This is a genomic window from uncultured Butyricimonas sp. (genome assembly GCF_959596855.1).
Classification (GTDB): Bacteria; Bacteroidota; Bacteroidia; order Bacteroidales; family Marinifilaceae; genus Butyricimonas; species Butyricimonas muris.
In genome coordinates this window covers 1-56,226 of sequence record NZ_CAUFYA010000035.1, presented here as the reverse complement: position 1 = coordinate 56,226, position 56,226 = coordinate 1, and the positions used below count along the sequence as shown (strand labels likewise).

36 protein-coding genes and 1 pseudogene are annotated in these 56,226 nt (G+C 43.6%); 19 read left to right on the top strand and 18 right to left on the bottom strand.

The annotated features are described in order from the left end of the window. Positions 1-143 precede the first annotated feature (143 nt). On the top strand, positions 144-497 hold the full coding sequence (locus Q5866_RS14640; protein WP_303180992.1) for a hypothetical protein: 354 nt from the start codon (positions 144-146) through the stop codon (positions 495-497). Positions 498-569: 72 nt separating this feature from the next. On the opposite strand, the gene Q5866_RS14635 is transcribed toward Q5866_RS14640, so the two are convergent. From Q5866_RS14635 to Q5866_RS14625, 3 genes and pseudogenes are all read right to left on the bottom strand, one after another. Beyond that, entirely contained in the window at positions 570-2,417 is a 1,848-nt protein-coding gene (locus Q5866_RS14635) for a hypothetical protein (RefSeq protein ID WP_303180990.1), read from the bottom strand. Between the two features lie 202 nt (positions 2,418-2,619). Beyond that, positions 2,620-2,772: pseudogene (locus tag Q5866_RS14630) on the bottom strand (DUF4172 domain-containing protein); the annotation flags it as partial. Positions 2,773-2,845: 73 nt separating this feature from the next. Next, positions 2,846-3,265, bottom strand: a complete 420-nt coding sequence (locus Q5866_RS14625; protein ID WP_303180988.1) for a hypothetical protein — start codon at positions 3,263-3,265, stop codon at positions 2,846-2,848. 240 nt (positions 3,266-3,505) lie between these two features. On the opposite strand from Q5866_RS14625, the gene Q5866_RS14620 reads away from it, so the two are divergent. Beyond that, positions 3,506-4,828, top strand: a complete 1,323-nt coding sequence (locus Q5866_RS14620) for an ATP-binding protein (protein WP_303180987.1) — start codon at positions 3,506-3,508, stop codon at positions 4,826-4,828. 34 nt (positions 4,829-4,862) lie between these two features. Here the strand turns inward: Q5866_RS14620 and Q5866_RS14615 are convergent, their stop codons facing one another. The 15 genes from Q5866_RS14615 to Q5866_RS14545 all read right to left on the bottom strand — a co-directional run bounded on the left by Q5866_RS14615 (position 4,863) and on the right by Q5866_RS14545 (position 32,864). Further along, entirely contained in the window at positions 4,863-5,564 is a 702-nt protein-coding gene (locus Q5866_RS14615; protein ID WP_099291202.1) for a hypothetical protein, read from the bottom strand. A gap of 15 nt (positions 5,565-5,579) precedes the next feature. After that, positions 5,580-10,310, bottom strand: a complete 4,731-nt coding sequence (locus tag Q5866_RS14610; RefSeq protein ID WP_099291201.1) for an efflux RND transporter permease subunit — start codon at positions 10,308-10,310, stop codon at positions 5,580-5,582. Beyond that, positions 10,307-13,396: an efflux RND transporter permease subunit gene (locus Q5866_RS14605; RefSeq protein WP_303180986.1), complete on the bottom strand. Its 3,090-nt coding sequence runs from the start codon at positions 13,394-13,396 to the stop codon at positions 10,307-10,309. The genes Q5866_RS14610 and Q5866_RS14605 overlap by 4 nt, the downstream gene beginning before the upstream one ends. A gap of 6 nt (positions 13,397-13,402) precedes the next feature. After that, a complete protein-coding gene (locus Q5866_RS14600; RefSeq protein ID WP_099291199.1) occupies positions 13,403-14,467 on the bottom strand; it encodes an efflux RND transporter periplasmic adaptor subunit in 1,065 nt (354 codons plus the stop codon). Between the two features lie 21 nt (positions 14,468-14,488). Next, complete coding sequence (locus Q5866_RS14595) at positions 14,489-15,964, bottom strand: TolC family protein (RefSeq protein WP_303180984.1); 1,476 nt, start codon at positions 15,962-15,964, stop codon at positions 14,489-14,491. 15 nt (positions 15,965-15,979) lie between these two features. Beyond that, on the bottom strand, positions 15,980-19,366 hold the full coding sequence (locus tag Q5866_RS14590; RefSeq protein WP_303180982.1) for a hypothetical protein: 3,387 nt from the start codon (positions 19,364-19,366) through the stop codon (positions 15,980-15,982). A 19-nt stretch (positions 19,367-19,385) separates the two neighbouring features. Next, the gene (locus Q5866_RS14585; protein WP_099291197.1) at positions 19,386-20,315 is read right to left on the bottom strand and encodes an ABC transporter ATP-binding protein; all 930 of its coding nucleotides are present in this window, start codon (positions 20,313-20,315) and stop codon (positions 19,386-19,388) included. A 387-nt stretch (positions 20,316-20,702) separates the two neighbouring features. Further along, positions 20,703-23,420, bottom strand: coding sequence for a zinc-dependent metalloprotease (locus Q5866_RS14580; RefSeq protein ID WP_303180979.1), 2,718 nt, complete (start codon positions 23,418-23,420; stop codon positions 20,703-20,705). A 150-nt stretch (positions 23,421-23,570) separates the two neighbouring features. Further along, positions 23,571-24,419 (bottom strand): hypothetical protein, encoded by an 849-nt coding sequence (locus tag Q5866_RS14575; RefSeq protein ID WP_303180977.1) that lies wholly within the window; start codon positions 24,417-24,419, stop codon positions 23,571-23,573. A gap of 13 nt (positions 24,420-24,432) precedes the next feature. Beyond that, entirely contained in the window at positions 24,433-25,935 is a 1,503-nt protein-coding gene (locus Q5866_RS14570; RefSeq protein WP_303180976.1) for a RagB/SusD family nutrient uptake outer membrane protein, read from the bottom strand. A gap of 12 nt (positions 25,936-25,947) precedes the next feature. Further along, positions 25,948-29,550 carry a SusC/RagA family TonB-linked outer membrane protein gene (locus Q5866_RS14565; RefSeq protein WP_303180975.1) on the bottom strand — a complete coding sequence of 1,201 codons (3,603 nt, stop codon included), beginning with the start codon at positions 29,548-29,550 and terminating at the stop codon, positions 25,948-25,950. Between the two features lie 80 nt (positions 29,551-29,630). Continuing rightward, the gene (locus Q5866_RS14560) at positions 29,631-30,785 is read right to left on the bottom strand and encodes a FecR family protein (RefSeq protein WP_303180974.1); all 1,155 of its coding nucleotides are present in this window, start codon (positions 30,783-30,785) and stop codon (positions 29,631-29,633) included. A 78-nt stretch (positions 30,786-30,863) separates the two neighbouring features. Then, positions 30,864-31,454 carry an RNA polymerase sigma-70 factor gene (locus Q5866_RS14555; protein ID WP_303180973.1) on the bottom strand — a complete coding sequence of 197 codons (591 nt, stop codon included), beginning with the start codon at positions 31,452-31,454 and terminating at the stop codon, positions 30,864-30,866. 108 nt (positions 31,455-31,562) lie between these two features. Further along, entirely contained in the window at positions 31,563-32,279 is a 717-nt protein-coding gene (gene recO, locus Q5866_RS14550; RefSeq protein WP_303180972.1) for a DNA repair protein RecO, read from the bottom strand. 9 nt (positions 32,280-32,288) lie between these two features. Further along, positions 32,289-32,864: a non-canonical purine NTP diphosphatase gene (locus Q5866_RS14545; RefSeq protein WP_303180970.1), complete on the bottom strand. Its 576-nt coding sequence runs from the start codon at positions 32,862-32,864 to the stop codon at positions 32,289-32,291. Positions 32,865-33,014: 150 nt separating this feature from the next. Here Q5866_RS14545 and rsgA point away from each other — a divergent pair, with 150 nt between their 5' ends. From rsgA to Q5866_RS14460, 17 genes are all read left to right on the top strand, one after another. Then, positions 33,015-33,935, top strand: a complete 921-nt coding sequence (gene rsgA / locus Q5866_RS14540) for a ribosome small subunit-dependent GTPase A (RefSeq protein WP_303180969.1) — start codon at positions 33,015-33,017, stop codon at positions 33,933-33,935. Between the two features lie 381 nt (positions 33,936-34,316). Next, positions 34,317-34,829 carry a DUF177 domain-containing protein gene (locus tag Q5866_RS14535; RefSeq protein ID WP_255301915.1) on the top strand — a complete coding sequence of 171 codons (513 nt, stop codon included), beginning with the start codon at positions 34,317-34,319 and terminating at the stop codon, positions 34,827-34,829. Positions 34,830-34,845: 16 nt separating this feature from the next. Continuing rightward, positions 34,846-35,031 (top strand): 50S ribosomal protein L32, encoded by a 186-nt coding sequence (gene rpmF / locus Q5866_RS14530; protein WP_099291185.1) that lies wholly within the window; start codon positions 34,846-34,848, stop codon positions 35,029-35,031. A 110-nt stretch (positions 35,032-35,141) separates the two neighbouring features. Continuing rightward, positions 35,142-36,146: a beta-ketoacyl-ACP synthase III gene (locus tag Q5866_RS14525; protein ID WP_303180967.1), complete on the top strand. Its 1,005-nt coding sequence runs from the start codon at positions 35,142-35,144 to the stop codon at positions 36,144-36,146. Between the two features lie 150 nt (positions 36,147-36,296). Beyond that, positions 36,297-36,644 (top strand): polymer-forming cytoskeletal protein, encoded by a 348-nt coding sequence (locus Q5866_RS14520; RefSeq protein WP_186974773.1) that lies wholly within the window; start codon positions 36,297-36,299, stop codon positions 36,642-36,644. Positions 36,645-36,659: 15 nt separating this feature from the next. Then, positions 36,660-37,013 (top strand): polymer-forming cytoskeletal protein, encoded by a 354-nt coding sequence (locus tag Q5866_RS14515; protein WP_303180965.1) that lies wholly within the window; start codon positions 36,660-36,662, stop codon positions 37,011-37,013. An 8-nt stretch (positions 37,014-37,021) separates the two neighbouring features. Beyond that, complete coding sequence (locus Q5866_RS14510) at positions 37,022-39,541, top strand: M1 family aminopeptidase (protein ID WP_303180963.1); 2,520 nt, start codon at positions 37,022-37,024, stop codon at positions 39,539-39,541. Positions 39,542-39,558: 17 nt separating this feature from the next. Further along, the gene (kdsB, locus tag Q5866_RS14505; protein ID WP_303180962.1) at positions 39,559-40,305 is read left to right on the top strand and encodes a 3-deoxy-manno-octulosonate cytidylyltransferase; all 747 of its coding nucleotides are present in this window, start codon (positions 39,559-39,561) and stop codon (positions 40,303-40,305) included. Positions 40,306-40,319: 14 nt separating this feature from the next. Next, entirely contained in the window at positions 40,320-40,889 is a 570-nt protein-coding gene (locus Q5866_RS14500; protein WP_303180960.1) for an RNA polymerase sigma-70 factor, read from the top strand. A gap of 54 nt (positions 40,890-40,943) precedes the next feature. Next, complete coding sequence (locus tag Q5866_RS14495; protein ID WP_303180959.1) at positions 40,944-41,159, top strand: hypothetical protein; 216 nt, start codon at positions 40,944-40,946, stop codon at positions 41,157-41,159. Positions 41,160-41,183: 24 nt separating this feature from the next. After that, positions 41,184-42,080 (top strand): FecR family protein, encoded by an 897-nt coding sequence (locus Q5866_RS14490; RefSeq protein WP_303180957.1) that lies wholly within the window; start codon positions 41,184-41,186, stop codon positions 42,078-42,080. Positions 42,081-42,251: 171 nt separating this feature from the next. Continuing rightward, positions 42,252-45,773 (top strand): SusC/RagA family TonB-linked outer membrane protein, encoded by a 3,522-nt coding sequence (locus Q5866_RS14485; RefSeq protein ID WP_303180956.1) that lies wholly within the window; start codon positions 42,252-42,254, stop codon positions 45,771-45,773. Positions 45,774-45,784: 11 nt separating this feature from the next. Next, positions 45,785-47,242, top strand: coding sequence for a RagB/SusD family nutrient uptake outer membrane protein (locus Q5866_RS14480; RefSeq protein ID WP_303180955.1), 1,458 nt, complete (start codon positions 45,785-45,787; stop codon positions 47,240-47,242). A gap of 1 nt (position 47,243) precedes the next feature. Further along, positions 47,244-48,212 carry a hypothetical protein gene (locus Q5866_RS14475; protein WP_303180954.1) on the top strand — a complete coding sequence of 323 codons (969 nt, stop codon included), beginning with the start codon at positions 47,244-47,246 and terminating at the stop codon, positions 48,210-48,212. 1 nt (position 48,213) lies between these two features. After that, complete coding sequence (locus Q5866_RS14470) at positions 48,214-50,622, top strand: zinc-dependent metalloprotease (RefSeq protein WP_303180953.1); 2,409 nt, start codon at positions 48,214-48,216, stop codon at positions 50,620-50,622. A 9-nt stretch (positions 50,623-50,631) separates the two neighbouring features. Continuing rightward, entirely contained in the window at positions 50,632-52,962 is a 2,331-nt protein-coding gene (locus Q5866_RS14465; protein ID WP_303180952.1) for a zinc-dependent metalloprotease, read from the top strand. 1 nt (position 52,963) lies between these two features. Beyond that, complete coding sequence (locus tag Q5866_RS14460; RefSeq protein WP_303180951.1) at positions 52,964-56,143, top strand: DPP IV N-terminal domain-containing protein; 3,180 nt, start codon at positions 52,964-52,966, stop codon at positions 56,141-56,143. Positions 56,144-56,226 lie beyond the last annotated feature (83 nt).

Here is a 56,226-nt window from a genome sequence, read left to right as displayed (position 1 = left end):
GAAGGGCTTGAAGCGTATTTATCTTGAAAAGAATTTGTCGTATGAAAATATTTCGTCGTTCTTTTTGGAAATCGGAAGAAATTCGAGCATCGAAATGGGGTTTTGTTTTTGTTTTGTTATTAGGTTTTCCTATTTTTTGTTCAATGGGTTATCCATGGGAAATGTACATGGGTGTTATTTTCGTGTTGATATTTTTATTGTGCTTTCATCCATACTCTTTTTTTTACGTGATATTATATGATGATAGGCTAGTTGTTCAAAATGGAGTCTTCTTTTTTTGGAAAGGCGAGTATTTTTATGAAGATATTGTGAAAGTAACGCTCGTGTGGTTGGGTGGGATGTCAAATCATTACATTCAGGTTTTCACGGAAAAAGGGAAATCTAGGCGTTATTTTATCGATTTAGTAGCCCCGAGTGATTATCAAGAGATTGTAAATATAGTTCGGGGTAAGGGAATTTTGGTTGAAACAGTCCATCTTGATGAGTGGGTAAAATAGAAGTTGGGTTATGAAAACATTTCGTCGTCCTTTCAAGAAATCGGGTACGGTATTTGCTGTTCACTTCCTTGTTTACCAAAATCGAATTTCTTTGTTTTCGTGGGTGAATATTCTTTCTTCAATGCCTGTCGTGTGGTTATGAAGCCAAAGTAAAGCCCCCCGGGGGACATCGTGATACTCGAGGTAATAATCGGGGGCTATTTGTCGTCCTAGTGATTGCCAACCGTTCAAGTCATGATAGAACAGCTCGTAGTCGTTTCCCGGGTAAATTCCGTTGCCGTCACTTCTAGGAAGGCACACGATTTTTGCAGCATGGACTGAAGTGTCAAAATCGATAATGATTTTTTTCATGGGGTCGAGAGTGATATTAGTTAGAGGGTCATTGTCAAGAATCAAAGAATCCGAGGGGGAGGTTTTTCCCTTTAATGGCTTGCCTGCTTTGTCAAGAAAGGATAGTTCTGCCATGTATACAGGGTGAGTGGTGGTATTCGATACTCGCCAATATCTGAATCGCTTGTCTGTTTTGTTATATCCTTGTGCATAGGTTACAGGGGAGGTGTCAAACTGGGATATTATCGTGTCGGGGGTGAGGAAGTTCGGATCGTTGGAAGCTTCTATCACGAGATGTTGTAGGTATTTGTTGAATGCGTGTAGCAAGTCGTTAAAAGGATATTTTCTTTTGATTGTTATTTTTTGTCGGGTGCAAGTGTCCGGTACAAGATACTTGATTTCTCCTTTCAAGTTTAGGATGAAAGGAAAGTGCATCGGGCGCATTTTTTTCTCCTGATAATATGTCACTAGGTAAAGGATGTTTTTGCCAATATTCTTGAATTTTGCTGATGATTTCTGGCAGTTCGTGATGTCAACAGGTTGCCACGTGAGATTGTTGAAGACACATAGGTAGGCATGTCGCAAGGACACGGGTAGGCCTTCTCGAACCGGAATAACGGCATCGGTAGTATACAGGTATTGGTCGCTAACATCTTTATAGAAAGGATTTAAAAAGAAGTCGGGGATATATTCGCCTTTAGAGGGAATGATTACTCGATTGCGTGAATAGGTTTTTTGATATACTTTGGCTGTCTGATAACTTACTTCCATGTCTGCTGTATTTTTTGATTCGGAAAATACTATTTTGCACCACTGGTGGAAACCGTTGCGATTAGCATAGCGGGGTATGAATTCGATACAAGAAGGAACACTTGCGATACGGTATGTAAGATTTTTTGCTATAGCAAGATGAGTGCATTCTCTTAAAATGTTATTGAGGTGTAGTTCAGAGAGTATTTGGGGGTTGATCTTTGTTATCGGTTTTGATAAAGGAATGTCATTAATGATTTTTGGCATGATGTATTTTGTGTTGTCTAGGAAAAATAGGTCTTCTAATGCTTGTGGTGCGATATCCAAGGAATCACGCCATAAATCGAGACGTTCATTTGCGAAGCGGTAAGGAAGAATGTATTCTAGGAATATGTCAAAAGGGATGTCTTTTAACCAACTGTACTGATGTAGTTTCTCGAAAGATAAGTCGATGTGGTGAATGAGGAAATCTGCTTTGATATGTTTCACGTCTTCTTCTTGGTAGGAATTTTTTCTAAGCCAATTGATTTCACTGAATGATATGTCTAGCAATTTATGATGAAGGTAGCATCCTATGGTGTCAGCGTCTATCTTTGCCCGGTATGCGTTGATGAGGTCACCTTGCAGCGTGTAGTGCCCGGGCATGTTGGCGATGAGGAATTCGGCGGCTTGTAGTTTCAAGGAATCGGCGGGGTTAAGCGAGTAGTGGTCAAGGACTTTCTCGAGTTCGCTTCTGTTTTCGCCTGCTAGTTGTAAGGCTGTTTCTAATGCCTCGTTGCGGGTTTGGCAAGAGAGTGTGGCTAGAAAAATGATGTAGGTATAGATATATTTTAGTTTCATGGTATAAATCGTTTTACCGCGAAGTAAATAATTGTAGGGTAATATTTCGAGGAAAAAGGTTGCGTGAAGGTTGCGAGTTACGTTTGTTATTGTACATATTCGGGAATACACAATTTGTAAAGATATTTGCCGCATATATTGCGGCAAATATGGCATTTAATCTCCGCGCTATGGCAATGAAGCCCCGTGAGCAACTTTAAAATTATAACACGAGTTCATAGTTCGTGCTTCGTCCCCCTTCATCCGTTTTGCGTAATACATCTTTATTTATCAAATCTTGTATATCACGCAATGCGGTATCGGGAGAACATTTAGTAATCTTTCCCCATTTGGATGAGGTTAGTTTTCCATTAAAACTATCCGTTGATTTTGTATTGAAAATTATGGGAATTTTGCAGATTTGTTGTGCAATATTTGGGAGAAATGGATTAGAACCGGGTGAAGTTTCTGTCCACGAGGTAATCGAAACCTTGGTCGGTTTCCACGGGGATATTCTTTTCTTTGAAGGTGTCGAGTAGATCGGGAAAGTCTTTTGCCGCTACGAGTTCGATGACGTAGCTCCAGGCGTGCTTGGGGTTGGTTTTCGTGAAGACTTGGATGTAGGGACCACAATAAAGACCTCGACCTCCGAAGAGTTTGACTTTGATAATGTCGTTGTAGTTGTATGTGCGCTGCCAGCGGGTGTAGATGCTGTTTCGGAGGAGGAATTGGTCGTCCGTGAAGGTGAGGTAGAAATACTGGGTGAAGATAACCGGATATATAGAGAGCCACATGAAGATCGGGATTAACACGAGGGGATTGAATTCAAAAGAATCACTGTAAGCAAGGTGTGCGATACAACCTATCATACTTATGGATATATAAATACAAAGTTTGAGCATGGTTCTTGAAGTGTCGGATTGCCAAAAGGGTTGACGAAATTCTCGCATAACAAACGCTGTTTTGTGTTTAAGCAAATATAAAAATTTTGGACGTGTTTTCCAATTTTTGGAGAGAAGTTTTTTTTATGCTATATTCGCATTATAGAAATGACTGTTTCCGAAATGACTGTTTCGGAACTGAAGGTTTCGGATTAAACACGAATTGAAATGAGATTCTATAATAGAGAAAAAGAGATCGAGAGATTGCGGGATATACGGGAACGTTCAACCCGGAACGCGCAGATGACGGTAGTTATGGGGCGTAGGCGTATCGGTAAGACACAATTGTTGTTGAGGGCGACGGAAGGGCAACCGACATTGTATTTTTTCGTGGCACGTAAGGCAGAGAATTACTTGTGTCAGGATTTTCAACAGGAAATTAAGGACAAATTGGGAATTCCGCTTTTGGGGGAAATAAGTAGTTTTGGGAAGTTGTTCGATTTTCTGATGGAGTTATCGAAGGAACGGGCGTTTAATCTTATCATTGATGAGTTTCAAGAGTTCTATAATATTGCCCCTTCGGTTTATAGTGATATGCAACGGCATTGGGATTTGAATAAGGACGAGAGCAAGATAAATTTGTTGTTGAGCGGATCGGTGTATTCCTTGATGCATAAGATATTCGAGAATTCGAAAGAGCCTCTTTTCGGGCGTTCTACCGGGATGTTGATGGTGCGTCCTTTTGAAACTTCCGTGTTGAAGGAAATTCTCGCGGAACATAATTCGGAGTACACGGCGGAGGATTTATTGGCTTTGTACGCGTTCACGGGTGGAGTGGCGAAGTATGTGCAATTGTTGATGGATGCCGGTGCGTGTACCGTGGAAGCGATGCTTGATTACATCGTGAGGGAGGATTCGACTTTTATACCCGAAGGGAAAAATATGCTCGTGGAGGAGTTCGGGAAAGAGTACACGAATTATTTTACTATTCTTTCGGCTATCGCGAGGGGGGAAAACACGAGAGCGAAGATAGAAGCGGTGGTGAACCGCGAGGTGGGAGGATATTTGACGAAGTTGGAAGGGGATTACGGGTTGATATCTAAGGTTACTCCTATTTTTTCTAAAGTGGAAACCAAGAATGTGCGCTATACGCTGGAGGATAACTTTTTGACATTTTGGTTTCGGTTCGTGTATAAATACAGTTATATGATAGAAATCGGTGCTTACGGTCAGTTGAGGGAGGTGATCGAGCGGGATTATCCCGTGTTTAGCGGAAAGATTTTGGAACGTTATTTTCGGACAAAGTTGGTTGAACAGAAAAGGTTTACCCGAATAGGTGGATATTGGGACAGGAAGGGGGAAAACGAGATTGATCTGGTGGCGGTCAATGAATTGGAGAATACAGCAGAGATTATCGAGATAAAGCGTAACGCGACCAAAATTAACATGAACCAATTGAATGAAAAGAGCGTGCAGTTCCGTAAGGTTGTCGGTAAGGAATTGGAGGGTTACACGATTCAATTGAGGGGACTCTCGATGGAGGATATGTAATAATAGTAATGCCGCCCATGAGGCGGCATTACTATTATATGAATTTTTCCCGGTGGCGGGTGTTGTTCAGACCGATGATGATAAAGAGGGCAGAAGCGATCAACATGTTTATCCGGCAATGGAAAACGGCGTTGAAGAATATCTGCGGGTTTTTATCGAGGGGAACATCGTATGGATTGAGGAAGATGTTCCATTGGCTGGCACCGAGGCTTTCTTTCATCATAAAGAGGATCAACCCGATGATGATAATGACCACGGAGGTTCCGTTGCCGTTCTTGATGGTGGTGCTCAGCATGAAGGAGAGCGTACCGATAAAGAGGGCGGGAACCATAGCTTGCAGGGCGAGGTTCATCGGGGGAATGGACACGATGGCGAGATCCGTGAGCAATGCAAGGATCAACGTGATGACGAAGCAGATGACATACGAGATCAAGAGCCGGAATAACCAAACTTTGTAGCTGTAGTTAGGGATCCCGAAGATGATTTCGACGATTTTGGCATCTTGGTCATTTTGTAACCCGAAGCACATGGGGTAGAAGACGAGCAGGATGCTCGGCAGCATCAGCATCGAGTAGGCGGTTGCTTGGGTGATCTCGTCGTCGCCCAGCAGGTACACCACCACGGTGATGATAAAGAACACGAGGGCACTCAACATGAAGTACAGGAATTTGTTCCCGAAAATGATCTTGATGTTGTATTGTACCAGTTTCTGTATCGCTATCCAAAATTGAAGCATAATTGGGGGTGCGTTTTATTGGGTTATAATTTGTTCTTTGTTCTCTATTTTGACGGTTCTCAACAGCCACAAGTAGGAGTCTTCCAGCGCGGGGAGTATCCGTTCGGCGTTCTCGGCGGGCTTGCGCTCGCTGAGGCAGCGTACTTTGATCATATCACCTTGGCGGATGTGGTGAACGACGAGCAGGTCGGACGGGAGTTTGGCAAAATCCCGTACCGGTACTTCGAATGTCCACGTGACATCCTTGGCTATGTTGGCCATATCGGAAGGAGTACCGTGATATTTCAGTTCTCCTTTGTTGATAACGCCCACTTGATTACAGGAGCTGGCGATATCCTCGATAATGTGGGTGGAGAAAATCACGATTCGGTTACGCGACAGTTCCACGAGCAGGTTCCGGAAGCGGATTCTTTCCCGCGGGTCGAGTCCCGCCGTGGGTTCGTCTACCACGAGGATACGCGGCAGGTTGAGCAACGTCTGGGCAATACCTATACGCTGTTTCATACCGCCGGAGAATCCCCCGATTTTCTTATCCTTGTTCTCGTACATGTGAACGGCGGAAAGCACTTCTGCGATCCGGTTCTGGCGTACACGCTTGTTGTAGATGCCTTTCAACAGAGCTTGATATTCGAGAAATTCCCAAGCCGTGAGGTTCTCGTAGGTTCCGAATTCTTGCGGCAGGTAACCGATTAGGCCTTGCAACTCTTCCCGTTTCTTCTGGGTGTCGATACCGTTGATAAATATCTTGCCGTAGCTTTGCTCGAAAATACCGCAGATGATACGCATCAGCGTGGTTTTACCCGCTCCGTTGGGACCGAGGAGTCCGAACATTCCGGTATGGATTTCCATGGAAACGGAACTTAACGCCTTGAACGGTTTTTTCTTCACGCCGATGAACGGAGCCTTGGAAGCCATACGGAATATGGTTTTCTTCAACATACGGAAGCGACCGTCAATCAGATCAATATTAATGTTCTCCTTGTTAATCTTGTTGGACAAGTATCTTGCCGCGATACCGATATACCAGAACATACCGAGGAAAATAGCTCCCCCGCTATTGTCGAACTTGTTGCTCGACCAGTAGAGGATAACGAAAGGTCCCGCGTAATAGATGGCGATAGCGATGACGCGCAAGATTTTGGCAATCATCTTACCGTTCCGGTTTTCACAAAATTCCCGGAAGATATTCATGGTGCCGAGGGTCATGATCCACGTGATGAAAGCGAAGATGACCGCCCACAAGAATAATACTTGATAACTGAACGTGAAGTAATACATGAAGCCGAGGATGGGTAGCGACCATAGCAGGGGTTGCAGGTCTTTCCACTCCCGGTATTGCTCTTTCAAGCCCAGACGTTCCCTGATTTTCAGCCCGGAAGTCCATTCCCGCTCGAAACGGGAGGGGCGACCATATATCTTCACGAGATTGCATACTTTGATTTCCAGTTCCTCGTCGGCAGGGATGATGTTGCTTTGGGCACGGCGGAGACTGTCTTCAAGGAACCATGTGATGCCCGGTACCAGTATAACGGTCAGAATGACGTAAAGTATCCGGTCGAGCACTGTATATGTCCAGAAATAGACACAAGTGAGTGCCACGATGAATGCTGCGATTTGTATGATTTTCATCACCCAGCTTTGCGAGTGCAGGCGGGCAAGGGCGTCTTCCATACCGGAGTAGAGCGTGGGGATAATAACTAGAGTCAACAATGTACTCATAGTCAATCCGCCGATTACAGTGATCGCGAACGGGGCGCCTAGTCCGGACACGTATTCTCCCGTGCCGAGAGCCAGCGGAACCATAGCCACGATGGTCGTGATTGCCGTGATTAGGATAGGTCGCAGGCGGGATAGGCCGGAGGTTATGATAGCGCGTTGCTTCCGGTTGCCCGTGCGGCGTAGCAATGAGGTATAATCTATAAGGATGATACTGTTGTTTACCACGATACCGATCAGGATGATAAAGCCGATAAAGACATTGGCATTCATCAACGGGTTGCTCGTGAACAATAATGCCAATAACGAGCCGATTGCTGCCAACGGGATCGTGAACATCAGCACGATAGGGGCTGATATCGATTCGAACACGGAAGCGAGTATCATGTAAATAAGGACGAATGCGGCCAGTATAAGGAAAGTGAAATCATCCATTTCATTTTCCTCGTGAACGACTTGTACGGCGATTCCGGCAGGGACATCCAAGCCTTGCACTAGCTCGTCAATCTCTTCCCGTGCCGCTTCAAGCAGAGGTTTCGATTCGTTGATATCCGAGTTGAAAGCGTAATAGAGAGTGACTTCCTTCTCTTGGTTAATACGAATGATGCTTCCTTTGTCCCGTCCGAGGTTGATGCGGGCGAAATCACGTAATTCTACCAGTCCGTTTTTGGAGTTCGTCACCTGCATATTGCGCAGATCCTCAAGCGTACGGGTTTGTGTAGTCTTGTCTTTTTCGTCATACGTGGCGTCCCGGATAATGATATCATATTCTTCGTCACCCGCTTTGTATTTTGTGGATGCCGTGCTTTCAGGACCGAAATTATTGAGTTCATTTGCCACGTTGCCGGGAGTGATGTCGTTGACTCCCATCAAGTACTGGTCAAAGAACATTTTTGCCACAGAACTACCCGATTGACTGCTGACATTGGAATAAGAAATATTGTCAAGGTCTTCGAATTGGTATTTCAAGTATTCGGCAAAATTTGTCATAGCCTCGAAATCTTGTCCTTTGATAACGACTTTCTCGCTTTGGCTCCCGATATTCATCAGGCGAAGCAGTGAGGCGTTGCCCAACATGCCGCCGCCACCTCTCTCGGCGGTTTCTGTTGCTTGAAGGCTGATTTGGGATATGTTTACTTTATCTGCCAGTTTCAGTACTTCGTCTTTCAGCTGTGGGATAGATTTATTGTTGATTTTTTCAAAATCGTCTTTCAGTCGGATGGTAATATCCACGTTATCTTCGCTGATGTCGGATGTAAATGTTTTGATTTCTTTGACCTCGAGCAATTCATCCTCGAACAGGCGAATCATGTCGTCAGTCTTTTGTAACGTGTATCCGGTCGGCGGAGTGATGTATACGTTGAACGTGTTTGTTTGAATTTCTCTAAGAGTATTTAGCGTCAGGGAAGTGGATAGCACTACCGTGACGAGGAGCACCACGAGCGCGGAGATGATAACCTGTGCCGGGCGGCGGAGGGACATTTTCAGTATTGCCATGTAGATTTGCACGAGGCGGTTGTGCAGAGACAATTTGCTGAAATTAACGTCGTTCGGTTTCCTCTTCAAAATAGCATTGACTGCCATGGGGATCAACAGTAACGCCACGACCAGCGATATGGTCAGCGTGGCGACGATGGACACCCCGATATGTTCTCCGATAAGTTTAATCTCGTAACGGTCGGCAAAAAGGAAAGGCAGGAATACCATAATCGTGGTGATCGTGGCGGCAAGGACTGCTTTCCATACTTCCTCGGTTCCTTGCACGCAGGCTTCATCCGTGGGCATACCTGTGGCCTTCAGACGATAGATATTTTCCATGACCACGATGGAATTGTCCAGTAACATTCCCACCGCGAGTGCGATACCAGTGAGGGTAAGCGTGTTGATCGAGATGCCGAACAAGTAGAAGAAGTAGAAGGACGAGAACACGGATATCGGTATAGCGAAAGCGACAATAGACACGATATGTATTTTGCGCAAGAACAGGAAGAGGACGAAAATAGCTAGAAAAGCTCCCGATATGGCAAGGTTGATAATCTCGTTGATATTATCACTCATGATTTCAGCCTGATCTTCCTGAATGTCGATACTGATCCCTTTGGAGGCTATCTCTTCATTCAGTCGGTCGATTTCTGCCCGTACTTTTTCAGACAAATCAATCACGTTGGTCAAAGGGGATTTGTATAATCTACAGGTTACGACCTCCTTACCGTTTACACGGGAATAGGAGTCTTCTTCCTTCACCCCGAAGTGGATTTCCGCGATATCTTTTAGCAGAATTGGTCCTTCGGCTACAACGATACTTCCAAGGTCTTCGGTGGCAAGGTATTCTGCCGTCACGTTGACGAAATAACGTTTATTGTTCTCGTATACGGAGCCGGCAAATGTTTTTTCCGCCAGATTTGCAGATATCTTGCTACTGATGATAGATGGCGTGAGATTCAGTGCTTTGCATCGTTCCAAATCGATAATGACTTCGATACTTTTTTGTCGGCCACCCACGATTCGGACTTCCGCGATACCGTCCACGCTTTCGAGATAGGGCGTGATGTCTTTATCCACGATGTTGCGGACATAGTCGATATCGTCTTCCCCGAGGATTTGCAACTGCATGAAGTTGTCACTTGCCGAACCGGCAGAGGATTTGTTGACAGTACAAGTAAATTCTTCGGGAATGTTCTTGGATATGCTCTTTATATTTTGTTCCAGTTGCAGGAACGCGTATTTCAAGTCTACATTTTGTTTCAATGCAACTCGGATTGAAACACCTGACGAACTGATGTACGTTTCTATTTTTTCCACTCCGTCGAGCGAACTGATAGCGCCTTCTACCGGGATAGCGGCGTGATTTTCAACGTACGTGGGGTCGAGTTCCAAATTCGAAGTGGCTCTGATGTTGACACTCAATACCGGTAATTCGGCATTGGGAAATATTTCCATGGGCAGGTGCTTCTGGGAAAAGATTCCCATAAGTACCAACCCGATGAATAACATCGAGATGAGAACTCGTCTTTTTATAATGGTCTTCATGACTTCTTTTTATCAATAACGTAATACACACATGGAATGACGATCAAGGTCATGACGGTAGAGGTCAGAAGCCCCCCGATAACCGCTAATGCCATGGGAGATCGGAGCGAAGCCCCTTCCCCGAAACCGAAACACATGGGGAGCAATGCCAGAATAGTGGTGGCACTGGTCATGATGATCGGGCGTACGCGGTGTTGGGCAGCCATCTTGATAGCATCGTCCAACGGGTGACCGTCCGCTTTCAGGCGGTTGATTGCATCCACGAGTATAATAGAACTGTTCACGGCAATACCGGCAAGCATGATGATACCGATAAATGCCATCATGTTGAGTGTTTGTCCGGTAATCAGGAATGCCCACACGCAACCTACCCCGGCTAACGGGATAGTCAGCAGAATAGTGAACGGGTGGCGTAAAGATTCGAATTGAGCAGCCATAACCATATACACTAACAGTATGGACAGACCTAAGGCGAAGCCCAGTCCGCCGAATGATTCTTGTCTTTTTTCTTCCTCTCCGGTAATCTTTGCCGTGTATTTTGCCGGGAACTCTACTTCCGATAGTTTTTCGCGTATGGAAGGAGTGATGTGGCTTAACGTGTATCCTTTGTCGATCATCGCCGTAACCGTACCCGTGCGGCTTTGGTTTACTCTGCCGATTTCCCGCGGAGCGGAAGTGATTTCGATATCCGCTATTTCAGCGAGGCGATATTTTTTGTCCCCTTGCGTGATTTCGATTTGTTCCATCTCTGAAAGAGAAACTTCGGGTACTTTGATACTGATATCGATAGTTTCGCCCTTGTTCTCGAAAGAACCCGCTTCTTTACCGTTCAGTTTTTCACTTACCTGATCACTTACTTCTTTGACATTGATTCCGTAGATACCGCTTTTCAACCGGTCGATCTTGATGTTTACCTCGGGAGCGCCCTGTTCCATAGAGGTCTTGATATCATAGAGTCCGGGGATGCCCGATATCTTTTCTTTTATGGAGGAACACAATTCGTTTAATATGTCCAACTCTTCTCCCTTCACTTCGATCACGAGAGGGGCTCCTTCCGTGCCGAGAATACTTTGTAAGGCGGACTCTCCTTTTTCGTAGGAGATTTCAACACCTTCGGGGAGTTGGTAGTTCGCGTTTATATTCGTGATAAAATAATCAGCGTCCAGTTTGGAATCTTTTTTAATTTTCACGGTTACTTGTGCTTGGTTGTCTTCTTCCAGTTTGCCGCCGCTTGTGCTTTCCAGATTGGAGGGACCGACTTGCGTGTATATCCATTCGATATCATCGCCGCCCAGTGTGCGTGCGGCATCTTCAATGGTCGCCACGGCATTGTCCGTGTTTTGCAGTCGGGTACCGGGTTCCATATTGATGAGTATGGCAAGCTCTTTGGATTCCGCTTTCGGCATGAACTCCATCCCGATAAAAGGCAGCATCAAGTAAGATATTACCATCAGGACGAGAGCCGCCAGAATAACGGCATATTTTACTTTTAATACGCGTCCCACGAAGTTACCGAAACCTTTTATCGTGATGGCATGACCTTTTCTTCTGTCTTTTTTACCTAGAAATTTTGACACGAGCATGGGAATGAACAAGATAGACACGAACAGAGAGGATAGTAGCGAGAAGCTGACTGTCCATGCCTGTTCTTTAAACAGTTCACCTGCCGCACCTTGCAGGTAAACAATCGGGAGGAACACGACAATGGTGGTTAAGGTGGATGCCGTGATTGCTCCTGCCACTTCCGATGTGCCTCGCACCGCTGCTTCGGTGGGAGAGAGGTGATTCTCTTCCATGTTTCGGAAGATATTCTCCATGACCACGATAGCGTTGTCCACGAGCATACCCGCCCCTAAGGCAAGTCCCCCCAATGTCATGATATTGATGGATAGCCCGTTGAAGTACATCAGGTTGAACGTGGCGATAATAGATATCGGAATGGATACACTCACGATAAGCGTCATGTTCACCCGTCGCAGGAATAAATAAAGAATGATAACCGCGAGCAGAATACCTATCAAAGCGGAGTCCTTCACTTCATTGATAGAACTTCCGATAAAATCACCTTGGTTGCTGATCACGTGGAACTCGTATCCCGGTAAACTTTTTTGGAATTCATCGAGTTTCACGAGCAGGTTATCGACGGCATTTACCGTGTTGTACTTGTTCTCCTTGTATATACTGATACCCAAGCAACGTTCACCGTTGTAACGGGCGATATTCTCGGGTTCTTGATTGCGGATACTTACCGTGGCGACATCTTTCAAGTAGATTGGGGCTTTCGGTTTACTCGATCCTGTTGACGCTTGTGATGATGCGTTGGAGGTGGAAGAGGTATTTTCCTTGAAAGCGACAATGATGTTTTCAATATCTTCAATGGTATTGATCAGATTCGCACCCTTTACCATGTACCGGATGTCATTGTCGGTAATCGTTCCCCCGGACACGTTTTGACTCATGCCGGTAATCTGGGAAGCGATGGTGTTTGCCGTCAACCCGAAAGCTTCCAGCATGTAGGCGTCCGTGGAGATTTCCACGATAGCTTGCTCCTGACCGCTTAATTGAATATCTGCTATTCCACCCACGCGGACAAGTTCGTTGCGCATATAATTCTCCGCGACCTTACGTAACTCGTTCATGTCTTTGATCTCGTTGTGCGTGAGCGTGATGGTCATAATCGGACTGGCGTTCGCGTCATAACGGGTGACGTTAATCTCGTCCACGTTGTCCTGTTGGGCATAGGTGGAAACTGCGCGTTGCAGATCTAAAAAAGCGGCATCCATATCCTGATCCCAGCCGTATTCAACCGTGATTTTGGAATATCCTACCCTGCTGATGCTGTAAACGCTTTGTACACCTTCCTGTCGTGCGGCAGTACCCTCGACTTTTTGAGTGATTTGTCTTTCGACCTCTTCCGGTGGTCTTTGTCCGCTTTTTACTTCCACGTAAAGGGCGGGATTTTTCAAGTCGGGAAAAAGGTCTGTTCCCAGTTTATTATAAGATATCGTACCCAGTAAACATACCGCCAGCGTAAGCATAAGCACGCTCACCGGGTATTTTACTGCAAATTTGGTGATACTGTTCATATCGTTTTATTTCATGATTTTTACTTTGCCTCTGTTTCTCAAGAACTCGTAACCTTTGATAACGATCTTGTCACCCTCGTTCAAGCCTTCCGTGACTTCCGTGTAGCGGTCGTCGCTGATGCCTGTTTTGATGTATTTCTCCACGGCACGATTCTGTTCCACCGTGAATACGTTACGCATTCCCCGGCGGGCATTGACGATTTCTTTCGGGATAAATAACACGGAGTCTCTTTGCAAAGTAATAATCTCGCCTTTAGCGAACATTCCGGGACGTAATTTCAATTCCGGGTTGTTAATAGCGATGTATCCGGAGAATGTACGGGTTTCCTCGTTAATTGCCGGGGATAACTGGGATACGGTTCCGGATAGAGTATCTGATTTTATATTATAGTTGGTAACTAATACTTTTTGTCCCACTTTCACTTTTTCGATGGCATTTTCCGGAAGTGCGATTTCCATATACATCTGGCTGTAGTCCATCATACCCACGATGATTTCGCCGGAAGCAACGTCTATTCCCGGAGTGAAATAGGGTAAAGTGACGATTACCCCTTTAAACGGGGCTCTGATATTTATTTTTTCCAACTCGGTATTTGCCGTTTCCAGTGCGGTTTGTGCTTGGATATAACTGCTTTCGGCGTTCAACACGTCTTTTTCGGTTGCCCCTCCTTTATCATACACGACCTTTTGCCCGTCCCATTCTTTTTTGGCGATATCAACTTGCATTTTCTTGGTTTGCAGCGATACGCTGTTCTCGTGTTCCTTGTTGTTCAGTTTCACAATGACGGCTCCCGCTTCCACGATGTCACCTAATTTATAAGGGCGTCCGGTTTTGGGATTATTCATCAGTTCGTATTTACCGGTAATCTCTGATTTTATCTCGGCGGTTTTGGAGGCTTTTGCCGTACCCGTGGTGGTGGTCAATTCACGAATATTCCGTTTGCCGACTTCCGTGAGCCAGACGGGAGTTGTTGTTTCGGAAGAAGAGCTCGAACGTTGCTCGTTACAGGCGTTCAGAGAAAATGCGAGTAGAATGAACCCGATATATTTTATTGATTTATTTGTAGCCATAGTTGTTATATTTTGTTGTTTTTATTTTAGCAAGTCCACGGGTAAATAAGAAGTGTTCGTTTGGAAATCCCACAATGTCTGGATTTTCAGATCAAGTAACTTCAGTTTATAGCTGATGATCGTGTTCGTGTATTCAGTTTTGGCACTGGTTAGCTGATCTTGTTGATTCTTTAAATCTAAACCCGATAGAGAACCGCTGCGGTATTTTTCCACGCTGATATCATACGTGCGTTCGGCGTTTTCCACGTTTTTGCGTGCGATCTCTATTTTTTTAACGAGGCTGGGAAGTTCCCGGCATATTTGGCGAATTTCGAGTACAACGCTTTTTTTGTATTCGGCTAAATCGATATCTTTATTTTCATTTGCAATCTGTGCCTTGCGTATAGCAGCTTTGCGAGTCCCCCAATCCCAAACCGGGATGGTAAGAGTGACTCCCACGGATTCGTTATCTTCCGGTTTGGTGAAAGCACCTTTTACCTTATCTCCATTACCGAATAAACCGACTTGGGCGGAAATATTTCCCTTGAATTCATTTGTTGCTTTTGCCGCGATCAAATCAAAGAGACCTTGCTCGACACTGATCTGTTTTTGCCGGATCTCCATTCTTTGTTCCAAAGCATATTTGATAGCCAAGTTTTGGTCAACCTCTACCGGTGTAATATCTGTATTCGTGAGTACACTGATGTCCATTTCCAAAGGTAAACCCAAGGTTTGCTTGAATTGGTCTTTGGTAGACTCGTAATTTGTTTCAGCACTATACAGGCTTGTTTCATTATTTGCCAGAGTTACTTCCGATTGGAATAACTCTTCTTTTGGAAGTAGGCCTTGTTCAACCTTATTCTTGGTTATTTCATAGTTTTGCTTTGCACTTTCGAATGCTTCCCGTGCGTCTGTCAGGCTTTTGAAACTTTGGTAAACATTGTAAAATCCTGAAGTTACCGTCTTTTCAATGTTTAGTTGTGCCATAGCATAACTTATCTTGGCATTTTCCAAATCGAATTCCAATTGTTTCAAATCGATTTTGGTTCGGTTATAGGTAAAAATAGGTTGATTCAATCGTAATGACAGGCGATTGGAAAAAGAAGTGTTTGTTAGATTGTTAGATTGATTCTGTGCATCTTGCCAGTTGAAATCATTACTTAGCGTCAATGTACCGTCGGTCCATTTCAAAGGTTGAGTGATACTGAAATTACCTCCGGCACTCATGGTGCGGTAGGTATTCCATGTTGAACTTATTTCCTCGAAACTACTGCTTCTGGAATAGTTAAAAGGGCTCAAATCGAATTGGAATAAAGATTTTAAGGATGCTTTTCGTTGAAGTAAAGACAGTTCACTCTGTTCAAGTGACATTTTACTTTGTATCAACGACGGGCTTTGTTGATAAGCGATCTCCAAAGCCTTTTCTAGCGTCAAAATCTCTTGAGCGGACGTTGTTCCCGAGGAGAATATGATCAGTAGCCCGGAAATGATCAACGATAATGACGTACGTGTTTTCATAAACTGTTATTGTTATTATTTATTATTACTCGTGTAAACCCATTTTACCGCGTCGGCAATGATGATTTGCCCCGGTTCGGAACCTCTGTCACTCAAGGTAACCTTGGCATCACCCTCGGAAAAATGGAAACTTCCGAGGGAAACCCAACCGGTGGTATTTCTGCCTCCCGTTTCGACAGACACTTCCTCTTCGCCGTCGTCATGTTTTACTGTATAATATTGGTATCTTTTGGGTTGTTCTCCACGGCCCCACATCATCCTATCCATGCCGGGCGAGCTGTAAACGAAAACTTCATAGAAACCGGGGATTTGGATTCGCGTGTTCCATTCCGCTTGATTGTTCCCGCTTCCTGATTTCTTGTACATGGCACTATTAATATAGTCACCGTAATAATTTATACCGACGGTTGCCGTCCATTTACTTGGGGGCATCCAGAAATTCAAGTTTTTGTACTTGTCTTCTTCCTCCTTTTTGAAAAGAGACTGTAACGTGTTCTTCTGGTTCGACTCGATTACGCGGAAACCTTTGTCCTCGTTGTCGACCGTGATTTCTTTCGGGTTAAAGGCGAAAACGGTAGGATTACCCGCGAAGATACCGCTTACCGTGTCGGTCGAGGTTGTGGTCACTTTCGCGAAATTGTGCATGATATCGCTTGGAAGATTCTGGGCAATATTCGTGTTGATCGTCAAGTTGCTGGGGCGGTCGTCGCAAAGGATTCTAATCTCTTTATAACTTCTCGCGTCGATAATAAAGTTTTTTGGCGGATTCTCTTCCATTTGGGCTGCTCTTCCCCGTCTGCCGGGACCACCTCGCATGAAACCGCCCTGTTCAACGCTGACAGAGATGATTCCGTCAATATTTGTCGGGTTATAAACTTGGAAGTGTACCATGTATTTCGTGTATTCACCTATGGCAACCTCGTCCGCGTCTATCCCTTTTACAATAAATAATGGCGTGGCGTTTGTCGAGTACCATCCGGGAATGAAATCCATCAAGTTGAAATGGAATTTACGGATGAATTCACTATTCAAACGTGTGAAGTTGACCTCTTGAAATTTGTATTTTTGAGAGAAGTCGGTCATGAATTTCTTGAAGTCTTCAGAGGGAACTCGTGACGTGATATAATTTCGCAGGTATATCCCTTTTAATTTCATCATCTCGTAGAACACCTCCGTGGAAAGCGTGTTGTCCAGAACGGCTTGTTCAAAACTCTTGCCGTTCAAATAGGCTGAAGCCCGTTGACTGTCCCCCATACCCGAGAACATACGGAACCACCTTCTTCCGGGATTTGATTCTTCCTGCTTCAGCATAGTGTTCATCACGATGTCAATAATCGGGAAGTCCTGCGAATAGATAGATGTCGCGTAGTTAAAATACATGGACGAGATGTCGTATTTATTTAATTTGGATGTACCGGACCAACCGCTGGTAAACATGTTGACAAAAGAATTTCCCTCTTCTTGATAGGTTTCTTCCGATTGGAACACGCTACGGATAAAATCACGTATCGTGTTCATTTCAAGATCAATATCTTCCGATGAACCTCCCCGCGGATCATTTTGAGCCCACATTTTCATCCTTTTCTTGGAGGCTTTGAAATCGCTGCGCGGCAGAGTGGCTGCCAGTTCGGGTAAGAACACCATTTCCGGTTGCATCTGTTCGCTATTGCCTTTCCAGTTGCGCACGTATCCGGCATAAGAGATGGGCGTTTCCGCCAAGACCAGCTTGGGAAACGGGTATTTGCGTCCCTTGCGCATCTCGTATTCCGTCTTGACATCTGAAAGGAAACCGGCTAGGGTATCCGCCATGTTCGGAAATTCTTTCGAGAAGTAATCGTGACCTTTAAAATTATATAGTTCGATTTCCACGGAATCTACCGTAACGCTTTTTTTCTCGTAATCCCCGATTGCCAGACTTACCCCCAGTAAGGGAGCTGCATTGGTGAATAACGTCGTGTCGCCGCTTCGGGAGAAAGTACCTTGAGATAAAACCACGCGTTCCGTCGGGTTATACACTTTTAAAGAGAACGTGGCGAAATTCTTCCTTATATTATAAGGTGCTTCCGGGTTTACAGGAGGCAACGTGGTCGGGTACCAGAGGCATTCCGGGGTCAATAGGGTAAATTTGTCCTGCACGTAAGCGTAGTTCTTCCCGAATCGGAGAATACTATTCCCGTTTTGAGTGTCATAATACTCCTCGTCCGTGATATCCAGATAGCAAATATTCTCGTCTATCGTACCTTGGTAACTGATTTGAAGTTCAGTCGTTTCATAAGGACGGAGTTTATAATCCGCCACAACAACTTGAGCATCCCTCTCGAAAGGGATATCCTGTCCCTTAGCGGTTAATTTCTCGACCTTCAACGACGGGTTCAAATATAGTAATACGTTATTGATTGTTTTGTGATTCCGGTTCTGTACTTGCAGGTTTGCCGTAACCGAGATTTCTTTTTTGTTTTGTGAATAACTGATATCCTGACTCAATAAATTAACTTTATCCGCGATGTTGTATTTTTGGTATTTCTCGGAATACAGGTGGCGTTGATTGTCGATGTGATGGTAAGTGGAATAGTAAGAGTACCCGCAACCTAGTCCCAAAATCATGATAACGCAACCGATGAAGTTGAGTAAGATGTTTTTCTTGGGATGCAAAGGAAGACGGTTTACCAGTGCGATAGTGAAAGAAAGTAATCCCATACCCAAGAACAGGAACGTGAAGCGTTGTGTCAGATAGGGAACGAGATTCGTGTGTCCCAGCACTTCGGAAAACATGTTCGGGACAGTAAGCGCGAAAAAGTCAAACGTTCCTTGCTCCACTCCGCCCAAGTACAACAATGTACCGCTTATGAATCCCAGCATAATAATAAATGTCACCGCTTGGTTGCGGACAAAACTCATGACCACGAACGAAAGACCGAGCACGAATACCAGTGACGGGATAGACAGGGTAAGTAAATAAAAAATATAAGGGAGGAGTGCGAACGGGGAATCGCTCGCGAAAACGTGTATAAAACCAGCGATGATTAATGCAATAATGTTTAACGATACGAAAGCCTTGATAATCCCCCATGTCTTGCCGACAATATAATCGGCGTTGCTCATAGGACGCACGTATATCACCTCCGCCGTGTCCAGTTTCTTATCTCTCTTCAAAAAATTGCCCGCCAGAAATATGGCTATGATAGATTGAGCGATATTGAAAAGATAAATGTTGACAAACGGGATAGACGAAGGCATGGCTACCATGCCCCAACGGTACCAGCCGAAAATATTTGATTGAAGGCTGATCTGGAAAAAGACAATAATTAAAAGGGATAAAACGGCGAATATCCGGAATAACCAGCTCCGGCGTAATAATTTGGTTTCGTATCTTGATATTGTATTGATATTGTGAATATTCATCGCTGATTTTAGTATAGGTTTACTTGAACAATTCGTTTTCTTGAATGGCTTCCACCTGCATGTTCATTTTGTCTTTCAGCAAGTAGTCCATGTAATAAACGTAGGCATGTTCCAGATTCGGTTCAATGGCTTTATGCGAGTATTCCTCGATATTCTCCGCCACGACTTGAATCTCAAGTCCCCCGTCTGTAGGAATTGTCGAGATAATCGGGTATTTTTCCTTGATCTCCTCGTATTCCTGATCGGTCACGAAAATCTCCCATACTTTTCCTCTTGCCAGATTGACCATTTCATCCGGAGAGCCTTCGAATTTCAATTCGCCCCGGTTCAGGAGAGCCAGCTTCTTACAGGTACTGGAAATATCTCCCACGATATGGGTGGAAAGGATGATGATGGAATCTTTGTCACTGATGTCCGACAGGATATTGCGGAACCGGATTCTTTCTTCCGGGTCGAGGCCTGTCGTGGGCTCGTCGACAATGATTACTTTCGGATTGCCGATAATGGCTTGTGCTATACCCAACCTTCTTTTCATACCACCGGATAATTTATTTGCCCAGCGGTCACGAACTTCAAATAATCCAACTTTACGCAGCATCTCGTCTACCACTTCGCCCCGGTGCTGTTTGCCCTTGATTCCGGCAAGACCTGCCCCGTAATCAAGGAATTCCCACGTTTTCAGCTTTTCGAAAAAGCGAAAGTCCTGCGGCAGGTAGCCTAACATGGAACGAATAGCCTTCCTGTCTTTCGCGATGTCATAGTCATCGAAGTAGATCGTCCCGGATGTGCAGCTCTGCAAGAGAGTCATGATTCGCATCAAGGTGGTTTTTCCCGCTCCATTCGGTCCCAACAGACCAAACATTCCCGGTTCTATCTCAAGATTCAAGTCTTTTAAGGCTTTTTTACCTCCCGGGTAAACTTTGTTTAGATTTACAATTTTGATACGCATAACATTGGTATTTTAGGTTGGTATAAATCTATGCATAATAAGTAGGAATGTATGTTAATAAAATGTGAAAACTGATTGTCTATATAAGACCTGTTTCGCTTAAAAAGGTTTATTTTTTTTAACAAAATATTAACAAAAATCTCTCCTTATGCCCTGTTTGCGCTATTTCGGGTAAAAATATGTCTTATGGGCTCTCGGAATAAATATTAATTTTTTCATACAAGCTTGTTTATTTGTTTTCGTAAATATAGCGAACAGGCATTTTTTTTGCAATTTATTTAGGTGAATAAGATTGATATATCTACAGATACTGTAATTTTATCGATAAAAATAGAAAGCCGAGGCGAATTAATTCGCTTCGGCTTTCCACTCGAATGGTATTTTAGTTTATAAATTCTTCAACTTTTGGTTTAAAGTGAATAATAATATTTCGTAATGCGTGCGGTCGGCACCTTTTGCAGTAGATAATTTATTTTCCAACAGCTGTCTTACACGTGTTCCAAGAGCAAAAATATATGTTCTGGAATTGTCAATAGCAGTTATATTCACGTTATTCTGCCAGCCGTAACTGTATCCGAAGTTTGTCAACTCTTCTGCTGTTATCATATTACCTTGTTTCTCTCTCATCAATCGTATTTGATCGAAAAAGTGATTGGTGATACCCGTTTCATCCAACCCGTAGGCTGCGATGTCTTCGAGTGACGGGGCGTAAGCATCTTCTTCCGAGATGATACCCAGCAATCCTTTTCCGGCAGGAGCTACCGTGAATGTTTGCGCTATCCAGTCAATAATAGTCATTTGCAGCATTTTATCCGCGTCGGTTAATGTGTTATTCTTGATTGTATTCTCGAATACCAAATTATAAAGGTCGTTAAAAAACTCTTGTTCCGTGTACGGATCCTGAGATACATGGGAAGAAAGAATTACTCCTTTGTATAAGTTAGGTATGCTGGAAGCCAGAGCTTTCTGGGTAATTGCCCCCATGTTTATACCTAGAGGAAATTTGCGAGTCAATTCCTTGTTGTTCAGCCAGTCGGAATCACGGAAATGATTTATCAACCATTTCAAAGATGCTTTTTGTTTTGCTTTCGGAACAGCGACGAAACGTTGACCGGGAGTGCCCTCTTTGACCTCCGTCAGATAGATACCTCCAATATTGTAAGAAACATTCTTGAGGTATCTGTAGTATTGGTTTGCCAATCCTCTATAAAGAGAGTTTTTGTGAGAACCGTCGGCATCATCTTTTATCCATTTATCCAAGTTAGACAAAATATATTTCAAATTCTTGATTCCATAGTCTCCGGCTTTCATCGGGTCGTCACCCAGATCTTCCTCCAATGCGCTGGGATCATAACGACTTGCAATTTGTTGACGTCCGTAGCGATACATAGGATCTCCGGCTTTAGCATCTACCATTTTTTCCAAGATGATAGCTTCTTCTTTCATATCCTTGGCATCCGGGAAATATTGGTAATCCCATTGTACGAGGAAATCATCGTAAACCCCCAGTGTCGGAGGTGTTAACTTCACCCCTTTGTCCCCGGGTTGTGCTACATAGTTGAAACGAGCGTAGTCCATGATGGAGGGCGTTGTCCCGTATCTTTGAGTGAAGGTGGCTGATCTTAAAGAATCTACCGGATAAGCCGCCGAGGCAGCCATGTTGTGCATAAAACCTAAGGTATGGCCTATCTCGTGAGCGATAACGTATTCGATAGATTCGTCCATGATCTCCTGCGGCATCTTTTTGTTGCGCACGGAAGGATCAATTTGTGCGGTTTGAATAAAACGCCAGTTATTGATCATTTGCACTACATTCGAGTACACGAGGACAGATGCCCCGAAAATTTCTCCGGTTTTTTGGTCCACGAAACAAGGTCCCATAGCGTTCGCGATACCGGTTGGCAGATACCGGATACATGAATACTTCACGTTTTCCGGGTCAAAAGACGGGTCGTCTTTCGGGAAATCACGTACCTGTAGTACATTTTTGAAACCGATCTTCTCGAAAGAGGGATTCCAACGTAACACGGCTCTACGGATAGGCTCTTTCCACTCTTCCGGGAAAGCGCTGTCCACGTACCATACGATGGGCTTCTTCGGTTCTACCAGTTCTCCTCTTTTGTACGCTTCGACATCTTTAGGTTCCAAACGCCAGCGATAAGCCATAGAGTAGTGCTCCACTCCGTCTTGTTCCATCGTGAAATGCTCTTTATTCGTTAGGAAAACACCTACTCTGGAATCACTGATTCTTGGACGCATACTCTCTTTCGGTAACAATACTAGAGAATAGGTCGCCATCACGGTAACATCTTCTTGCGCGTAGGTCATTCCCATCAATAAAAGTTTTACGGTATGCGGCATAAGCACTTTAATCGTCAGGTTGTCGTCGAATGTTTTCATACTTTTAACCACAGCCGAGCCCATTTTTGATTTACCGTATATGCTAAATAGAGAGTATTTTTTGCGGAATAAATTCAGATTGTCGTTTGTTTCCATAAAGAATTTGGTTACATCAATCAGAACTGCTGTTTTGTCTGCGTTGAGACCCACCATTTTGTAGCTCTCCAACACCGCATCTAACGTGTTGTCTTGTATGGCTGGGACAATATTGTGTTCCTTTGTGTCGTATGTCGTCGTTTTGTTCACCATGCGCAAATAGACCAATGAATCCTCAATGGTAAACTTCACGTGTAGCATCTTTTTGAGTCCCATGTCGGCAAATGTGCTGTTGCTTGTCTGGGATGCAGCCGCGGAGAGCAACATCTCGAGTCCCATTTGTTTCAATGGAATCTCGAAATAGAGTTTGCCATCTACCTTGTGTATGGTCATGAAATCACTCTTGACAGTTTCCACGGATTTGTCTTTAAATACTTTTTGGTAGGGTGTGTCTGTCTTTCTGGCTGCGGTCGAAAAATTAGAACTTGCGATGGTACTGTTTTTCGCGGATTTCTTTTTAGGAGTGTTTTTCTTTTTTTTAACGTTTTCTTTTTTATCCGTCCGTGAAGATGCGACAGACTGATACTGCGCTCTGCCATTCGCCAGAACGCCATAATACGTGGGTAGTAATAATAGTACTATCCAAATTAAAATCATACAATTTTTCATACAGTGTTTTTTTTAAGTTTCTAGAAGATAGTGCTAAAACTTTTTTCAAACTCTCTCCGGGTTTTGTCACGACCTCTTTTTGAAAAAGGAGGTCGTGACAAAGCCTAGAGAAGAATTCTAACACATCCTCTTTTTAATATTGTGAAATTTCTACTCTGTTACTTCCGTGTGTGGTAAAGTTAAGCCTGTGACGGATTCCAGGTCTATTCCATGTAATCGTTTTAATTCATCCACGTACATTTGAATACGGGTTTGGCAAGCGGGATAAGATCTTAATGCAAAATCCACGGAGGATTGTTGGGTTCTAAGGAGATAATTTATGGTTTCCGTGAAATCTTTTGTGAATGATACGCCTCCGAACGGGTACCCGTAGATCAGTCCGGCATCATATGCGGCCTTTGATGTCCTAATACTGCCAAAATCGATATTATTGAAGGCTTCCGGGATCTCGAATCTGCCTTTTCCGATGGCAAATTCCCAAAAAATGTCATGTAGTTTTACTTTTAGAGTATTCTTTTCGGTACTTGTCATGTCTATGATATCTTTATTAATTCCGGGAATTGTTATATTGATATCTGTCGTCAAATAAGTCACGATATTAGTACGGTTGAATATAGAGTCTGCGACATAAATATATCGAGGTAAGATACCGTTTAAGAATGAAGTGGGATAGAGATCAAGCCATAGATCAAATAAAAGATTTATACCCTCTTCGATATATTCTTTTTGAGGTCGAACGATTCGGTAACTTGTCGCGATAAGAGACTGCACGTTCCATATGGGATCGTATTCTCCGTAATCGTATATGACGAATGTTTCGGTTTTATCCAGAAAGTCAACGATCCGATCGTCACATTCCCCGATGCCTTGTGGCAGCTGATACGTGAAAGGAAGCTCGTTGGAGGGGGTGATATGATCGTCTTGATTACACCCGTGTAAAAACGAAGAAGCCAGTACAAAAATATAGGTTATCTTCTTTAAAATTGTAGTTCTATTCATAGTCTTTTTCATTTTATAGAATTTCAGGTAATCTTGGGGAAGGTAAACTTTCGTTAGGAACTAATCCCGGGTTCAAATCCATCAAGTAAGTCGGGATCTCCAGTACATACATGGGATCTCCTTCTTCCAGAACATATTTCTCGGTAGTATTTCCGTCCACGTGCCACAATCTTTCCATTTGCGGCATACCGTAACGGCGTAAATCAAACCAACGCTGGCCTTCAAAACAAAGTTCTTTACGACGTTCCAGACGGTAAATTTCCATTAACTCGTTCGCATCCGTGGTTGTCACGTCGGTAGATACCTCGCCGGCGAGTATGTATCTTTTGACCCGGAAATCATTTAATAATCGTATGGCTTCGGCGCCGGCGCTTGCATCTCCTTTGATGTATTTTTCCAGCAAAGCTTCTATCCCGTTCAAATAGACCTCTGTTACCCGTATCCCTTGGTTTTTAGAGATGCTCAGGCTTAACGAGTATTTTGTGACGGATGTTAATTTGTCTGTTGCTTTTGTATTAAAGAAATAAGTTTTTCTTTTATCTGTTAGCCCCTCTACATCATACTTTTTGAATAAATCGGACGAAGGTGTGAAAGCAGATGAAGCGGCGTACGTGCTCGTTGCTTCCCACCAATTTGTCCTGTATCCGAATACCCATAAAAGCTCGTCATTATCTAGCCGGAAGAGATATTTAGTGGAATAATCCGTGTCGCTGAAACCCGTAAAGTCCGCTATCTCTCGCCGTTCCATAACATAACGCGCGTGTTCCAGCGCTTTGTCCCACTCTTCCATGTATAAATAGATTCTGGAAGCAATCGCGTGGGCGGATAAATGCATAATCCGGAATTTGGTAACTTCTCTTTTCTCTTTATCTAAAAGTGCTATGCCGGTTTCGATATCACTTACAATCAAGTCGTAAACTTCCGCTACCGTATTTCTGGGAAAAGCTAATTCTCCAATCTCTGGTTTCGTGATAATCGGGACACCCAGGCTCTCTTCCGGCTTATGTTTCGTGTCGTTATACGGCCAAGCGTAAGTATTGATTAGCTGGAAATAATAATAAGCGCGCAGTACATAAGCTTGCCCCTTTAAATAATCCTTGTCTTCATCAATACCGACGGAATTATCCGCGTACTTCAGGATAAGATTACAACCTAGTATGTATTTGTAATACGATTTCCAAGGAACCCATCCTTTGATAGAATACGAGGATACTCCTGTCTCGTCAATAATCTGATTTACAGCGTCGGGTTGCCACGTGTAAAAAAGTTTATTCCGGATATGGGCGGCCGTGTATCCTGATGTACTTGTGGTGAGGCGATTCTCCACGTCATCATCCATGTATTGTAACATCTTGTCAATTGCTTCCGTGTCTGGGATATATCCTTCTTCAAGCAGCATTTCGCTGAAAGATTGCGTGGATTCCGGTGTTAATTCGTCCGGTTGTGTCTTGGATAAAAAATCATCACAAGCACAACATAAGCTGACAATAATCCACAGTATATTTAATTTTCTCATAACTAGTTTTATTTAAAATCCTACATTGATTGAGACGCTATACGAGGGGAGCAACGGAACTTTCGCGTAACTGGATTCCGGATCCTGTTTACGTAATCGTTTGTCCTTCAAAACGAATAGATCTGTACCGGTTACGCTAAGAGCCATGGAAGATAATTTCATCTTTGAAAGTACTTTTGATGGAACTCGATAAGATAAAGTCATTGACTTACAGCGTAAAAAATTCGCACTTACTACTCGATATTGCGATTCGTCCCACATTTGGTACATGCCTTTATTCCCTCCCGGGGTTGTATAGTACGCGTTCAAGCCGGGGCGCAAGAAACCGGGATTGTTTGTGTGATTTTCGTCTCCTGCTTTTCTCCAGTGTTCAATGAAATCAGACGGAAGATTAGCGTCGAAAACCGGAACTTTCGTGTAAGTGGAAGAACTTCTATACACGGTAGCCAGGCGTCTCTTTGCTCCTAGTGCATAAGCAAATGCAGCCGAGAACGAGAAGGCGCGATAAGAAATATTTGTTCGGATTCCTCCCGTGACATCCGGGTTCTTGCTTCCCGAATAAACTAAGTATTTCGTTGGATCGGCCACCAGTTCATCCTTCGTGTACCCTTTATCTTCCGCGAAATCAAAAATAGGCAATCCGTCTTCTCCCAATCCCTTGAAATCCCATGACCAGAATGATCCTACCGGCTTGTCCGGGTGAGCGACTCTCCCGGCCAGATAATTCGTGTAAGATTCTCTTAGCACGCTTCGGTGAGTCCTGTTACGAACATAAGCGATGTTGGTAGTTATTGACCAGTTGAGATTTTTATTTTTGATTAAAGTACCTCTTAATGAAAATTCATACCCGTAATTCTTTATTTTTGAATCATTCAAATAGGTAGACTCGATCCCGTATTCGGTAGGTAATTCTCTTTTGTACAGTATCTTGCTTCCTCTTTTGGTAAAGTATTCTGCCGAGAAAGCCAATCGGTTTTTCCAGAAGGCCATATTAACGCCTAAATTTATTGTTTCCGTTTTTTCCCAATCCAAATTCGTGTTGGCAATGGTCTGCAATTGCAACCTGAATTCCCCTACAGTAGCGTTTATATAAGGATAATACTTCGCTTTCATGCTGGGACTGATACTGTTCACCACGTTACCCTGGTACCCGTAACTGGCTTTTATATTAAGTTCGCTCAACCAGTTCAGGTCTTTCATCCATGCCTCTTCCGAGATATTCCATCGGCCGCTCACGCTCCAGATGGGAGAGAAACGAAATTTCTTGTTTTCACCAAAACGATTCGTCCCGTCCATGCTTGCTCCCGCGTTTAAAATATAACGTCGTTTGTAATCATAGACTAGAGAAGCCAATAACTTCACGCTATTTGTATAACGGTTTGTTAACGTTACCCGGTGCTTAACGGCCGACGACCCGTAATTAGTTCCGAGGTATCCGGCATCAACGCCATTGTACTCGTAATAAATAGTTTCTCCGCGGTCGGGGAAATAACCATAATCGCTGGAATTGTGTCCCGTGTTCTTCACGGACGAGATTTGACCTCCTCCCATGAGAGTTAACGCGTGTGCCTCGTTCCACACGTGTTGGAATTTTAAAGTCCCCCGTAATTCCCAGCGATTATTTTCCTGGTCCCGACGTTCGTAAAATCCCCCGTAAGGATATTGAGAAAGCTTTACCGGCATACTCGCGAGAGCTTGTGTGTTGTAATCGTACCCGCGTTTTTCCGCCATGTAATAACTTTGCTCGTTGGCAGATCTTATTCCCAGGCTCCTCCCGTCTCTATAAGCAAAAATAATATCCCCGCTCAAGCCTTTCAGCAACTTTATATTCATGTTTATGGAACCAGAGAATTCTCTTGTACGTCCCGTGTTTGAAGTGTTTTTTAATTCATCGAAAATATTGAATGTTAAATTATTCTCGAAAGAATATCTTGTTCCATCTACAGTTCCCGTTAGAGTTGCCAATTTTTTCACGTAATCTTCATCGGGAGCGATCGTTCTGGATGTTTCCAAAGCGTAGGACATCGGGGTGGTATTAAAAAAACTCCATACTTTACGGTCGGAATAATTCAGTTTGATATCCGCTCTCAACCATTTGGTCAACTCGGCGTTAACTCGCATGCTGACCGTGTAACGCTTCGCGTTATCATCTTTCTGTACACCTCTGTCGTTGGCTAAACCGAGAGACAGATAATACGTGATCTGTTCGCTTCCTCCCGATACCGAGAGCGTGTGGCTGTCGCTTACGCTGTTTCTGAAAAGCAGGTCAAACCAGTCCGTGTTTTGTTTTTCCCGTCTTTGATACTCCTGCACGACCTCCGAGTAAGAAGTTTGTCCTTTCAAGTAGTCGATCATCGTTTTTTCATAACCGTCGTTGGGCAGAATCTCGAATAACAAAAAGTCATCGAAAATTTCTCTTGTAATTGCCATCCGTTCTTGAGAGTTCATCACGTTGGCAGATTTCCGGTAGCTTGGTCTTTCCAGGAATTTTAGATTCCCGGAATAATTCACGCTTAATTTCCTCGAGTTCCCTTTTTTAGTCGTGATGACAATTACCCCGTTGGCAGCTCTTGTCCCGTACATGGCTGTTGCCGCGGCATCTTTCAAAAACGTGATACTCTCTATGTCTGCGGGATTCAAACCTGATATGGCACCCCCGAATACACTGGCATCAAATTCGTCTTCAAGCGTGTTAGCGATATCTTCATTCGGGAGATTGGTCGGGCTCTCTTGAATAATCCCGTCAATCACCCACACGGGCGAAGCGTCACCGGTTAATGTCGCGGTACCTCTCATGCGTATTTTAGGCAGGGCGGAAGGACTTCCGGATTCGTGGAGAATCATTAACCCGGGGACTTCCCCTTGCAACATATCCGTGAGGGAAGTGCTACCGGGAACCATGATATCCTCCATTTTCACGGAATAAGTAGAGGCGGCGGACAAACTTTTATCGATAGTTTGATAACCCGTTACGACAACCTCGTCTACCTCGTGCGCGTTTTCCTGCATTACAATCACCCAAGGACCTTTCTTGTTCCGGCTATTATAGGCGATCTCTTGTGTCTTCATCCCTATAAATGAAACCCTGACAACCAGATCGGTCGTGTCCGTGACCAACAACGAGAATTCGCCATTGCTATTGGTTGACACTCCCCGTACAGTACCTTTTATTAGTACCGTTACCCCCGGCAAAACATTTCCTTGTTCGTCTTTCACGATTCCCGAAATCTTGAGCCTGGAAAGTTGGGGGTTTTTCAAGATTTGCTTGATCACAACCGTGTTGTCATGACGATTCCACGTGAGATTCGTGTTCTTCAGGCAAAAATCCAAAACGTAGCTAATCTTCGCGTTCGTGAAATTCACGTTCAGGGGTTTCAGCGGGTCCACGTCCTTTGGACTGTACACGAAAGCCAATTTCGTTTGTTTCTCGATTTCGCGCAAGACTTGTTTCACGCTAATTCCGTTTTGTTTTAATGTCACTGTCGCGTCCTGCGCGTACGTGTAGGCAGGTAATGCAGAGCAGAATAAACACGAACAAAACAAAATTTTAATTGTAATTATCCATTTGTTCACTTTTTCTTCCAAGTAAACCATGGCATTCCATTTTTTTTTCATAGATTTGTGAATAAGAATTCATAATTATTATTGAATCACAAGACAGGGATTATTGGTAGTGCTTTATTCCTGTCTTTTTTTTATTTGCTGACGACGATCATCTTTTCTGTTTTTTTAAATTTTACTTTTCCGACTTCTTCCAGTAAATGAAGTATAGTGTCTATACTGTCAAAACGTTCCAGTTTTGCCGTGAATAATTCATCCGCGAGCTTGGGATCTTGATAAAAATAGTCAAAATCATACCAGCGGGAGAGAGACTTTAAAATATGACTCAATCGTTCGTTATAAAACAGGAAGAATCCGTTTTTCCATTCCGTGTATAAACTAATATCAACTTCTTGTACTTCGATACCCTTTTCTGTAACAACACCCTGCTCGCCCGGTCGGATTTTCACCTCTCGATTCTGCCTGTCCCGGATTGCCACGCTTCCGTTCACCAGCGTCGTCACCATCGGTTCGTCTTCATAGGCACTCACGTTAAATTCCGTGCCCAGTACCCGAACTTTACCCCGGGGAGAATTCACGATAAAAGGATGCGCCGCGTCTTTGGCTACTTCCAGGTAGGCCTCTCCCTTTAAAAAAATCTCGCGAGTCTCCCCCGTGAATCGAGTCGGGTATTTTAATTCACTTTCCGCGTTCAGGGAAATTTTTGTACCGTCTGATAAAATGACCGAATATTCGCCGCCCCGCCCCGTCAACAGGCGATTGTATTCCATCCCCTCTTGAGCTGTTTGGACTGCCTTGTAATCGAGCGTGTTATCCTGTTTCTGTATAGATAGCGTCTGAAGCAAAGTGTCTGTTTTGGAATACAGGTCAATGGATTTATTATTTTCAAGGATCAAAGTAACTTTGCTCGAATTGTCATTATGAGTTAACGCGGCAATAGCACCATGTTCTTCGCTGTCCTTTCCTGATTCATTCATGAACCATACGCCCGCTCCCACGATCGTGATCAATATCGCAGCATATTTCCAAACGCTCCTTACGCGGAAGTTTCTTGTTTTGGTGGCTCTGTCAACGATTGCCCAAGCCTGCCCCGTGTTATAACGTTCCCGTCCTGTCGCGATATTTGTTTTTAGCCACGTGTCGCGTATTTCTTGGAAACGGCACGAATCCTCGGGAGAACTTTCCAGATGCTCTTTCAATACATCCAGTTCCGCTTTTGTTATAGTTCCTTCCAGGAAGTGTATCGTTAGCTGTTCCAAGTCAAAGTATGTCAATTCACGATTGTCCATAGATTACTGTTATTTATATGTAGGACAATCTTATCTCGAAAACTACTTACAAGATTTTCAAAAAAAATAATCATGAATCTATTTTTCTCTTTTTTTGCAAGAAAAAAACAAAATCAGATCCTCCTTGATATCCTTCAACGTCATTCTTAAATGCTTCATGGATCGATATAATTGGGTTTCTACAGTGCGTGTAGATATTTTTAATATTTTGGCAATATCCGCGCTTTTCTTCCCTGAAAAACGGCTTAATAAAAATATCTCTTTGCACTGGGGGGGAAGTCCTTCTATTGCGGAGTTAATCTTGGTCATCAATCTTTCCTGTTGCTCCTCTTGGAAGAGAATTTCTATTTGGCTTTCCGTGTCTTCCTGGTTTTCTCGCATGAAATCTATAAAATCACGTCTGACTTTTTCATGTTTTATCAAATTCATGGATGCATTATAGACACAACTGTATAAATATGATTTCCATGTCCCTGTGATGGTTAATGATTCTCGTTTTTCCCACAATTGCACGAATACCTGTTGAACAATGTCTTTTGCCTCGTCGTTATCATGCAAAATGGACTCCGCGTACACGCACAAGCGGACATAAAAGTCACGAAATAAAGTTTCGAAAACTTTCCTGTCTCCATTTTTTATCGCGAGGAAACGGTTTATATCACTGTCCATACTTTTCTTCAAATTAAAATACCACGTCTACACCGTGCAAAATTAATCAAAACTCGTTGAGTAACAACTTTTGAAATGTTAAAGCGGAATTCATGTAAAAAAACTTGCCTAAGAGAATATTTCCCGGATTACCCGGATGCTTTTCGTGTTGAAGTCCACGTTTAAATGAAAACCGAGAAAGAGCAGGGCGATATCGAGAAGGATTCTCCGGCTTTGTTGATTGAGAGGGATGTCTTTGAGCGATTCCATCGGGCAGGAACAGAGTTGGTGTATGATCCGGGCGGAATGCGGTCCCGTGCAATAATTCTCGGGAGCGCCCGCGGGATAGAAACACCCGTCGTTAATGTTAAAAACATAATCCGGGTGATAGGTGCTGTCGTCAATGCCGAATCCCATGAGCTTGCTAAGCCGGAACAGGAACAGCAAGTTGAAGTTCGCGATATCTTCCCGGCTCGTGTTGAGATATTCCACGGAGTACCTGATATACTCGTACATGCTCTCGTTCGGGTCTGAATGTCGTAGTACCAAGTCCAGAAGCTCTCCCCATAACAAGGCGATGTTCATCTTGTACACGTCGAAGTAGATGGATGACGTGTTCACCAGTGAAGACACGGATTTTAACTTGTGAAGTCCCCCTCGTTCATTGGGATAATATTCGAGTTCGACGATCTGCATACATTGCACGGCGTGGTTGTTCTTCCGTTTATAAAGCATCATGGGGGTAATAAATTGCATGTACCCCCGTTCCGCCGAGTACACGTGCATGATTTGCTGCTGCTCGGAATAGGGTATGCTTTTCAATATGATGCCTTTGACCGTCTGCATGGAAGCGTGTTACCGGGCATTTAGAAACTCGTACAGTTTCCGTACGGCTCGCCCCCGGTGGCTAATCTCGTTTTTAGTATGCAGGGGCATCTCCGCGAAACTTTCCGTGAAACCGTCGGGGCGGAATATCGGGTCGTAACCGAAACCCTCGTGCCCGTGTTTCCCCGTGAGAATCTCCCCGTTCACGATACCCTCGAAAAGATACTCCCGATCACCGAGGATAAGGGCGATTGCCGTTCTGAATCGTGCTTTACGATTACTGACACCCTCCATCTCCCGAAGCACCTTTTGCATGTTCGCCTCCGAGTCGTGGGCGGTTCCGGCATAACGGGCGGAATAGACTCCCGGGGCGTTATCGAGTGCTTCTATTTCCAGTCCGGTGTCGTCCGCGAAGCAATCGTGACCAAACTTCTCGTGTATATACCTCGCTTTTTGCAGGGCATTCCCCTCCAGTGTATCTTGTTCCTCGGGAATATCCTCGTGGCATCCGATGTCTTTCAGGGAAACGATTTCATGCCGACTGTCCAGCATTTCCCTGATTTCTCCCAACTTGTGCGTGTTGTTGGTCGCGAAAACTAATTTCATAATCTGTCAAAATTCGTGTATCGCGAAATTAACGAAATAGATTGTCTTTGCAAACGCGAAACGCTATATTTGTACCCGCTTAAAGTGTTTCGACAGTGTTTATTATGGAACAAGGTCGGGTATGAAGCATGAATTGTAAATCAAAGAACAATGAGAGGAATTGTCGTAAAATCTACCGGTAGCTGGTATGCGGTACGGATGGAATCGGGTGAAGTCTTGGAATGCCGGATAAAGGGAAAATTCAGGATGAAAGGGATTAAGACCACGAATCCCGTGGCGGTCGGTGATGTCGTGGAAGTAGAGATAAATCCCGATGGTGTGGTGATTCACCGGATAGAGGAACGGAAAAATTATATTATTCGAAAATCAACGAATCTCTCGAAAGAAGCGCATATCATAGCCGCGAATGTCGATCAGGCGATGCTGGTCGTAACGGTGAATCATCCCGTGACCTCAACGGTTTTTATCGATCGTTTTTTAGCTTCCGTGGAGGCATACCGGATTCCCGCCATACTTGTATTCAATAAGATCGATTTATATGACGAGGATGATTTGATGCTGTTGGGTGCCCTGACACAAATATATATGGAGATCGGGTACGAGTGTTTGCATGTGTCTTCATTGACAGGGGAAGGGATAGAGGATGTCGTGGCGGCGTTGAAAGATAAAGTGACCGTGTTTTCCGGTTTGTCGGGCGTGGGGAAATCTTCTTTGATCAACCGGGTGGAGCCGGGTTTGCAATTGAAAGTTGCCGAAATCTCCGAGTCCCACGACACGGGCAAGCACACGACCACCTTCGCGGAGATGTTCCCGTTGAGTTTCGGGGGGTATATCGTGGATACTCCCGGCATCCGGGCGTTCGGGCTGATACACATGGAGAAAGCGGAGATATCACACTATTTTCCGGAGATATTCAAGCGGGCAAAAGATTGCCGTTTCTACAATTGTACTCATATTCATGAGCCGGGATGCGCTGTTATTCAGGCGGTAGAGGACGGGGAAATCAGCGAAAGCCGTTATTTCAGTTACACGAGCATGTTCGAGGAAGGGGAGGAGAAGTATCGTAAATAAGGTGAAAACCTACCTGAATTCAAGATGAATCGTGGTGTAATTCCGCATCACTTCCGTGTATAATGTTTTAATTAAGCTATAAATACCCTTTAAGAACGCTATTCTGTATAGCGTTCATATAGGGTTCGTATAGGGTTCCTATAGCGTTCATGACGGAATTGCACCGGAAGTGATATGGAATTCCACATGAATTCATTTAGGTTTTCTTACTGTTTTCTAGTGTATTCGGGTACTATGTATTACCGGGACTACAAGAATGGGAGTACGTCAGGAATTATTTCAAGATTAGGTACGAGTGATATGATAAAAAGAAAAAAATGAGGTATATGATGTCATGTATTATATTTTTTTGTACATTTGCGCCGTTTTACTTGAAGAATCGTGGACAGATTGAAAGAATATAAGATAGCCTACAGGGGCTTAGGGGAGGGCGTTCACTCTTTCGAGTTTGTCATGGATGACAATTTTTTCGATTGTTTTGATGCGACAAAAGGGACGAAAGGGAAAGTAAACGCGAGAGTGGAGATCGTGAAATCATCCTTGCTGATGGAGGTTCGGATGAAGATCGACGGGGCGGTGAAAGCTATTTGTGATCGCTGCTTGGAGGAGATGGATTTATCAATTAGCGGAGAACTGAACTTGTATGCGACGTACGGGGGAAGGGAAGAGGGGAATGATGATGATTTTATTATCTTGGCGCAAGATGAGGATTATCTGGATTTGAGTGAGCCGCTATACGAAATATATATGCTGAATTATCCTATTCGAGTGGTTCATCCCGAGGGCGAATGTAACGAGGAGATGGAGCGAGTGCTTGAGGATATGACAGTGGAAGAGAGTGATGAGATTGATCCCCGTTGGGATGAATTGAAGAAATTAATTAATAATAACTAAATAAAACTAGAGAGAAATGGCACATCCTAAACACCGGGTCTCTAAACAGAGAAGGAATAAGAGAAGAACTCACGATAAGGCAACTGTTCCTGCAATAGCAAAGTGTTCAAATTGTGGTGCTGCGGTACAGTATCATACTGTATGCCCTGAGTGCGGGTATTACAGGGGTAAATTAGCTATCGAGAAAGCTGTCGTTGCATAATTTTGTGCAATGACGGGAATTGCCTTGAATAATACAGAGCCCCCTGTAAAAAGGGGGCTATGATTGTTTATAGGTGGCGGTTCTCTGTTTAATTTTGAAAAGATATTTTTATGGAAAGGCCAAGAGCGGTAATCACCGGGGTAGGAGCGTTTTATCCCGATTACATTTTAGACAACGAGGAGTTGAGCCGGATGGTGGATACCACGGACGAGTGGATCATGACACGTATCGGGATCAAAGAGCGGCGTATATTACGGGATACGGATAAAGGCAGTGCTTACCTCGGAGCCAAAGCGGTAGAGGATCTGTTTCGTAAAACAGGGTTGAAACCGGAAGAAGTCGACCTCTTGATCTGCTGCACGGTAACGGCAGATATGCATTTCCCGGCAAACGGGAATGTGATTTCCGATATGGTGGGAATCAAGAACGCATTTAGTTTTGATTTGAATGCCGGGTGTTCCGGATTTCTATATGGTTTGACGACTGCCACGCAGTACGTGGAAAGTGGGCGTTATAAAAAAGTCGTTGTCGTGGGAGCCGAGAAGATGTCGGCAATTACGGACTACACGGATCGGGCGACTTGTCCGATTTTCGGTGATGCCGCCGCCGCGATACTGCTTGAACCGACACACGAGGACGTGGGGGTGATCGATCATATTCTTCGTTCCGACGGTATGGGACGGGTTCACCTGCACATGAAAGCGGGTGGTTCTTTGAAGCCGCCATCCATTGAAACTGTGATGGCAAGAGAACATTATATTTATCAGGAGGGGCAACCCGTGTTCAAGCATGCCGTATCGAATATGGCGGACGTTTCTGTCGAGATCATGAAACGCAATAATCTCACATCGGAAGATGTTGCTTGGTTGGTGCCGCATCAGGCAAACCTGCGAATAATCAAGGCTACCGGCGAGAGAATGGGATTGGATGCTTCCAAGGTGATGGTAAATATCCATAAATACGGTAACACGACATCCGCAACAATCCCGTTGTGCCTGTACGAGTGGGAAGACCAGTTGAAAAGAGGAGATAATTTAATTCTAGCCGCTTTCGGTGCCGGGTTCACGTGGGGAGCGATTTATTTGAAGTGGGGATACACGAAAGCTAAAAACTAGAAGTTGCCGGAAGGTGATAAGATAAGGTCCATAAGGTCGAGATTTTTTCTGACTTTATGGACCTTATACTTTTTTGCCCTTGTAGGCTGAAAAAATATTTTCGATTTTAAATTACTTGTTGTATATTTGGTCGTTTATTACTCAACTAAGATGGAAAAAAGTGTGAATCCGGACTGTCAAGGAAAAAGACAAACGGTTGTTTTGGAAGATTCCGTGGTGGGGGGAGATATGAGTCTGCCCGGGGATTTATGCTTATTCGGTAAAATTTTGGGTAATATTACAGCGGGGGGACGAGTGGAAGTAAGAAAAGGAGCGCTCGTGACGGGCAACGTGCTTTGCCGGGAGTTATACGCGGAGGGAGTAGTTGAAGGAGACGTGGATACTCATTCTTTGATAATAGGAGAGAATGCGGTTTTGCGGGGGAAAGTGGAGGCTGGAAAGTTGCGGATCGAGGGGGAAATATATGATATGAAATGGTTACGTCTGGTAAGAAAATAAAGTAAATGCAAGATCATGGGAAAAGAAGTACAACAACAAGTTGCGTTAAACCTATTAAGTGAAGGGACTCAGATTACCGGAGATCTTCATGCATCGAATGATATACGTGTCGACGGTACTATAAAAGGAAAGATTATCACGACGGGACGTCTGATTATCGGGCAGACGGCGAGGGTAGAGGGCGAAGTGACTTCCCCGAGCGTGGATATTCTGGGTACGATGGAGGGGAGTATCGTTTCGGACGGTTCGGTTTCATTGAGAGCAAAATCCGTGTTCACGGGAACGATTAAAGCGGCTTATATCGCTATCGAGTCGGGTGCTGTATTTAATGGTGAATGCCATATCCAACGTGATGTAAAACAGAAATAATTAATAACGTGGCGTGTCGTGTATCCGTTGTAGTGTCTATACTGCTATCGCTGGTCGCTTGTGAGAAGGCACAGGAAAAGGTAGACAAGGGTGTTTCCCTTGAACTGGCGAAGGAACGTAAATCCAATATCGGGGGCGTATCTTACCGGTTATATTTCTCTGTTCCCAAGGAGAGAGAGGAGCCTATCATGGCAGAGTCGGAAATCTTCTTCGAGTTGTCGGAATTAACCCCGGTTGTTCTTGATTTCAAGGAAACGGAAGATAAAATTCTGGCTGTTACTTCCGGGGGAAAGAGGGTTCCTTACACGTTCAAGAACGAACATATCATTATTCAGCCGGAACATTTGAAAAAGGGACGGAACGAGTTGAATATCCAGTTTATAGCGGGAGAGTCCTCTCTGAATAGAAGCGAGGATTTGATGTACACCTTGCTGGTGCCGGATCGTTGCCGGACATTAATGCCTTGTTTCGACCAGCCGGATATAAAAGCGCGTTTCAAGTTGACGCTTAAAATTCCCGCCGGGTGGCAGGCAATAGCGAATGGGGAACGTATTCGGGTGGAATATTTCAATGATTATAAACTTTACGAGTTCGGGGAAACGAAACCTTTGAGCACGTATTTATTTGCATTCTCGGTAGGGCGGTTCTCGTACACGGAACGATTCATGGATAACCGTTGGATCGGGATTTATCACCGGGAAACGGATACGGCGAAAATCAATGCCAGTATTCCGGAGATTGCGAGGCAAGTGAGCCATTCGCTGGAATGGATGGAACGCTATACGGGAATCCGCTACCCGTTTGAGGTGTACAACGTGGTGGCGATTCCGGCTTTCCAGTACGGGGGTATGGAACACCCGGGAGCGACTTTTTACAAGTCATCGACTCTTTTCCTTGACCGGGATGCGGATTTGACGGCACAGATGAAACGGAGTGAATTGATCGCGCATGAGACGGCACACATGTGGTTCGGTGATTACGTCACGATGAAGTGGTTTAACGACGTGTGGCTCAAAGAGGTGTTTGCCGGATTCATGGCAGACAAGATTATCGCGCAGTTGTACCCGGAGGTGAATCATCAGTTGAACTTTTTCTTGAATCATTATGAACCGGCATTACGGACAGACCGCACGAGAGGGACACATCCGATCTTGCAGGAATTGAATAACTTGAAGGATGCAGGCACATTATACGGGGATATTATTTATCACAAGGCACCTATCGTGATGCGTATGCTGGAGCGGGAGATTTCCGAGTATCAGCTGCAAATGGGTTTGCGGAAGTACTTGCGTCGCTGGTCGTATTCCAACGCGGATTGGGATGATTTGATTCATCTGCTGGCGAGTTCAACGGGACGTGATCTGGAAACGTGGAATGAAATCTGGATAAAGGAGAGCGGTGCTCCCGTGATTGAGTTTGGCAAGGATGCTATTGCCATGATAGATGAAAGTGGGAAAAAACGGGTTTGGCCGCAAGCGATTTCGATTTATTGGATGAGTGCCGGAGGGCGGCTGTATCGTCAAGCGCGGGTGTTGAAGGATACGTTGACTCCTTTCAGGAACCCGGGCGTGATATTGCCGGATTGCGATGTGTCGGGATACGGTTGTTTCCTGCCGACGGAGTATAGTGTACAATTTCTCTCTAAAGAGTTGAACCAGATAGGAAATCCGCTTTATCGTGCTGTCGCTTGGCAGTTGTTGTACGAGGGCGTGTTGAACAAGAAGGTGAAAGGAGAGTTCTTCGTGAAACTTTGTATGAAACATTTGCCTCATGAAAAGAATAATCTGGTAGTGAATCGAACCTTAAGTTTCTTGAGGACTGTTTATTCGACTTATCTGGATGAGGGGGGAAGACAATTGTTGCAGGAGGAATTGGAACGTTTCTGCGTGAACATGATTGATAATGACGCGGGGAATAAAAAATCCTATTTCAATACTTTGCTGACGCTTTATTCCTCACCCAAGATCGGGGAGTTTTTTAAAGAGGTATTAAACGGTGAGAGGGAGTTGGCAGGTTTGACGGTCAGTGATGACGATAAAATCAAGATAGCGTTTAATCTCGTGTTGCGGGATTCCAATCTTTACGGGGGAATGGAGGAACATATTAACGGGGCGATAAAGAATAAGGATTTGTTGAATCATTTCGCTTACGTGTTGCCCTCGGTTTCCGGTAACAAACAAGTGCGGGACAGTGTGTTCAGTGCTTTGCTGAAGAATGAAAACCGGGTGAACGAGGTTTGGGTGGAGGAGAGTTTGCGTTGGTTGAATCATCCCCGCCGGAGAATGGAGGCAGAAGAATACATTCCGCGAATGCTGGATAAATTGAAAGAAGTTCAAGAAACAGGCGATATATTTTTCCCGTCGGCATGGTTGAGTGCGGGACTCTCCGGGCATACCAGCAAGAACGCGTATTCTATGGTGAATGCTTTCTTGGAAAAACACCCGAATTACCCGAAGAATTTGAAATTAAAGATATTATCCAATTCAGACCATTTACGACGCCTTCACGCGGAGGAACGTGAACGATAATGTTTATAGATTAGATTATGAATGTTCGAGAAAACTCATTGATATTGATTCCGGCTCGTTACGCTTCTACCCGTTTCCCGGGGAAGCCGTTGGTTGAGATTGCCGGAAAGCCCATGGTGCAGCATGTTTACGAGAAAGCGACAGCGGTATCCGACTATGTTTACGTGGCGACTGATGATGCACGGATTTATGATGCCGTGACGGCCTTCGGGGGACGTGCGGTGATGACTTCTACCGAGCATCGTAGCGGAACAGACCGGTGTTACGAGGCATACGTGAAGGTGCATGAGGCTTTGAACCGGAATTTCGGGGTTGTTGTCAACGTGCAGGGGGATGAACCGTTTATTATCCCGCGACAGATAGAGTCTTTGATTTCCCGTTTTGAAGAGCCGGCGGTGCAGATTGCTACTCTGGCGAAGCCTTTTGAACGGAATGACGATGTTTTTGACCCGAATAAAGTAAAGGTGGTGTTCTCCGTGAAGAATACGGCTCTTTATTTTAGCCGGAACCCGATTCCTTATTGCCGGGGTGTGGAACGGGACGGATGGCTTGCCCGGACTCCTTATTACAAGCATGTCGGAATGTATGCTTATCGTCCGGAGATTTTGAAGGCAATAACTTCTATCCCCCAAGGAGTTCTTGAACAAGCGGAGTCGTTGGAACAATTACGTTGGTTGGAGAACGGGTACACGATAGCAATAAGTATTACCGATCATGAATCGGTCGGTATAGATACTCCGGAAGACTTGGAAAAGATAAAGTAGATTATGGTATTAAAATGGGAAAGGCCGATGTGATATTAGAATTGTTTAAGGTAGATGAAAAGGCCGCTTTTCAATTGCTTTATGACAGTTTCTATGAATCGTTGGTACTTTTCGCTCATCAGATAACAGGCGACTCTCTGGGGGCGGAGGATGTCGTTCAAGATTGTCTGGTTGATTTTTGGGTTTCTAAGCGTTACAAGACATTATCTTCCGGGTTGGATAAGTATATTTTTCAAGCGGTGAAGTTTTCTTCTCTAAATTATATCCGGGGAACTCAAAGGAAAGAAAAACTTCATATCCGAGTTAGTCAAGAAGCTGATACGGAAGAATTTGTATTGCCGGAGGTGGATGAAGTTGATGTTTTGGAAGTGATCTACAAGATGATAGATTTGTTACCAGAAGAGAGACGTCGAGTATTTTTAATGGTTTTCGAAGAAGGAAAATCTTGTTCGGAGGTGGCGGATAGTTTACGAATCTCGAAAAGTACTGTAAAAACACAATTAAGTCGAGCGTTGAAATTCTTACGTGATAATTTGAAAGACAAGTATTATCAGGCTCTTCTAATTTTTATCACAAAAAAGTGATTTTTTCTGTCATCCATTTTGCGGTTTGCGGTGATTATACGTAAAAGCAGTGAGATGAAAATGATTGAAGATATATTAGCCGATTATTTTTCGGGAGAGGAACTTTCTTCCGAGGATACGCGTGTGTTGCGGGAGTGGGCGGAGAAGAGTAATAATACAATTCTGATGTCTGCTTTAGAGAAGATACACAGGGGAAAGGCTGTTCGGGAAAAGTTGCAACAACAACCACAAGAGGGGATGCGATTGATCAAACGGAAGATTGAGCGTTGACGGAATAAAATCAGATGGTACTCTATGGGTTCGGCTGCTTGTATCATTGTCTTGTTCTGTATGACTTTTTTCTATTTGAGCGGAGGGCATGAGAATGAGGTAAAAACGAGTGCTCAAGTAGTACATGCGAATACTTCCGTGCAATTGAAATTGAGTGACGGAAAGATTATTCCGTTAAAAGAGAATCAAGATAAGGTCGTTGTTTCGGATAGTTTTGTACACGTGCAGAGTACAAATAATACATTGGTTTATGTTCCGGGTACGGAAAAGGGAATGGAAGAATTTAACACGCTTGTCGTGCCGATCGGGGCAGAATATAGTATTGTTCTGTCGGACGGGACAAAGGTATACCTGAATGCTAATTCCGAACTTCGTTTCCCGGTGACCTTCTTGGGGCAAAACCGAGAGGTGTATTTACGCGGAGAGGGATATTTTGAAGTAGCCAAGGATTCCGTGAAGACATTTAAAGTCCACACGGAAGATATGACGGCTGTCGTTTTGGGAACGTCTTTTAACGTGAGGGCTTATCCGGATCAAGGTGTGACTTCCGCAACGTTGGAAGAAGGACGATTGAGGGTAGAATGCGGGAATCATGAATATAGTTTGTTGCCCGGGAATCAAGTGTGCTTGGATAAAGAAACGGGAAAGAGCGAGTTATTGGCGGTGAATACAAAGTATTATACATCTTGGAAAGACGGGTATTATTTGTTTAATGAATTACCGTTGGAGGATGTGATGGATATGCTTGTGTTATGGTATGGTTTGGAGGTCGTTTACGTGGATGAAGAAGTGAAACAATATGAATTTTCCGGAAGGTTGAAGCGTTATGACGATTATCATTATTTGTTGGGGAAATTAGAAGAAACCGGAGGTATTGAATTCGTGGTAAATAGTAATAAAGTGACGGTGAGAAAAAAATAACAGGTTGAAAATTGCTCCATTCCCAACCTGTAAAAGATATTATACTGACTCAAGCCCTGGTAAGTAAGAGTCGTATAAGTTGTTAAATAATATAATTACAAAATTATGAAAAAAGATGAGACTATAGTAGGATCATGTTTAATTATTCCTTATCGGAAAATGTTAATTTACATGAAGTTGTTTCGTGTATTTTTAGTAGGAGTGTGTTTGTCATTGAATCTGACGCTCTTGGCTCAAGGGCAGGTAAAGGTTTCTTTGGAAATGCGAGAAGTTCCGCTGAACGAAGTGTTGCAGGAGGTTAGCCGACAGACACAGATGGATATGGTTTACAATCTCAATTTTATCAAAGGGATTGTGGTGAAGGAAATCAAGGTGGAGAATAGGGAGTTGAAAGATTTTTTGAATGATTTACTTCCCCAGTATGGGTTGACGTATTCTTTTGACAAGAATGTCGTGGTAGTGAAAGTTATCGAGAAGAAAGAGGAAAAGGAACTCCGGACGATACGAGGAGTGGTCGAGGACGGGAAAAAAGTTGCGTTGCCCGGGGTTACGATTATCCTGAAAGGGACAACTATCGGGACGGTTACTGATGTAAATGGGAAGTTCTCGTTAAGAATTCCGCAGGGGATTGATTCTTTGGTTGTGAGTTTTATCGGAATGAAGACGCAATACGTGAAGATTATGGACGAGAAGACGGAGTACACGATTGTGATGCAGGAGGAAACGACACAACTGGGAGAGGTGGTTGTTACGGGTTATCAGGAATTTGACAAATCGCGAATGGCGGGTTCGGTAGCTTCTATTAAGGCTGAAGATTTGCATTTTAGCGGAACGAATACTTTGGAGCAAGCGTTGCAAGGGCGGTTACCGGGAGTGGTAATTACCAATACCAGCGGTCTGGTGGGGGTACGGCAAAAAACAAGAGTACGCGGGACTTCCACACTATTGGGAAGTCAAGAACCGATTTGGGTGGTAGATGGAATCATTCAAGAGGATCCTCTTCCGTTTGATACGAAAACTTTCGATAGCGCAGGAGAAATTAACTCGGATAATTTTGACTATATCCGTAATTTCGTGGGAAGTTCTATCGCTTGGTTGAATCCGAATGATATAGAGAGTATCACGGTGTTGAAGGATGCGTCTGCCACGGCTATTTATGGTGTGCGTGCCGCGAATGGTGTTATCGTGATTAAGACGAAACGGGGAAAGTCTGGAGCGGCGTCGATTTCTTATTCGGCTCGTTTGAATGTAGCAGAACAGGTGACGTATGACAAATTGGAGTTGATGAATTCCAAAGAACGGGTAGACGTTTCACGGGAGATTTTCCAACGCGGGTTGACGGCAAACTGGACAAATAATAATATTGGTTATGCCGGGGCTTTGAACCAGTATTTGAAAAAAGAGATCACGAAAGATGAGTTTGAACGGCGTGTGGCGAAGTTGGAAACCACGAATACGGATTGGTTTGATATTCTTTTCCGGAATCCTTTCAGCCATTCTCATTCACTTTCTGTTTCCGGTGGTAGTGAAGATGTACGTTATTACGCTTCATTATCCTACAATTCTACAAAGGGTACGGCTATCGGGAATGACACTGAATCGTATGGTGCCAATGTGGGACTGGATATGAATTTGGGAAAGAAGTTGCGTGCTTCTTTTACTCTTTCCGGCTCTCATGCGACGACGGATGGTTTTTATATTGTAGATCCCTATTCTTATGCGACAAGTGTTAATCGGGCAATAGCGGCTTACGAGGATAATGGAGATTTGGCTTATTATCAAACATCAAGTGGTTACTTGTTCAATTTTATAAATGAACGGAACCAAACCGGAACATCCAATAAAAATATGTCTATTAACACGAATCTGAATTTGAATTATGATTTTACGGAATCACTGAGATTTCAGATGCTAGGAAGCGTGAATATTGCTTCAGTTGTCGGAGAATCATGGGCAACGGAGCGAACGGAGTATATAGCCAAAATACGGTTTTATGATTATGGTACAGTCAAGCCGATTGATGCGGAATATAAAAACTCTCAACTTCCCGTGGGCGGCGAGTATAATCAGGATGAAAATAAGACAGTATCTTGGAATTGGAGAAATTCGCTTTCCTATGATGTCGTGTTTAACGGAGTTCATACTTTGACAGCGATGTTAGGAATTGAATTGTCAAGTACTAGAAATACCGGTTTTTCTTCCACTATTTACGGTTATTTGAGAGATCGGGGGAAATCTTTTGCGACGGTTCCTGCCGTGAGGGTAAATCCTTATAGTGGGGCTAACGATAAAAATGGACTGATGGATAAGTTTACACGAAAGATTACGGATCGAAAAACCAATCAGATGGGGGGCTACTTGACCTTGAATTATGCTTATGACGGGCGTTACGTGGTTAATTTCAGTGTTCGGGTGGATGCGTCTAACCGTTTCGGACGTTATGCGAACGAAAATTTCAATCCGGTGTGGGCTGGCGGACTTCGTTGGAATGTGGCTCGCGAATCTTGGTTTAGTCGACAGAATATAGTATCGGACTTGAGTTTACGTTTTAGTTTTGGGTATCAGCGTAACATGGCTACGAATTATAGCCCGAGTTTGATCGTGAAAATTCCTTCCGGAAGCGAGAGTCAAATCGTAGATGTTAATACGGGAGACGATTTATTGGATATAACTTCTTTACCTTACGAGGATTTGCGTTGGGAAAAAACGACTTCTTATAATTATGGTGTAGATTTGGCTTTGTTCGACAACAAGATTCGGGTTGGTTTTGAATACTATATGAAGAAAGGACGTGATATCATCACCTCGTTATTGGTACCCCGTGAATATGGAATTGAAAATATGCCGATTAACGGGGGAAGTATGAATAATTCCGGGTACGATTTAAGCGTGAGTTTTACTCCCGTGCGGACAAAAAATTTCACTTGGGATATGAATATCAATACTTCGAAAAATAATAACGAGATTACTAAAGTTGGAGTGCAGAATTTAACGTGGAGGACAGCGGTTTCCGGTGAATATTATAAAAAAGGTTATCCGGTATCTTCTTTCTGGGCTTTTGATTATGAGGGTATTGATCAGGAAACCGGTTATCCGATTATTAATCTGGAAACATCCGGGGATGGGGATCCTTTAACTGATCCTACTACCTATATGAAATACGCGGGTAAATTGGATCCGGATTTCACGGGAGGATTATCCATGTCGTTCCGGTATAAGCAATTGTCTTTATCTACAAGTTTTTATTTGCAACTAGGCGGGAAAAAGTTTTTGAAAACGGCTTATGAATCTTCGACTTTACCTTCCGAGTACGAGAACCTGTCGTCCGAATTGAATGAGCGTTGGAAACCGGGAGATACGGATGCCCGATTCCCCGGATTGCCTGATAAAAATGTATTGAATTTTCTACTTCCGAACAAAACAAGTTATAGTAATGAGTACGAGATGTATAATTATAGCAATGCGCGAGTGGTGAATGCTTCTTCATTAAAATGTAATAGTATTTCATTGAATTATTTTTTACCGGAGAAAATGGCTAAATCGGTAGGGTGTAAATCTATTGGCATAGGAGCTAGTATCTCTAACCCATTTACGATAGCAAGTAAAGATTTTAAAGGGCGTGATCCGGAAGTGGCAACGGGGCAACAACCGTTGACTAGTTCTTATTCATTTAATCTTAATGTAACCTTTTAGTTGATATGATTATGAAGAATTGTCGATTTATATATTGTCTGGGAATACTTCTGTATTTGCTATGCACTTCTTGCCATGATTTTTTCAAGGAGTCCAGTCAGGACGAGATAAAACCTTCTTCCGTGGAAGATTTGAGGGCCGTGATGTACAAAGAGGCTTATCCTTATAATTTTTCGACGGGAACATTTTTGATGCTGTTAACCGATGAGGTTCAATGTAATGGATTGTCCAATGACTCGTATGCCACTGTTCATCAAAACGGGACTCCGGTGTTTACATTCAACCCGATGATGTTTGATGGTAATGAAGTATTTCCGGAAGATGTGAATTCATGGAAAGCGAATTACGAGAGGATCATGGGATGTAACGTGATTATTGATTATCTTTCTGAGATATCGGGGACGGAACAGGAGAAAAATGCTTTACGCGGACAGGCGTTATTGTTGCGGGGATTTTATTATTTGAAATTGGCAACTATATACTGTCAACCTTATAATGCTCCCGGTGTTGATCCGAGTACTGCATTGGGAGTCCCTTTGGTGTTGACGATGGAATTGACGGATGATTTTCCCCGACGGGCTTCGTTGGAAGCTTTGTACAGGCAGATCGAAGATGATTTGTTGACAGCGGCGACATTGTTGGAAGCAAACTATACGCCGGATAACGTTTGGCGTGTGGGGCATGTGGCTGCATATACCCTGCTGTCTCGTCTTTATCTTTACATGGGACGCGATGAAGATATGGATAATGTGATCAAGTATGCCGATTTGGCTATCGGGATAGGACCGGCTTTAACACGATTGTCTATCTTGGGAAGTGGTAAAAGCATTTACGATAGCGATGTAAGTTCGGAAGTTGTTTGGATTTATGGTGGAAATTCGTTTAAAGAAGGGACTTTTTTCACAACGAATGTTGTTTGGGGATACGATGCGCCTTGGGAGGTTTCTGCAGATTTGTTAAGGCTTTATGATGCAACGAATGATTTGAGATATAGTATATATTATGCGTCTCCGTACGGGTATGTGTATGGTAATAAAGTTGGTTATAATACACAGAATGGTTCGGATCATGGGCTTCGGATGGCAGAGGTGTACTTGAATCGGGCAGAAGCTTTGATTCGTCGTTCTTTGGCAACGGGCAACGATGCAGATCGGGTGTTGGCATTGGATGATTTGAACACGTTGAGAGAGACGAGATACGCGACAGGAACTTACGTGGACCAACAAATTACGGATGCTAATGAATTATTGGAATTCTGTTTGATGGAACGTCGTTTGGAATTGAGTTTGGAAGAGGGTTTCCGTTGGTTTGATATCAAACGGTTAGGGTTGCCGGTAACTCATACCTATATTGATTCGGAGGGTGTTGAAAGGGAATATACCTTGGAAAGTTATTCTCCGCTTTATGCTTTACCTATTCCTTATGATGCGATAGAACGAAATTATAGATTAGAACAAAATCCCAGATGATATGAAACGGAATTATTTTTATATAGTGTTGTTGCTGCATATATTTCTTGTTGTGGCTTGTTATGATGAAAAAGAGCTCTCCCCGTCGGGTATTACTTCCAGTTACTCGGTTCCTCAAGGTGAGCATGATTATGATGATGTGATTGTGGAGTATTATAAAAAATACGGTTCTTGTTTACTTTATAAATTCACGGATAAGGACACGTATTGGACGCCTTCCGGGTGGATGAACGGGGTCTTGGGAGAATCGGGAGAGGATGGTTACATTGTTACTCCTGCTGATGAAAATTATGTCGGGAAACAACTGGAAGTAATACAGGATTTATGGTTTGATTTTTATTCCGATGAATTTTTGAAGGAGTTTCTCCCCGTTAAGATTATGCTTTGTTCTCAAATCGACTCGGTATACATGTCATGGGATTTTTCTTCTTATCCTTTTAAGCAATTGGGGATAGGGGAACAAGTCTGCGCATGGTATAATTATGATAATATTTGTGTGGCATGCGGGAACGAGTCGGTAATTAGCATGACTAAAGCCGATTCGTTGGCATTCAAGAATAAGATAAATAGTATTTTCGTGGAAAGTATAATCGAAAGGGAAAAATCCGCTCCGACAAAGGATTTTGAGGATAGTGCGAATTATGACATAAGTTCCTCTGATATGTATAGTGCCGCAAAACTTTGGGCAGCAGGGATTCCCAGTTATAACACGAAAGATTATACAATGTCTGCAACATATGATTGGAAGAATTTCATGTTAATGATGCTTCTTTGTCGGGAGGAATTTTTAACAAGAGTTCCCGAATTTAATTACGATTGGGATATGACAAGTGCAAACTGGGACGGAATTCTGAATCCTGTAAAAGATGTAAACGGGCTCTTGAAAAAACGATATGATATAGTTCGGAATTATTTTAAAGAGAATTATAACATGGACTTACAGCAAGTCGGGAATGGATTAAAAAATTAGTATGAGAAATTTATTAGTAATTGTATTGACTTTACTCCTGATCGGGAGTAAAGTCGGACACGGAATGCCTTATCTGGAGAATGAAACAATAGGCATAGATAGTTTTATTCACAAGGATGCCGTGAAGAAGACTGGTTTTTTTAATAGTTACGAGCAGGACGGGAGATATTATTTGGAAATCCCGGAAGATAAGTTGGGACGGGATATATTAGTGGCGATCACGATATTGAAAGGAACTGCTCAAGTGAATCGGGATCCGGGGATGCGTTTCGGTTACGGGGGTGACTCCGTGTACGAACGGTTGATACGTTTCGTGAAGCACCAGAATCAAATAGACATTGTAACCCCTCAAGTATTTTACTTGAGGGATACATTAACACTTTATGATGATTATATACGGCAGATTATACCGCCGGTGGATTTTTCCTTGCCCATACAGGCGTGTTCGGGGAACTCGTATCTGGTAGATATTACCGATTTGTTAACGAGTGATTACGATATATTTTCTTTAAAAGGGGCCAAGGAGATATTGAAATTAGGGGGTTATCAACCTTCGCAATCTTATCCTTTAGAGGTTCAAGTTTTCCCGGAGAATTTGAATTTTCGTTCTATTCGTACTTATTCGGTAGACGGGGCGAAAGCGGGAGAGTTTACATCCTCGACTTGGGAAGTTGGTGCATCATGGTTTCTTCTGCCTGAGCGTCCCATGCGTCCGAGGGTGTTTGATGACCGGGTAGGTTATTTTGCAACCGTGTTGGATGGTGTTTTGGAACGGGAGGACTTGATGACAAAAACGATGATAGCCAATCGCTGGCGGTTAGAACCGAGACCGGAGGATATGGAGAAGTATTTTCGGGGGGAATTGGTGGAGCCGAAAGAACCTATCGTGTTTTATATTGATAGAGCAACTCCTGAATTTTTGGTACCTTATTTTATAAAGGCTGTGAACGTATGGCAGAGTTCTTTTGAAAAAGCAGGTTTTAAAAATGCTATTTATGCTAAGATGGCGCCGACACCGGAAGAAGACCCCGAATACCATGAAGGTGACATCCGCTATCCGCTGGTGTCGTATAAGGCATCCCCGATACCTAATGCTTATGGTCCCATGGTGGTCGACCCCCGTTCGGGCGAGGTGATTACATCACATATTGCGATATTTCATTCTGTCCAAAATCTGTTGCAACGTTGGTATTTCGTGATGTGTGGAATGGTTGATCCTCGGGCAAGAGAATATCCCTTAAATCAAGAGATCATGGGGGAATTGGCAGCAACGGTATTGACTCACGAAGTAGGCCACACGTTAGGGTTGAGGCATAATTTTGTCGGGAGTACGGCTTATCCGGTGGATAGTTTGCGAAGTAAAGATTTTATAAGGAAATATGGATTGGGGACATCTATAATGGACTACCAGCGCTTTAATTATATTGCGCAACCGGAAGACGGTTTGGAACCGCAGGATTTATTACCTCGTATCGGTGTGTATGATGATTTCGCAATAGAATGGGGGTATCGCTATTACCCGGAAGCAGAAGGTTTGGGGTGTGAAACGAAAGAGTTACGGAAATGGGTGACGGAAAAACGTAAGGATCCCAGAATGTTTTATGTCGTGGAAACGAATTACAGTGACCCTCGTGTACAATCGGAAGATAGTGGGGACGATGTTGTGCGGGCAAATCGCTTGGGAATGAAGAATCTGAAATTAATTATGAAGCATTTGGAAGAGTGGACACGAACGGACGAGCCGGATTATTATGCCTTACGCGGGCGATATTTGGCAGTGTTGAATCAATATTCGAATTACGTGGGACACGTGTTGCGATATATTGGAGGAACTTACACGGATAATCCGGCGAGAGAGGAAAATCTGATGCTTAATAGTCCGGTTTCAAGGGAACGGCAGGAAGCGGCTTTTGATTTCTTGATGGAGTATGTTTGTCAAGATCAAGATTGGCTTTTTCCCGGAAACTTAATGGCTAAAGTCCTAGTAGATTTCGATAATTACGTGCAGGGACCTGTTACAAACGTGTTGGCAAAGCTACTTCTCAAGTATGTTTCTTTACATCGAAGCAAACAGTTGGATGCTGACGGGTATTCTATTGACGAGTATTTGGATAAACTATATTCGGCTATTTTTGGACGGAAAGATATCGGGAAACAATTGTCGAGGTACGAGAAAGTGTTGCAGGATAAATTTGTGGAACAATTGGTTATCAACGGGGAAAATCCTGCTAATCTTGCTAATGGTATCGGGTTGGAGATCAAGAAAGTTATTTCGAAGATTAAACAGCAGGCAGGGCAAGCTGCGGAAAACAACACGGATTTGCTTACGCGGGCACATTATAAGACGCTATATAATTTTATCACGTTGTGGGAAACAGGTAAAAATAATTCATTGGTTGAATTCAATTAAATATTGGGTATGAAAGTATTAAATGTATGTTTGTTGCTATTGGTTATGCTATTGGCTTCCGGTTCTGTTGTCGCTCAGGGAAAGAAGCAACCGATGACTTACAGTCAATTTTGTGATCAAAAAGATTTACAGGTAAATAAGGGTTTTTACACTATTTATCGTTTGGGAGATCAATATTATATAGAGATTCCGGCAGGGAGTATGGGGAGAGAAGTGATGATTACGACACAGGTCGTTAAAGGATATTCTTCCTTTATTTCAAATGCTTCGGGAGTGATTCGCTTCTCGGAAGGCAGAAATAATATGTTACAGGTGATTCGGAATCGGGCTGTGGATATATCGGTGGATTCCACGGATGCGTGTATGCGGGAGGCTATTCGTAAATCAGGATTGATACCGGTGGACCACGTGCTGCCGATTGTTGCTCGGGGAGAAGACGGACATTCGGCAATTATCGAATTGACCGGAGAGTTGAACAATGCAGGGAGTTATCTGTTTAATGTAAGCTCTTACAGTATGTTGAGTCATCCGGATCCGGAACGCTCCGGGGTGAATGGATTCCGTATGCTGAATCAAGGGGTGGTCTTCTCTGTTTCACGTTCTCAGACGGATTACAATTCAAATCCTCAGACAGGAGAGGGAAAAGATGTGGCTAGCACGTATGAATTGGAGATGGTAATCCAGATGTTACCGGAACAGGAAATTACTTTGAAGCCTAGTCATCCGGCTTACGGCTTTGAAACAATCGGGATGACAGGGTACGACACGAAAAAATATGTTGCTCGAAAACGGGAGTATATACAAAAGTGGAATCTTACGGCTTCCCCGAAAGAGAAAAGACAACAGCGTAGAGGGGGGATGATAGAACCGGACGGGCAGATTTGTATCTATATAGATCCGATTACACCTGCCCCTTTTGTAGAGAGTATCAAACAGGGACTGCAACAGTGGGAGGAAGCTTTTAAACGTGCCGGATGGGTGAATGTATTCCGGATAAGTTCTGCCCCGGAGGATGCTTCATTGACGTATCGGACAATCCTTTTCCGCTGGGGAAATGCTTTTAACGGATTGAATTCTTCTGTTATCACGAACCCGCTGACGGGTGAGATATTGGCTGCCCGCGTGAATGTAATGGATGTTGTTGCGGATGAGTTGCTGGAAATCTACTTTTTGCAGTGCGGATTATCGGATAGCCGGATTCGGAAAGATATGCACAGTCTGGATGTCCGGCAGGACGTGTTGACAGCCCAAGTGGCAGCCGCTTTTGCTGAAGTGCTGGGAATGAAACCCAATAAATCGGGATATATGGTTTTTGCACCTGCCGATTTACGTTCGGAGAAATGGCTGAATGAGCATGGTATAACAGCGTCTATCACGTCGGATATTCGATTTAATTATTTGGTACAACAAAGCGATCGGGTAAGCGCGAAGAATCTTTTCCCGAAAGTATCTGCCTATGATTATGATGCCGTGAAATATGCTTACGGGAATAGTGATAAATTGCCTTCCGTGAGGGATGCTTTTTATACGGCGACGGATAAGCAGTCGTATACTAAGGATATGACATTGTCAAATGACATATTGGAGTCCAGTTTGTTAGGAATCCGGAGAATACAGGAAATTTACCCTCGTTTGGGCGAATTGGTGGAGCGTTTGCCTGAAGAACAGAATACATGGAATAAGGTGGCGGATCTGTCTTTAAAATCACTTGCTTTATACCAAACTTATCTTACGCAAATCGTGAATTTGGTCGGAGGGCAAACGGAGTTCCCGATTATTAAAGGAGTAAATGAAGTTCCCGTGGTTTATACTTCAAAAGAACAGCAGCAGAAGGCATTGGAATACCTTGAAAAGGTCATATTTAATGGTGTTGAAGCATGGGTTTACGAGCCAAGGTGGGATAAAATATCTCAGTATGATCTGGACCAAATGATGGTTGGATTGGCCGAAGTTGTTGCCAAACGTTTTATCGATCCGAAGGCGCTTGCCTCGCTGGTTGCGGCAGAGAGAACTTTAGGAAGCGAGAATGCGTTTACGTTGAAGGATTTGTTTTCGTATATCGATCGGGTGATCTTTGAGAATTTCGATACGCTGAAACCTGTATCCGCCCATAAACGGAATTTGCAGGCTTGTTTTGTTTCCAATTGGGCTAGAATGATGGCGGATAATAATATTTCATTTGGACTGGGTAATGAAGCGATAGGAGCGTTGCATGCCTATTTTATTGATACGGTGAAAAAGATAAAAGCATTGAGCGAGAGTCACGAGGACTCTTTGACAAGGGAAAATTGCGGGTTAATGTTGATGCGTGTGGAACGGGAATATTTTAATAAGAATTGAGATGAAAAAGAGTTTATTTTTAGTTCTCGGATTGATATTGTCATGTTGTGTCGTGGCGCAAAACCGGGAAATTGATTTCGGGAAAACGACTTTGGACGAGGCTTTGGTTCAAGCGAAGAAACTCGACAAGTTGATTTTCGTAGATTGTTATACCACGTATTGTCCGCCTTGCAGGACAATGGATGCAACTGTTTTTAAGACGGACAGTGTGGCGGATTTTCTCAATTCCACGTTTATCAACGTGAAAATGAATAACGACGTCAAAGAGAATAAAGTCTACATGGAAAAGTATAATATTGGAGCTTTCCCGTCATTCTTGTTGTTAGATCACGAGGGAAAATTACTCTATAAATTCGTGGGAGGGATGTCTGCCGACAAGTTTATGGAGCATATACGGTCAGGAATGAAGCCGAAGAATAATGTTGCCATGATGAACTCGACTTACGCTTCGGGGAAATACACCAATACGTTTTTGCGGGACTATATTCAATGGAAACTGACTTTGCTCGAGAGGGAAGAGTGTGTTCGCTTGGGAAAAGAATATTTTGATCGACTTTCTCCCCGGGAGAGAACGGCTCCGGAAAATTGGTTTTTGTTCACGGATAGAACATTGTGTGAGGTTAATAGCCCCAATATGCATTATCTGTTCGGGCATTGGTCGGAATTTACCAAAAGATTGGGTGAAAAAATGGTGTTCGATCATATTGGGGCGCTTTGTAGAAATATGATGGAATGGGAATTGCAAGGATGGAAGTATGAAAGGGATGTAAATGATTTTGAATTTTACAAACAGAAACTTGCCGGTATGAGTATCCCGTGCCGAAAGGATTATTTGATAATGATGGATATTGCTAAAGCCCATTGTGTTGAAAATAATCAACAGGTTAGAGATCTTTTGGAAGAACATGTTGCAGATTTTTCAGCCGAGAACCAGAAAATTATGTTTGCAGCGATGGGATTATTCCGTTCCTACGTTGAGCCGGAAAATGAACAATTAAAAAGAGTCGCTAAAAAAATCCTGCGGAGTGGTAAAAATTCCAATTTATCCAGATATTTGGAAACTTTTGTTGATGCAGAGGAGGTATATGGCGGAGAAAAATACGATGTGCAAGCTTTGCAGGATAAGATCGGGTCAACGGCGATTATCCCTTTCTTTCATCCCACGGAAGATAAATTCTGGTACGTGCTCTCGGATAATCAAGGGGGAAGGCAGTATTATTCGTATGATGTCCGTCGGGGGAAAAGGGCTTTGTATGATTTCAACGTGATCGATAGCTTGTTGCGGCAACTGGAGCCTGACAATAATAACCCGATGATATTTTACAACCCGGAATTTGGCGAAAAGGAGATATTGGCAACCCTTAGTACGGGAAACAAGACTTATTTGTATGATGCAAAGAAACGTACGCTGACACCTTCTTCTCCTAAAACATACCGTTCGCTGCGTCCTTACGGTGTTTCACCTGATTTACGATACGAGCTGGTGGTGCAAGAGTATGATTTATGGTTGAAAGACAAGGAACAACAAAAAGACCGGCAACTGACTTTTGACGGGACGGAAGGATATAGTTTTGAGATTCCCGACGCGGAGTGGTTGGGGGATGACGGGGTTTTCTATATTACCCGGAAAGATAACCGTAGTGTACGCGACTTTTCCGTGCTTTACTCCTGTATGGAACCGACTCCGGTAGTGCGGTCATATAAATATGAATTACCGGGGGATACCGCTGTGCAAAAAGATGAAATATTTGTCGGTAACGTGCGGACCGGGGCATTTGTAAAAGTTGATGTAGTGAAATGGCCGGGGCAGTTATTGGAGATCGTGAAAGTACCGGATGTAAAAGATCGGTTTTTCTTCATCCGGAAAAAAAGAACGAGAGATGAGTTTGAACTGTGTTCCGTTGATGTCAACACGGGGAAAGTGAAAGTCATTCTACACGAGGTAAATAAACCTTACTTGAACGAGGAATTATTCCGTTGTTGCATCGTGAATCAAGGAAAAGACATTATCCTGTGGTCTGATCGTAGCGGTTGGGGACATTATTATCATTATTCGGGAGAGGGTAAGTTGTTGAACGCGATAACAACGGGAGACTGGACTGCCGGAAGAATATCTAAAATAGATACTGTAAAGAAACAGATTTATTTTTACGGTTATGGTAAAGAACCCGGACGGAATCCTAATTACACGTATTTCTACCGGGTAAATTTTGACGGGAAAGAATTGCGGTTATTGACACCGGAGAACGCTACCCATAGCGTGTATGTCAGTCCCTCGAAAAACTTGCTTGTCGATAATTTCTCCCGTATTGATACGATACCTCAAATTGCCGTTCGTGACCGGAACGGACGTTTGTTGACAATCTTGGAAAAGCCGGATATTTCTAAATTATTGGAATACGGTTGGCGGTTCCCGGAACAATTCGTCGTGAAAGCTGCCGATGGAAAGACAGACTTGTACGGCATCATGTGGAAACCTTATGATTTTGACTCCACGAGAGTGTATCCGATTATATCTCAAGTATATCCAGGACCTCAGACGGAAACCGTGTGGACGGAATTTACGGTTTTTGACCGGTATAATAACACGGCTTTGGCACAGAGAGGTTTTATCGTGGTTTGTATGGGACACCGGGGCGGTTCTCCTTTTCGGGATAAAGCGTACGCTACCTATGGCTACGGGAATCTGAGAGATTATCCCTTGGCTGACGATAAATACGGTTTGGAACAGTTAGGACGTCGGTATTCTTTCATTGACACGACCCGGGTGGGAATTTACGGGCATTCGGGAGGCGGAATGATGGCCGTTTCGGCTATTTGTACCTATCCTGATTTTTATAAAGTTGCTGTTGCTTCTTCCGGGAATCATGATAACCGGATTTATAACCGGACATGGGGAGAAACCTATCAAGGAATAGGCGATGACAATCATTTTACTGTCGACATAAACCAGACCCTAGTGAAAGATTTGAGAGGACATCTACTTCTGGTTACGGGCGAGGTGGATCAGAACGTGCATCCTGCCAATACATTACGGATAGTGAATGCCTTGATACAGCATAACAAGGATTTTGATCTGTTAATACTCCCGAATCAGGGGCATAGCTACGAAGGACTTTATAAAACCTATTTCGAACGTAAGAAAAGAGATTATTTTACCCAGTATTTACTTGGTAATTGATGAAGTAAAGTACCCGTGGAAGAGAGGGTGTAGTTTCCTGAAATTGGTTTACTCGATTTGATATTCAATAAATTAAAAAATGT

Excerpts from the sequence above, each read along its gene's own strand:
- recO (WP_303180972.1), bottom strand. The coding sequence starts at position 32,279 with ATGCAGACGGTCAAAGGCATCATATTGAAAAGCATACCCTATTCCGAG.
- rpmF (WP_099291185.1), top strand. The coding sequence starts at position 34,846 with ATGGCACATCCTAAACACCGGGTCTCTAAACAGAGAAGGAATAAGAGA.
- Q5866_RS14475 (WP_303180954.1), top strand. The coding sequence starts at position 47,244 with ATGAAACGGAATTATTTTTATATAGTGTTGTTGCTGCATATATTTCTT.
- Q5866_RS14640 (WP_303180992.1), top strand. The coding sequence starts at position 144 with ATGGGTTATCCATGGGAAATGTACATGGGTGTTATTTTCGTGTTGATA.
- Q5866_RS14515 (WP_303180965.1), top strand. The coding sequence starts at position 36,660 with ATGGGAAAAGAAGTACAACAACAAGTTGCGTTAAACCTATTAAGTGAA.
- Q5866_RS14470 (WP_303180953.1), top strand. The coding sequence starts at position 48,214 with ATGAGAAATTTATTAGTAATTGTATTGACTTTACTCCTGATCGGGAGT.
- Q5866_RS14610 (WP_099291201.1), bottom strand. The coding sequence starts at position 10,310 with ATGAAGACCATTATAAAAAGACGAGTTCTCATCTCGATGTTATTCATC.
- Q5866_RS14565 (WP_303180975.1), bottom strand. The coding sequence starts at position 29,550 with ATGAAAAAAAAATGGAATGCCATGGTTTACTTGGAAGAAAAAGTGAAC.
- Q5866_RS14500 (WP_303180960.1), top strand. The coding sequence starts at position 40,320 with ATGGGAAAGGCCGATGTGATATTAGAATTGTTTAAGGTAGATGAAAAG.
- Q5866_RS14460 (WP_303180951.1), top strand. The coding sequence starts at position 52,964 with ATGAAAAAGAGTTTATTTTTAGTTCTCGGATTGATATTGTCATGTTGT.
- Q5866_RS14525 (WP_303180967.1), top strand. The coding sequence starts at position 35,142 with ATGGAAAGGCCAAGAGCGGTAATCACCGGGGTAGGAGCGTTTTATCCC.
- Q5866_RS14570 (WP_303180976.1), bottom strand. The coding sequence starts at position 25,935 with ATGAGAAAATTAAATATACTGTGGATTATTGTCAGCTTATGTTGTGCT.
- Q5866_RS14485 (WP_303180956.1), top strand. The coding sequence starts at position 42,252 with ATGAAGTTGTTTCGTGTATTTTTAGTAGGAGTGTGTTTGTCATTGAAT.
- Q5866_RS14620 (WP_303180987.1), top strand. The coding sequence starts at position 3,506 with ATGAGATTCTATAATAGAGAAAAAGAGATCGAGAGATTGCGGGATATA.
- Q5866_RS14585 (WP_099291197.1), bottom strand. The coding sequence starts at position 20,315 with ATGCGTATCAAAATTGTAAATCTAAACAAAGTTTACCCGGGAGGTAAA.
- Q5866_RS14605 (WP_303180986.1), bottom strand. The coding sequence starts at position 13,396 with ATGAACAGTATCACCAAATTTGCAGTAAAATACCCGGTGAGCGTGCTT.
- Q5866_RS14545 (WP_303180970.1), bottom strand. The coding sequence starts at position 32,864 with ATGAAATTAGTTTTCGCGACCAACAACACGCACAAGTTGGGAGAAATC.
- Q5866_RS14560 (WP_303180974.1), bottom strand. The coding sequence starts at position 30,785 with ATGGACAATCGTGAATTGACATACTTTGACTTGGAACAGCTAACGATA.
- Q5866_RS14600 (WP_099291199.1), bottom strand. The coding sequence starts at position 14,467 with ATGGCTACAAATAAATCAATAAAATATATCGGGTTCATTCTACTCGCA.
- Q5866_RS14615 (WP_099291202.1), bottom strand. The coding sequence starts at position 5,564 with ATGCTTCAATTTTGGATAGCGATACAGAAACTGGTACAATACAACATC.
- Q5866_RS14575 (WP_303180977.1), bottom strand. The coding sequence starts at position 24,419 with ATGAATAGAACTACAATTTTAAAGAAGATAACCTATATTTTTGTACTG.
- Q5866_RS14555 (WP_303180973.1), bottom strand. The coding sequence starts at position 31,454 with ATGGACAGTGATATAAACCGTTTCCTCGCGATAAAAAATGGAGACAGG.
- Q5866_RS14580 (WP_303180979.1), bottom strand. The coding sequence starts at position 23,420 with ATGAAAAATTGTATGATTTTAATTTGGATAGTACTATTATTACTACCC.
- Q5866_RS14495 (WP_303180959.1), top strand. The coding sequence starts at position 40,944 with ATGAAAATGATTGAAGATATATTAGCCGATTATTTTTCGGGAGAGGAA.
- Q5866_RS14465 (WP_303180952.1), top strand. The coding sequence starts at position 50,632 with ATGAAAGTATTAAATGTATGTTTGTTGCTATTGGTTATGCTATTGGCT.
- Q5866_RS14520 (WP_186974773.1), top strand. The coding sequence starts at position 36,297 with ATGGAAAAAAGTGTGAATCCGGACTGTCAAGGAAAAAGACAAACGGTT.
- kdsB (WP_303180962.1), top strand. The coding sequence starts at position 39,559 with ATGAATGTTCGAGAAAACTCATTGATATTGATTCCGGCTCGTTACGCT.
- Q5866_RS14635 (WP_303180990.1), bottom strand. The coding sequence starts at position 2,417 with ATGAAACTAAAATATATCTATACCTACATCATTTTTCTAGCCACACTC.
- Q5866_RS14480 (WP_303180955.1), top strand. The coding sequence starts at position 45,785 with ATGAAGAATTGTCGATTTATATATTGTCTGGGAATACTTCTGTATTTG.
- Q5866_RS14625 (WP_303180988.1), bottom strand. The coding sequence starts at position 3,265 with ATGATAGGTTGTATCGCACACCTTGCTTACAGTGATTCTTTTGAATTC.
- Q5866_RS14590 (WP_303180982.1), bottom strand. The coding sequence starts at position 19,366 with ATGAATATTCACAATATCAATACAATATCAAGATACGAAACCAAATTA.
- Q5866_RS14490 (WP_303180957.1), top strand. The coding sequence starts at position 41,184 with ATGGGTTCGGCTGCTTGTATCATTGTCTTGTTCTGTATGACTTTTTTC.
- rsgA (WP_303180969.1), top strand. The coding sequence starts at position 33,015 with ATGAGAGGAATTGTCGTAAAATCTACCGGTAGCTGGTATGCGGTACGG.
- Q5866_RS14595 (WP_303180984.1), bottom strand. The coding sequence starts at position 15,964 with ATGAAAACACGTACGTCATTATCGTTGATCATTTCCGGGCTACTGATC.